Source organism: Gilliamella sp. B3367 (assembly GCF_026536825.1).
In the GTDB taxonomy this organism is placed as follows: Bacteria; Pseudomonadota; Gammaproteobacteria; order Enterobacterales; family Orbaceae; genus Gilliamella; species Gilliamella apicola_E.
On sequence record NZ_JAFNNJ010000006.1, the window covers coordinates 57,672 to 115,342 of the forward strand.

60 protein-coding genes (2 of these 60 cut by a window edge) are annotated in these 57,671 nt (G+C 35.9%); 18 read left to right on the forward strand and 42 right to left on the reverse strand.

Features of this window, described 5'->3' with window-relative positions:
- The 4 genes from J3U23_RS09355 to gss form a co-directional block, all read right to left on the reverse strand.
- A protein-coding gene (locus J3U23_RS09355; RefSeq protein ID WP_267339108.1) for a putative virulence factor crosses the window boundary here: on the reverse strand, positions 1-1,900 show its 5' portion. 773 nt of this gene lie to the left of the window's left edge; 1,900 of the gene's 2,673 nt are visible here — the first part of the coding sequence; it begins with the start codon at positions 1,898-1,900; its stop codon lies beyond the left edge, outside the window.
- On the reverse strand, positions 1,897-4,923 hold the full coding sequence (locus tag J3U23_RS09360) for a virulence factor SrfB (protein WP_065562899.1): 3,027 nt from the start codon (positions 4,921-4,923) through the stop codon (positions 1,897-1,899). The genes J3U23_RS09355 and J3U23_RS09360 overlap by 4 nt, the downstream gene beginning before the upstream one ends.
- 8 nt (positions 4,924-4,931) lie before the next feature.
- Positions 4,932-6,581, reverse strand: coding sequence for an SrfA family protein (locus J3U23_RS09365; RefSeq protein ID WP_267339109.1), 1,650 nt, complete (start codon positions 6,579-6,581; stop codon positions 4,932-4,934).
- Positions 6,582-6,793: 212 nt separating this feature from the next.
- Entirely contained in the window at positions 6,794-8,686 is a 1,893-nt protein-coding gene (gene gss / locus J3U23_RS09370) for a bifunctional glutathionylspermidine amidase/synthase (protein WP_065734945.1), read from the reverse strand.
- Positions 8,687-8,867: 181 nt separating this feature from the next.
- Here gss and ybeD point away from each other — a divergent pair, with 181 nt between their 5' ends.
- Positions 8,868-9,134: a DUF493 family protein YbeD gene (gene ybeD, locus J3U23_RS09375; RefSeq protein ID WP_034883735.1), complete on the forward strand. Its 267-nt coding sequence runs from the start codon at positions 8,868-8,870 to the stop codon at positions 9,132-9,134.
- A 67-nt stretch (positions 9,135-9,201) separates the two neighbouring features.
- Entirely contained in the window at positions 9,202-10,479 is a 1,278-nt protein-coding gene (locus J3U23_RS09380) for a bifunctional O-acetylhomoserine aminocarboxypropyltransferase/cysteine synthase (protein WP_267332071.1), read from the forward strand.
- A gap of 46 nt (positions 10,480-10,525) precedes the next feature.
- Here the strand turns inward: J3U23_RS09380 and adk are convergent, their stop codons facing one another.
- The 11 genes from adk to putP form a co-directional block, all read right to left on the reverse strand.
- Entirely contained in the window at positions 10,526-11,170 is a 645-nt protein-coding gene (gene adk / locus J3U23_RS09385) for an adenylate kinase (protein ID WP_267339110.1), read from the reverse strand.
- 33 nt (positions 11,171-11,203) lie between these two features.
- Positions 11,204-11,455, reverse strand: coding sequence for a zinc-ribbon domain-containing protein (locus tag J3U23_RS09390; protein WP_065734947.1), 252 nt, complete (start codon positions 11,453-11,455; stop codon positions 11,204-11,206).
- 3 nt (positions 11,456-11,458) lie between these two features.
- A complete protein-coding gene (gene der, locus J3U23_RS09395) occupies positions 11,459-12,925 on the reverse strand; it encodes a ribosome biogenesis GTPase Der (RefSeq protein ID WP_267339111.1) in 1,467 nt (488 codons plus the stop codon).
- 18 nt (positions 12,926-12,943) lie between these two features.
- The gene (bamB, locus tag J3U23_RS09400) at positions 12,944-14,116 is read right to left on the reverse strand and encodes an outer membrane protein assembly factor BamB (RefSeq protein ID WP_267339113.1); all 1,173 of its coding nucleotides are present in this window, start codon (positions 14,114-14,116) and stop codon (positions 12,944-12,946) included.
- Between the two features lie 26 nt (positions 14,117-14,142).
- Positions 14,143-14,910, reverse strand: a complete 768-nt coding sequence (locus J3U23_RS09405; protein ID WP_267337352.1) for a YfgM family protein — start codon at positions 14,908-14,910, stop codon at positions 14,143-14,145.
- Positions 14,911-14,933: 23 nt separating this feature from the next.
- A complete protein-coding gene (gene hisS, locus J3U23_RS09410; protein ID WP_065734951.1) occupies positions 14,934-16,211 on the reverse strand; it encodes a histidine--tRNA ligase in 1,278 nt (425 codons plus the stop codon).
- Positions 16,212-16,235: 24 nt separating this feature from the next.
- Complete coding sequence (gene ispG / locus J3U23_RS09415) at positions 16,236-17,345, reverse strand: flavodoxin-dependent (E)-4-hydroxy-3-methylbut-2-enyl-diphosphate synthase (RefSeq protein WP_267339114.1); 1,110 nt, start codon at positions 17,343-17,345, stop codon at positions 16,236-16,238.
- A gap of 86 nt (positions 17,346-17,431) precedes the next feature.
- On the reverse strand, positions 17,432-17,875 hold the full coding sequence (locus J3U23_RS09420) for a helix-turn-helix domain-containing protein (RefSeq protein ID WP_081303416.1): 444 nt from the start codon (positions 17,873-17,875) through the stop codon (positions 17,432-17,434).
- A gap of 83 nt (positions 17,876-17,958) precedes the next feature.
- Positions 17,959-18,825, reverse strand: a complete 867-nt coding sequence (pdxY, locus tag J3U23_RS09425; RefSeq protein ID WP_065734954.1) for a pyridoxal kinase PdxY — start codon at positions 18,823-18,825, stop codon at positions 17,959-17,961.
- Positions 18,826-18,829: 4 nt separating this feature from the next.
- Complete coding sequence (gene tyrS / locus J3U23_RS09430) at positions 18,830-20,101, reverse strand: tyrosine--tRNA ligase (protein WP_267339116.1); 1,272 nt, start codon at positions 20,099-20,101, stop codon at positions 18,830-18,832.
- Positions 20,102-20,142: 41 nt separating this feature from the next.
- Positions 20,143-21,630, reverse strand: coding sequence for a sodium/proline symporter PutP (gene putP, locus J3U23_RS09435; protein WP_065562912.1), 1,488 nt, complete (start codon positions 21,628-21,630; stop codon positions 20,143-20,145).
- A gap of 256 nt (positions 21,631-21,886) precedes the next feature.
- Between putP and nth the strand changes: the two genes are divergently transcribed.
- Genes nth through J3U23_RS09450 form a run of 3 tightly spaced genes read left to right on the forward strand, consistent with a single transcriptional unit; the run spans position 21,887 to position 23,455 of the window.
- On the forward strand, positions 21,887-22,525 hold the full coding sequence (gene nth, locus J3U23_RS09440) for an endonuclease III (RefSeq protein ID WP_065562913.1): 639 nt from the start codon (positions 21,887-21,889) through the stop codon (positions 22,523-22,525).
- A gap of 6 nt (positions 22,526-22,531) precedes the next feature.
- Positions 22,532-23,062, forward strand: coding sequence for an endonuclease SmrB (gene smrB, locus J3U23_RS09445; protein ID WP_065562914.1), 531 nt, complete (start codon positions 22,532-22,534; stop codon positions 23,060-23,062).
- 33 nt (positions 23,063-23,095) lie between these two features.
- Positions 23,096-23,455, forward strand: a complete 360-nt coding sequence (locus J3U23_RS09450) for a hypothetical protein (protein ID WP_065562915.1) — start codon at positions 23,096-23,098, stop codon at positions 23,453-23,455.
- Positions 23,456-23,790: 335 nt separating this feature from the next.
- Here J3U23_RS09450 and cgtA read toward each other — a convergent pair whose 3' ends face one another.
- The 4 genes from cgtA to rplU form a co-directional block, all read right to left on the reverse strand.
- The gene (gene cgtA, locus J3U23_RS09455; RefSeq protein ID WP_065734956.1) at positions 23,791-24,954 is read right to left on the reverse strand and encodes an Obg family GTPase CgtA; all 1,164 of its coding nucleotides are present in this window, start codon (positions 24,952-24,954) and stop codon (positions 23,791-23,793) included.
- Positions 24,938-25,918: a DMT family transporter gene (locus J3U23_RS09460; protein ID WP_065562917.1), complete on the reverse strand. Its 981-nt coding sequence runs from the start codon at positions 25,916-25,918 to the stop codon at positions 24,938-24,940. The genes cgtA and J3U23_RS09460 overlap by 17 nt, the downstream gene beginning before the upstream one ends.
- Before the next feature lie 86 nt (positions 25,919-26,004).
- Positions 26,005-26,265, reverse strand: coding sequence for a 50S ribosomal protein L27 (gene rpmA / locus J3U23_RS09465; protein ID WP_034883716.1), 261 nt, complete (start codon positions 26,263-26,265; stop codon positions 26,005-26,007).
- Between the two features lie 15 nt (positions 26,266-26,280).
- On the reverse strand, positions 26,281-26,589 hold the full coding sequence (gene rplU / locus J3U23_RS09470) for a 50S ribosomal protein L21 (RefSeq protein ID WP_065562918.1): 309 nt from the start codon (positions 26,587-26,589) through the stop codon (positions 26,281-26,283).
- Positions 26,590-26,821: 232 nt separating this feature from the next.
- Between rplU and narX the strand changes: the two genes are divergently transcribed.
- Both narX and narL read left to right on the forward strand, forming a co-directional pair.
- On the forward strand, positions 26,822-28,630 hold the full coding sequence (narX, locus tag J3U23_RS09475) for a nitrate/nitrite two-component system sensor histidine kinase NarX (RefSeq protein ID WP_065562919.1): 1,809 nt from the start codon (positions 26,822-26,824) through the stop codon (positions 28,628-28,630).
- A gap of 3 nt (positions 28,631-28,633) precedes the next feature.
- On the forward strand, positions 28,634-29,287 hold the full coding sequence (narL, locus tag J3U23_RS09480) for a two-component system response regulator NarL (protein WP_220225295.1): 654 nt from the start codon (positions 28,634-28,636) through the stop codon (positions 29,285-29,287).
- Positions 29,288-29,324: 37 nt separating this feature from the next.
- On the opposite strand, the gene cysG is transcribed toward narL, so the two are convergent.
- From cysG to nirB, 4 genes are all read right to left on the reverse strand, one after another.
- Positions 29,325-30,698 (reverse strand): siroheme synthase CysG, encoded by a 1,374-nt coding sequence (gene cysG, locus J3U23_RS09485; protein ID WP_267339118.1) that lies wholly within the window; start codon positions 30,696-30,698, stop codon positions 29,325-29,327.
- A gap of 111 nt (positions 30,699-30,809) precedes the next feature.
- Positions 30,810-31,577 (reverse strand): nitrite transporter NirC, encoded by a 768-nt coding sequence (nirC, locus tag J3U23_RS09490; RefSeq protein WP_065562922.1) that lies wholly within the window; start codon positions 31,575-31,577, stop codon positions 30,810-30,812.
- 22 nt (positions 31,578-31,599) lie between these two features.
- Positions 31,600-31,932, reverse strand: a complete 333-nt coding sequence (gene nirD, locus J3U23_RS09495) for a nitrite reductase small subunit NirD (protein WP_267339119.1) — start codon at positions 31,930-31,932, stop codon at positions 31,600-31,602.
- 3 nt (positions 31,933-31,935) lie between these two features.
- A complete protein-coding gene (gene nirB, locus J3U23_RS09500) occupies positions 31,936-34,458 on the reverse strand; it encodes a nitrite reductase large subunit NirB (RefSeq protein WP_267337346.1) in 2,523 nt (840 codons plus the stop codon).
- Between the two features lie 277 nt (positions 34,459-34,735).
- Here nirB and J3U23_RS09505 point away from each other — a divergent pair, with 277 nt between their 5' ends.
- From J3U23_RS09505 to edd, 5 genes are all read left to right on the forward strand, one after another.
- The gene (locus tag J3U23_RS09505; RefSeq protein ID WP_065562925.1) at positions 34,736-35,233 is read left to right on the forward strand and encodes a MarR family winged helix-turn-helix transcriptional regulator; all 498 of its coding nucleotides are present in this window, start codon (positions 34,736-34,738) and stop codon (positions 35,231-35,233) included.
- Between the two features lie 58 nt (positions 35,234-35,291).
- On the forward strand, positions 35,292-36,428 hold the full coding sequence (locus J3U23_RS09510; protein ID WP_065562926.1) for an HlyD family secretion protein: 1,137 nt from the start codon (positions 35,292-35,294) through the stop codon (positions 36,426-36,428).
- Positions 36,425-37,588 carry an ABC transporter permease gene (locus tag J3U23_RS09515; protein WP_267339121.1) on the forward strand — a complete coding sequence of 388 codons (1,164 nt, stop codon included), beginning with the start codon at positions 36,425-36,427 and terminating at the stop codon, positions 37,586-37,588. The genes J3U23_RS09510 and J3U23_RS09515 overlap by 4 nt, the downstream gene beginning before the upstream one ends.
- Before the next feature lie 215 nt (positions 37,589-37,803).
- Entirely contained in the window at positions 37,804-38,334 is a 531-nt protein-coding gene (locus J3U23_RS09520) for a gluconokinase, GntK/IdnK-type (RefSeq protein WP_065562927.1), read from the forward strand.
- A gap of 48 nt (positions 38,335-38,382) precedes the next feature.
- Positions 38,383-40,188: a phosphogluconate dehydratase gene (edd, locus tag J3U23_RS09525; protein ID WP_065734970.1), complete on the forward strand. Its 1,806-nt coding sequence runs from the start codon at positions 38,383-38,385 to the stop codon at positions 40,186-40,188.
- Positions 40,189-40,276: 88 nt separating this feature from the next.
- Here the strand turns inward: edd and J3U23_RS09530 are convergent, their stop codons facing one another.
- Positions 40,277-41,998, reverse strand: coding sequence for a thiamine pyrophosphate-dependent enzyme (locus J3U23_RS09530; protein ID WP_267339122.1), 1,722 nt, complete (start codon positions 41,996-41,998; stop codon positions 40,277-40,279).
- 260 nt (positions 41,999-42,258) lie between these two features.
- Between J3U23_RS09530 and J3U23_RS09535 the strand changes: the two genes are divergently transcribed.
- Both J3U23_RS09535 and fmt read left to right on the forward strand, forming a co-directional pair.
- Positions 42,259-44,127 (forward strand): SLC13 family permease, encoded by a 1,869-nt coding sequence (locus J3U23_RS09535; protein WP_065562930.1) that lies wholly within the window; start codon positions 42,259-42,261, stop codon positions 44,125-44,127.
- A 253-nt stretch (positions 44,128-44,380) separates the two neighbouring features.
- Positions 44,381-45,340 carry a methionyl-tRNA formyltransferase gene (gene fmt / locus J3U23_RS09540; RefSeq protein ID WP_267339124.1) on the forward strand — a complete coding sequence of 320 codons (960 nt, stop codon included), beginning with the start codon at positions 44,381-44,383 and terminating at the stop codon, positions 45,338-45,340.
- A 34-nt stretch (positions 45,341-45,374) separates the two neighbouring features.
- Here the strand turns inward: fmt and tehB are convergent, their stop codons facing one another.
- Positions 45,375-46,244: an SAM-dependent methyltransferase TehB gene (gene tehB / locus J3U23_RS09545; protein WP_267339126.1), complete on the reverse strand. Its 870-nt coding sequence runs from the start codon at positions 46,242-46,244 to the stop codon at positions 45,375-45,377.
- Between the two features lie 190 nt (positions 46,245-46,434).
- On the opposite strand from tehB, the gene fabI reads away from it, so the two are divergent.
- Positions 46,435-47,223, forward strand: coding sequence for an enoyl-ACP reductase FabI (fabI, locus tag J3U23_RS09550; RefSeq protein ID WP_065562933.1), 789 nt, complete (start codon positions 46,435-46,437; stop codon positions 47,221-47,223).
- Between the two features lie 105 nt (positions 47,224-47,328).
- Here fabI and ppnP read toward each other — a convergent pair whose 3' ends face one another.
- On the reverse strand, positions 47,329-47,619 hold the full coding sequence (gene ppnP / locus J3U23_RS09555) for a pyrimidine/purine nucleoside phosphorylase (RefSeq protein WP_065562934.1): 291 nt from the start codon (positions 47,617-47,619) through the stop codon (positions 47,329-47,331).
- A gap of 243 nt (positions 47,620-47,862) precedes the next feature.
- Between ppnP and slyD the strand changes: the two genes are divergently transcribed.
- The 3 genes from slyD (at position 47,863) to J3U23_RS09570 (ending at position 49,513) form a co-directional block, all read left to right on the forward strand.
- Positions 47,863-48,429: a peptidylprolyl isomerase gene (gene slyD, locus J3U23_RS09560; protein ID WP_065562935.1), complete on the forward strand. Its 567-nt coding sequence runs from the start codon at positions 47,863-47,865 to the stop codon at positions 48,427-48,429.
- A gap of 160 nt (positions 48,430-48,589) precedes the next feature.
- On the forward strand, positions 48,590-49,261 hold the full coding sequence (gene radC, locus J3U23_RS09565; RefSeq protein ID WP_267339127.1) for a RadC family protein: 672 nt from the start codon (positions 48,590-48,592) through the stop codon (positions 49,259-49,261).
- A 48-nt stretch (positions 49,262-49,309) separates the two neighbouring features.
- Positions 49,310-49,513: a SlyX family protein gene (locus J3U23_RS09570; RefSeq protein WP_220225311.1), complete on the forward strand. Its 204-nt coding sequence runs from the start codon at positions 49,310-49,312 to the stop codon at positions 49,511-49,513.
- A gap of 184 nt (positions 49,514-49,697) precedes the next feature.
- Here the strand turns inward: J3U23_RS09570 and rplQ are convergent, their stop codons facing one another.
- The 16 genes from rplQ to rplX all read right to left on the reverse strand — a co-directional run.
- Positions 49,698-50,084: a 50S ribosomal protein L17 gene (rplQ, locus tag J3U23_RS09575; protein WP_034884211.1), complete on the reverse strand. Its 387-nt coding sequence runs from the start codon at positions 50,082-50,084 to the stop codon at positions 49,698-49,700.
- Positions 50,085-50,113: 29 nt separating this feature from the next.
- Positions 50,114-51,103, reverse strand: coding sequence for a DNA-directed RNA polymerase subunit alpha (locus J3U23_RS09580; protein ID WP_065562938.1), 990 nt, complete (start codon positions 51,101-51,103; stop codon positions 50,114-50,116).
- 25 nt (positions 51,104-51,128) lie between these two features.
- Complete coding sequence (rpsD, locus tag J3U23_RS09585; protein ID WP_065558591.1) at positions 51,129-51,749, reverse strand: 30S ribosomal protein S4; 621 nt, start codon at positions 51,747-51,749, stop codon at positions 51,129-51,131.
- A 46-nt stretch (positions 51,750-51,795) separates the two neighbouring features.
- Positions 51,796-52,185: a 30S ribosomal protein S11 gene (gene rpsK / locus J3U23_RS09590; protein ID WP_025314405.1), complete on the reverse strand. Its 390-nt coding sequence runs from the start codon at positions 52,183-52,185 to the stop codon at positions 51,796-51,798.
- Positions 52,186-52,200: 15 nt separating this feature from the next.
- Positions 52,201-52,557, reverse strand: a complete 357-nt coding sequence (gene rpsM, locus J3U23_RS09595) for a 30S ribosomal protein S13 (RefSeq protein WP_034884217.1) — start codon at positions 52,555-52,557, stop codon at positions 52,201-52,203.
- A gap of 171 nt (positions 52,558-52,728) precedes the next feature.
- The gene (rpmJ, locus tag J3U23_RS09600) at positions 52,729-52,842 is read right to left on the reverse strand and encodes a 50S ribosomal protein L36 (protein ID WP_034884218.1); all 114 of its coding nucleotides are present in this window, start codon (positions 52,840-52,842) and stop codon (positions 52,729-52,731) included.
- A 26-nt stretch (positions 52,843-52,868) separates the two neighbouring features.
- Positions 52,869-54,206 carry a preprotein translocase subunit SecY gene (gene secY, locus J3U23_RS09605; protein WP_065562939.1) on the reverse strand — a complete coding sequence of 446 codons (1,338 nt, stop codon included), beginning with the start codon at positions 54,204-54,206 and terminating at the stop codon, positions 52,869-52,871.
- A gap of 8 nt (positions 54,207-54,214) precedes the next feature.
- Complete coding sequence (rplO, locus tag J3U23_RS09610) at positions 54,215-54,649, reverse strand: 50S ribosomal protein L15 (RefSeq protein WP_065562940.1); 435 nt, start codon at positions 54,647-54,649, stop codon at positions 54,215-54,217.
- A gap of 5 nt (positions 54,650-54,654) precedes the next feature.
- Positions 54,655-54,834, reverse strand: a complete 180-nt coding sequence (rpmD, locus tag J3U23_RS09615; protein WP_025314400.1) for a 50S ribosomal protein L30 — start codon at positions 54,832-54,834, stop codon at positions 54,655-54,657.
- Between the two features lie 6 nt (positions 54,835-54,840).
- Positions 54,841-55,341 carry a 30S ribosomal protein S5 gene (gene rpsE, locus J3U23_RS09620; protein WP_025314399.1) on the reverse strand — a complete coding sequence of 167 codons (501 nt, stop codon included), beginning with the start codon at positions 55,339-55,341 and terminating at the stop codon, positions 54,841-54,843.
- 14 nt (positions 55,342-55,355) lie between these two features.
- Positions 55,356-55,709 (reverse strand): 50S ribosomal protein L18, encoded by a 354-nt coding sequence (gene rplR / locus J3U23_RS09625; protein ID WP_025314398.1) that lies wholly within the window; start codon positions 55,707-55,709, stop codon positions 55,356-55,358.
- Between the two features lie 9 nt (positions 55,710-55,718).
- Entirely contained in the window at positions 55,719-56,252 is a 534-nt protein-coding gene (gene rplF, locus J3U23_RS09630) for a 50S ribosomal protein L6 (RefSeq protein WP_065562941.1), read from the reverse strand.
- 11 nt (positions 56,253-56,263) lie between these two features.
- Entirely contained in the window at positions 56,264-56,656 is a 393-nt protein-coding gene (gene rpsH / locus J3U23_RS09635) for a 30S ribosomal protein S8 (RefSeq protein WP_034884228.1), read from the reverse strand.
- A gap of 17 nt (positions 56,657-56,673) precedes the next feature.
- Entirely contained in the window at positions 56,674-56,979 is a 306-nt protein-coding gene (gene rpsN / locus J3U23_RS09640) for a 30S ribosomal protein S14 (protein WP_025314395.1), read from the reverse strand.
- Positions 56,980-56,990: 11 nt separating this feature from the next.
- Entirely contained in the window at positions 56,991-57,530 is a 540-nt protein-coding gene (rplE, locus tag J3U23_RS09645; protein ID WP_025314394.1) for a 50S ribosomal protein L5, read from the reverse strand.
- A gap of 17 nt (positions 57,531-57,547) precedes the next feature.
- Positions 57,548-57,671, reverse strand: partial view of a 50S ribosomal protein L24 gene (gene rplX / locus J3U23_RS09650; protein WP_034884230.1) — the end only. Its footprint extends 191 nt past the window's final position; only the last 124 of its 315 coding nucleotides appear in the window; its start codon lies beyond the right edge, outside the window; the stop codon is at positions 57,548-57,550.

Consider the following 57,671-nt stretch of genomic DNA (forward strand, 5'->3'; position numbering starts at 1 on the left):
CTAATAATAACGCTTTACCTTGTAGTTCTTTTACTACACCACTAATGATTTGTTTTTTCTTACCAAGTTCTTCATCACTGCCGGCTTGATACCAAGTATCAAAACGCATATTGATGATATAATCTATTTTCTCATTGAGTTGCTCAACAATTCGTTGTTGTTTAACTTCAGTAATAGCGACTTGTTCTAAATATTGGCTAATCCGACCAATTCCACCATCATTTAGCTTCAACATCGCATCCCAAGCTTGGTCTGGATCGCTTACATACTCTTTAATATCTGGATTTTCAACAAATGTCTTTTTCAAAACTGACATTTCTTGTTGATAATTATCATTATAAGATAATTCAAGATTTGCCTTGGCGTCGACATTTAAAAACGGTACATCAAATCCAGGTTTACGAACCAAAAATACATTATTAAATTTACCATTATTTGACCAATTGGATAACCAATCATAGCTACCAAAACGTTCTAAAATAGTTTGTTGTAATAAGCCACCTTTACCCCAAGTATTACTTAGATTATCTTCTGATTGATGTAATGATGCTCCAATTCTTTTATCAAACATGGTAATAGCCCATAGTAAGCCAGCTTTTTTAGTAGCCCTTTTCTCAGCGGTTTCACCTTGCGTTTTATCAATCCAACGTTCTAATACTGGACCAACATCATTAACATCTGACTGTTTATCTGATGGAGTACAAACAACCAAAACATTCATTTCTTGGCTATCAGTATATTTCTCAAATAGATAAGCAACTTTACCACGCAATAAAAGTTGAGCAATTGGATTACCTTCTTTAACATCAGAGATAGAAATTAAATTTAATCGACCTCGATATCCAGGAAAATCAAGTAAATCGACCTTCTCAAAAGTTGGTACTCGAGTTTGATTTACTAAAGGGAAGATTAATTCTGCGGTTAAAAAAGCTAATTGAGCTAATGATATCGAAGTTGGTATTCCATTAAGTGGTGTAACGGATACAGATGAATCTTTCTCCGTATTTAACCTTTCAAGCATATCAACATTCATTATGCTATCAATCTGTGACTTTTTACCATCATGCTCCTTCACCAATACTGAAAGAGGTGCATAAATAGTATTAGCATGGTTTAAACTTGACAAGGTCGTAGCTAACTGCACATAAATTGCAGTGAGTTCACTTATGCCTCCCCACAACACAGAGAATAAAGCACCTCGGTCTACAGTCGAAAGATAAGGTAGTAAAGACACAGCTTTCTCCCAATACCCTCCTTTTAAACCTTCAAGTGAATTACCAAAGTTTTCTGATAAATAATCATAGAGATCAACAATATCATCTTCAGTTATACCACCCGTATAATCAGATTGTTTTTTATTTTCAGATTGTTGAATAAGTTGATTTAACTCTGAAAATTCAATCTTATTCACAACTTTCTGTTGATCAAAATCTTTAAAATATGCATTAATTAAAATTTTAACAATTTCGATTTCTTGAAAAAGTTTAAGCTCTAGCGGATAGTTGGCAATGCCACCTTTAGCGGTACGACTAAATCGTGTAACAAGTCCCGTTGCCTCTTTACCACCGCCAACAGGATTGACATGATCAATAAAATCTAAAATTTCATTATCGACAACGGTTTCAAGCTTACCATTCTCACCCGCAGCTAACGCTGAAATGAGATAAGATTTACCTGCTTGCGACAATCCAAAAAAGCCCACCGCAACAGACTTGGTTGACACATCACCCAATCGTTTTGCGCTATTACGCAAACGACGTAGATCTAGAATTAAATTATCAGCCTCATTGTTCAAACGCTTTGATGAATCTCGGGTTTGACTCACCCACTCTATTGCTTGTTCTGATGCTTGATAAACCTGTTCCCAGGATTTAGGGAGTTGTTCATTTAAATTTTTCATCGTTTTATCATTCCACTATCAAGCCAATATTGTGTGCTAATTAAACCTGAATTTACCATTGTGTTTAAATTAAGTTTGATATCCTTGGTTTTATTACAAGCACGTCCATCTGAAGCTTTGACATCTTTAATATAAAAATTCTCAACAGTTTTTTGTCGATTTTTAATGCCTAAAGTTACCTCTAAAACCACACCCTCAGCACTCAACCGTTTAGCCACATCACTATTTTCAATAGTCAAAATATAAATTGGTGATGCAGGCCAACGATCGATTTCAAGCTGTTTAAAACCAAGCCTTGTTGTGCCCCTAATTTCGAAAGAATGGTCAGGGAAATCATAATCAGGATCATCTAAATCAATATCTTGATAATAAATATTTTCTTTCTTTATCATGTTTAGATTATCTAACAAACCAATGTATTTGACTGTTGAATATAAATCCATATTCGATGATCTAAAATAGAAATTCGGTAATCTTAAGTTTTTACTTAGAAAACATAACATAGCGCCAACAGCAGCCGTTGTTTTTGGATCATCAATACGTTCTTGTTTATGGAATGGATACCATCCACCTGTATAATAACCATGTAATGGTAATATACGTCCTACTGGCATTGATAATCGTGAACGGAAATAACTTTGTACACCTGGCAGCCGCGAAGGACGGCCAGTTAATAACAATACATCACATTGATAACAACTAATAATCTCTGATAACGCATCAAACGTTTTACAAATATTGTAATAATCACCACGAATAAATAAGTGATGAATACGTTTAAGGTCAATTTCCACATTTAGATCAAGCACAGAAAATTCAGGATTATTTAATGCTCGACTAATCGGTTCATTAATAAAATTCAGAACATGATCGGTCATCGCATTATTTTGCAGTAATTCACTAAATGTCATGTTATAAACATGCTGCTCAGCATGTAATGGATCATAAAGCTCATAAAGCTTTAATACATGCAAGCCTACTGGCGTAAACAGTTGTAAAGTTAATTGTTGGCGCAGTACTGCATCTTGTATTGATACCTGCTGAGAACCAATAATAGTAGATAAAATCGGGTTAGGATCTGCAAGCCCAGCTTGTTTTAGGCCATTGTTTAGCGAAGATAAAACGGTATCTTGAATAATATCAAGTAAAATATCATCACCAGCGACTTTAAATCCATCACGAAAACGTTGTGTCGGAACAATGTAAGCATTACTGCCACTAAGCTGTTTATTAGCACCATAATCAAGTTCATAATCATTTATAACTAAATCAGTTGTGCCACCACCAATATCAACGGTCGCAATCGTTAATTTTTGTTTATTGGTTTTATCTGGTCTGACCATTGAAGCGATAAACTCTTCTGATCGACCATTATAATTGTTTTGGGTTTCATTAAAGAGATAGACCACTTGGCCACAGGTCGCTTCATCCCACTGAATGTAAATTTCAGGGATGTTTGGCCATATACTTTTTAATTGTTCAGGATCACTAAAATCTATATCATCGTCAGAACTATCCCAACCTAAACTTTTCCATACCAAACCGATAGCTTGATAAACACAGCTTTTAAAGATAGCTTGTTCTGGTTTTGGCATCGCTGGGGGAATAGTAAGAATAATTGAACGTAAATTACGAGGCGTTCTAGCGTGTTCAAGCTTATTACGCTGAGCAACACTATTTATTTGCATTAAAGCATGCATTAATACTTCACATAGCATAAATGTCATCAGTGAACTACGTGAATATTTTGGATGAAACACTGGCATTTTACGATCAAATTCTTCCTCAATTTCATTACTGAGGACATGCAGTGCTTCACCATATTCATTAATTAAGCTAGAAAACGGCTCTGCCGTTGCAAAGGGTTCATGATCGCTCTTCACATAATGAGAATTGAATCGCCAACCTTGCTCATACTTCTCCTGATCCCATAAATAACGTTTTGGACTTGAAAGCCCCGTCGCACCTTCGTTCCCTTCACGACGACTAGCTAAACGACTGGCTTCTTTTCCAACTCGTACAATACTAGGCCAGCGGAAAGTATCACGTCGTCCACTTTGTAAAGAAAAGTGCTCTTTACCAAAAAAGGTTTGTGCAAATTCTACTCGGCTCTCAAACGGTTCATTATAGATATGTTCAGGTTGAGTTAAATCCCGAATTTCAAGCTCATAGCGACGATTTAAGCTATCTTTATCTTGAACGTGATCTTCAATTAGTATTCCACATGTTCTAGAATTACCAACATCTAAAATCATATCAACAGGAATTGATTTAACCACATCATCTCGATTATTTGAGACAATTTTGATTTTTGGTAACTGTAATGAATCAGCAAGCAAATTAAGAATATTTAAATAATGACCATAGTAAGCTTTATTATTTATTTCTAACTCAATATCATCTTTATGAATTTTTAGTCGCTCTGGTTGGGGCGCTAACTCTTGAAATAGATCAATTAACCAACTGGTGATCCACTTTTGCTCTAAGTACCAAGCAACTTGATCTGAACGATGAGCTAAACTAAAAACAGCTCCTGTTTTGACATCATTTTCAGTCGGCGCTAAATAAGCAACGTCCTGCATATTGCTGAAAATTTTTGTATCGAAGGCGAATGTAATGCGGTGTGTATTGCCATCAGCATCTTCACCTTCTGGAATACTAACAATTCGAACTCGACTCCAGTTATGCGGGCCTTTATCAAAACGCTCTGGTGGCATTGATCTTAAAACCGGCACAGGCAACCAAATGCCATCAAACAGTTTTAATGATTGGTCAACACTTATCTCTTGAGTTGGCGTAACAGCAAAAGAGAGATTATCCGGCGCAAAAAATTTACCACTATCGATATCTTCAATTAATCTAACTAGTGCTCCGCTTTCTGATGGATCAATAAAACAGCCATTAACTTTACTTCGCCATTTATTATCTTTCCAATCTATTTTTAATGCAAAATCAAGAAACTGAATTCCACTATTCATGATAAGTGTGACTTCTTGACCATAATTGCGTATTTCTGGAAGCATATACAAACCTATTGTTTTTTCATCGTAATTGGGAATGAAGTCCCGTTATCATAAACTCCCTGACAATCAGCTTGATTATTTTTGCCAGGTTTACACTGAATATTTGGTAATTTATATTTAGTATTATCACTACAAGTAGCTTCGGTATTACCCACAATATTTAAATTCGCGTTTTGAATCCCACTACCGACCTTACCAACACATTTGACGCCATCACTACGAGTAAGCGTCACTTCACCATTGCCTTGATTAAAATTATAACTTAATTGTAATGGTTTACCGGTTGCTTTATCTTGAATACCGGCTCCAACTGACCATTGGCCATTTAAAAAGTTTGTTGACCCTTGCTTTAATGCATCAGTAGGTAAAGCTAAATTTTGGGATTGATTAGCATTGGTATCAGGTGAATTACCTTGATTAGAAGTGTTAGCTTCAGGATTATTAACTACATCTGGTGGTGTCGTTTGAGCATTTTTATCCTCATTATTCTGACCATTTTGATCCACGTTTTTATCATCAGGCGAATTAGGATTATTCGGGGTATTATTATCTTCACTCCCTTTATTTCCTTGATCACCTTGATCACCGTTATTTCCTTTATCATCAGGATTATTTGCATCAGGAGGCGTAGGTTGAAGTGGATCTGTAACACCATTTGCAGTATTTTCTACTGTTTCATTTGGAGCAGCAGGTGGTACAGCTGAATTATCAACAGCAGCAGAATCGGTTGGAACTGCATTCACTGCATTAGGATCTACAGCAACAGTCCGATTTGATACGACACCATTAACCACACCAACAGGTCTGTTATCTATGATAACTTCTTTAGGTTTTTGCTCAGGATCCTGTTTATTATCCTCTGGTTTTTTGAGTTCTTCTGGTTTTTCTTCTTTCTTTTCATTGTTAACAACTGAAGGATTAACTTTATTATCTATTGAGATATTTGGATCTAAAGTTATACTTGGTTTTAACCAATAACCTTTTAACCACAGCAACGCTAACAATAGTAATAAAAGGAGTAATAATCCCAATAACCAAACCCACCAACGCTTCCACCAAGGCTTTTTAACAACAACAGGTATTTTTTGAGAAGGTGCGGGTGCTGTACTTCTAAAGGCCTCTAAACAATAAAATGGCGAAGTCGCTTGTGGTGTTTGCGGATTAACAAAGCCCCAAAAAGTAATAACAGGTTTGCCATTAACAATATAAACAAACTGATTGCTAGGAAAGCGTATCGCCATCAAATTAGGCTCAAGGCTATCTGCGCTTTGTTTAGGATCATAGATAAGCCGACTAAAAAGTAGTTGGTCACCTTCTAAATTGGGGTTTCTAGATAATTTTTGACCTAATTCGATAACTTTGTTTTCAAAATCTTTAAGCAAAACTAGGGCAGATTCTTTTTCTGATTCACTAGCCGATGTCCAAGGAACAATATCATATTCCCCATCAGGTGAGTCTGAATCGAAAGGGATATACCAATCAACAATATTACCCTGATCATTACGTTGTGGGATAGCTAAACAATCTGAGTATTGACGCCCTAATTTGACTCGAAACATTTCTCGAATTTGAGAAGCAACAAGATAAGCTGCTTTACCATCATGCCCGAGCATTTTAAAATCTTTTATATCACCACTTCGGAGTAATGTGTTTGCCATATATTTCCTGATATTCCTTTAAATTACTTATATTTTTTGTAATTATTATTTGACTAAATCAATTCTATCAGAAATAGCAAGTTGTTGTCATTGTTAACCCAAAAGATAATATGATTTTTTTGTCATATTTAATTCTTTATAATGATTTAAGTTATAAATATTCAACTAATTAATGACTAAATTGTTAAATTAGACCTCAAAAACCCCGTTCCTCAACTTTTTTTTGATTTTTCTTTTAAAAATTCTTCATCCGTTAACACTCGTAGTGGTTGCATATCACTTTCTCCTCTTATAACCAAAGAAGGATCAGAACGTAAACACGCACCTCCATAATGACCACCAACGGTGAAAGTACAAACTTGCAAATAACGATCATCAACTTTTGGCAAACACCATAATTCTTGATAAATATTTTCCTGTTTTGCAAATCGTCCAACAGTTTTATCCAACACTTGTTCATGACTACCAACTAACTCAATATCACTACCTCTTCGCCCGGCAATAGGCTTAATTGCGTAGCCTTTTTTGATTAAGTTGTCATTAAGTTCAAATGTAGATTCAAGCAAATAACGATGATTCGGAAATAGAGACCATAATACAGGTAAAATAGCTTTATTACTTGGGATTACAGTCCATAAAGGCTCAAAAACAGATACCTCAGGCCGCAGCAATACATCAATTAATCTAACCGCATTTTCAGGATGCCATGTTCGAATCGGCAATCCTGCTACTTGTGCTTCACTTTCTTGGCGTAATTGTTCAAGTACAGTTTCCCATGCCCACGTTTTCCAGACACAGGTAACTTGACGATCTTCATCATCAACTAAGCGTCCGCGTTTATCCCATCTTAACCCGGTTAGTCCTCGTAAAATTTTACTTTTAAATCCAGCTTGAGTCAGGGCCTTTTGCATAAATAGTGCATGATAATTTTCCTCATTGTCATTATCTTGCATAATGTGTACAAATGCTTTTGCGTCGCTATGCTTCCAACAACTAGCTAAAGCATTGAGTAATCCTGCACTCGGGTTTACCCCAACATTTAATTCGGCTTGGATTGCCCAATTTTCCAATATTTTTCCAGCTTCGGTATGACATGATGCAGAATCAGCATTGTATTCATAAACTTTAAAGCCTCTCTCATCCATACAAAAATCTAATCGGCCAGTGATCATTTGATAACGCCGTTGCTGCCAAGATAACCGAAGTCTAGGCCAAAGAATTTCAGGAATATTGAAATTGCATAATAAATTGTCATCTTTTAATACTTTATCTGTAGCATGTAAATACATTAAATGAAGTTCATTTGTGGCACGAATAAGTTCCTGTTCTGCACTTTCAGAAATAGTGAAATAGCGATATTGATCATCATGACTAATAGCATGGCCAGTTGCTGACACATAAGCGCTTTCTAACGGATCGTTTTCGTTTAGCCATTTGCCATCAAATTGACCATGATTTTCAATGTGTACGCTGTGGATATCAAGTAAGTGCTTATTAACTTCAGGTTGTGGTAGGCTATAAAGTGTATTATCTGTTTGAATCATCCAACCTAAAATTTTGGTATCATCAAAAGTATCATGTAAATAAAAACCATCATCAGATACGGTCATCTCCAACTCACGCGTCCATTGCTGACCAATAGGAAGTCGGGTATGGATAACATTTTGTTCCGCAATTCGAATTTTATTATCAAAAACTTCAGTAACAATAGCAACATGGCCTGTTCTATCAAATATACCGCCATCATCCCATATTAATAATGCTCCTGCTTCTGGCATTTTTTTACTGCCGTTAGCAAATGCTTGTAATGGTAAAATTGCTTCATTGATAACCTGGCGAAGAAACCTTAACGAGAAAATTTCATGTGCCATGCCAACATCAGTAAAAACAATACCATAATTTAAAAATAAAAATCTTCTGGCAAATTCAACACATTGCCACTTGTACCCCATATACTCATGACCAGAATAGCTTCGAAATGAAGCATCATTAGGAAATTGTTCAGGATCTAATGTTTCATAATCAGATGAATAAATTGCGACACCACCTGGTGCATAACCAAGTAATGTACCAAAAGGTTCTTTATTAGCGGATTGGGATGACATGTTATTTTAGCCTTTTAGAATAATAGTAAGGTAGGTTTTACTAAGCTATGTTAGAATTTGCTTATCATAGATCAAATTATAAGCTTTAAAAAGTGATGTTTATGGCTTGAAGAATAATAAATTGACTATATATATTAGCAAAAGTTAGTAGTTATATTGATAAAACGAGAAAAAGACTATTATGCAACAAACAAAATTAAATGAATTATTAGATTTCCCTTGTTCTTTTACTTATAAAGTAATGGGTGAAGCAAAACCTGAATTAGTTGATAAAGTGGTGTCAGTTATTCAGCGCCATGCGCCTGGAGATTATACACCGTCGATTAAACCAAGTAGTAAAGGTAATTATCATTCTGTTTCAATTACGATTAATGCAACACATATTGATCAGGTGGAAAGTTTATACAAAGAATTAGGTGAAATAGATATAGTGAGAATGGTTTTATAATTCTTTACTTTTTGGTAATTTTTTGCACAAAATAAGAGTCTTATAGTTGTAAATATGAGGCTCTTATATGAAACCAGAAACAATTGTTTTGCACGCAGGCTATACTCCTGAACCAACCACTCACTCCGTCGCTGTTCCCATATATCAAACGACATCTTATGCTTTTGATGACACACAACATGGTGCCGATTTATTCGATTTAAAAGTCGCGGGGAATATTTATACTCGAATAACAAATCCAACAAATGCAGTACTTGAAGCACGTGTTGCTGCTCTTGAAGGTGGTATAGGCGCTCTTGCGGTAGCATCTGGTATGGCGGCTATTACTTACGCAATACAAGCCATCACATTTGCTGGAGAAAATATTGTTTCAGTGTCTAAACTTTATGGTGGCACATATAATTTACTTGCTCATACATTGCCTAATTTTGGTATTACAACTAAATTTGCACCACACAATGACCTAAACGCTATCGAAAACCAAATTGATGACAAAACTAAAGCCATATACTGTGAAAGTATAGGTAATCCAGCTGGTAACCTTGTTGATTTGACTGCACTTGCTGATATTGCCCATCGGCATGGTATACCATTAATTGTTGATAATACAGTTGCCAGCCCTGCCCTTTGCCGACCATTTGAATTTGGCGCTGATATAGTTGTACATTCATTAACTAAATATATCGGTGGGCATGGCAATAGTTTAGGTGGAATGATAGTTGATTCTGGTAAATTTCGTTGGAAAGATCATGCCGATAAGTATCCTATGTTAAACCAACCAGACCCTTCTTATCATGGCGTTTCTTATACTGAAAGCTTTGGTGATGCAGCTTATATTGCACGTTGTCGAGTAATACCTCTTAGAAATATGGGAGCAGCTTTATCGCCATTTAATACGTTCTTATTATTGCAAGGCCTTGAAACACTCTCTTTACGTATTGAACGTCACTGCCAAAATACACTTAAAGTTGCTAAGTATTTGGCTTCACATCCTCAAGTTGAGTGGGTCAATTATGCAGGGCTTATTGATCATCCAGAACATCATCTAGCCGTAAAACAAATGGATAATGGATTACCTGCCGGGATTTTGTCTTTTGGCATTAAAGGAGGAAAGCAAGCTGGTGCAAAATTTATTGATGCCTTAAAATTGATTATTCGTTTAGTCAATATTGGCGATACGCGTTCATTAGCTTGTCACCCAGCATCAACTACGCATAGGCAACTCAATGATGAAGAATTGCAAAAAGCTGGTGTAAGTCAAGAAATGATACGTTTATCAATTGGTATTGAACATATCGATGATATTATTGAAGATTTAGAGCAAGCACTTAACTCTGCTAAATAATAAATTTGATAATATGAGGGATGAGTATCATCCCTCTTTTTAAAAATTAACCTAAAATTTTAGTTAATTCATTAGTCACAGCTGAAACAGCTTGTGTTCCATCAATGCGGTAATATTTAGTTCGCCCTTCTTTCGCTTCATGTTGATAATAGTTAACTAAAGGTTTAGTTAAATCATGATATTCAACAAGACGTTTACGAACAATCTCTTCATTATCATCTTTACGGATAGTCAATGGTTCACCCGTTACGTCATCAATATTTTCCGCTTTCGGCGGATTATGACGAATATGATATACACGTCCTGAACCAGCATGAATACGGCGACCACTCATACGATCAATAATAACTTCATCAGGTACATCAAATTCAAGCACATAATCTACATTAATTCCGGCTTCTTTCATTGCATCCGCTTGTGGAACTGTGCGAGGAAAACCATCTAATAAAAAGCCTTTTTCACAGTCGCTTTGTGCAATACGCTCTTTAACTAAAGCAATAACTAACTCATCAGTAACAAGCTTACCATTATCCATAAGCTCTTTTGCTTGTAGACCTAGTGGGCTACCTGCTTTTACCGCTGCACGCAACATATCACCCGTTGAAATTTGGGGAATGCCATATTTTTGCATAATAAATTGAGCTTGAGTTCCTTTTCCTGCCCCTGGTGCGCCTAACAAAATAATTCGCATAAAATAACCTCTTATGGCTTTAAATATAAATTTCTATTCTGGTAAATAATGAAATATCACTTTACTGCTGGAGATTAAGCCATCAGTGTGACAAATGTAGTTTATAGCACCACAACCTTTAACTATTTGAGCACTTTGCTGACAAATTGGACAGATATACTGTTCTAGATAATGTTGCTTGCAATGAGGACAGTCATAATGTTGTGGCGACACAATGTCCATTTTATTATGGCATTTCGGACAAATACCTTCTTGCCCCTCATCAATACTCTTTTTTGTTGTCATAAGTTATTTACGCCCCCGTACATGTTTCATTAAACGACGACGTTTACGTTGTTGGGAAGCCGTCAAACTATTTTTTCGGCCTTCAAATGGATTTGCGCCTTCTTTAAATTGAATTCGTATTGGTGATCCCATAATTTTTAATGAGCGTCTAAAATAATTCATCAAATAGCGTTTATAAGAATCAGGTAAATCTTCAACCTGATTACCATGAATAACAACAATTGGTGGGTTGTATCCACCTGCATGAGCATATTTTAATTTTACTCGACGCCCTCTCACTAATGGTGGCTGATGGTCATCTTGCGCCATTTGCATGATTTTGGTTAATAATGCAGTATTAACACGACGTGTCGCACAATCATATGCTTCTTGGATCGAGTCAAATAAATTTCCTACACCACTGCCATGAAGTGCAGATATAAAATGTAAACGAGCAAAATCGATAAAATCAAGCCGATCATCTAACGTCGTTTTTACTTGCTCTTTGATATCTTGTGATAAACCATCCCACTTATTGACTGCAATAACAAGTGAGCGCCCACTATTAATAATGAAACCAAGCAAGGACAAATCTTGATCAGATATGCCTTCTCGGGCATCTATTACTAAAATAACAACATTAGCATCTTCTATCGCTTGCAGGGTTTTAATAACAGAGAATTTTTCAACAGTTTCTGTTACTTTACCTCGTTTACGAACTCCCGCTGTATCTATCAAGATATATTCACGATCATCACGCATCATGGGGATATAAATACTATCGCGTGTTGTGCCGGGCATATCATAAACGACAACCCTCTCCTCACCTAAAATTCGATTAGTTAGTGTTGACTTACCTACATTTGGTCTTCCAACAATAGCAACTTTGATTGGCTGGTTGATGAGTGAGTCAGCTTCATCTTCAATGTCATCATAAGATTCAGGAAGCTCTTCATCTTCTGAATCATTTGATATGATTTCATGCTGATCATCTTCAAAATGGAAAATAGGATCGAGTACAGTTTCAATTAAAACATTTACACCACGACCATGACTTGCTGCAATCGGATGAATGTCCCCTAATCCTAAACTATAAAAATCAGATATTGCGCTATCTGCATCAATACCATCAATTTTATTAGCAACTAAAAATGTTGCTTTTTCACGAGCGCGAAGATGCTTAGCAATTGCATGATCAGCAGGCATAGCACCAGCTCTTGCATCAACTAAAAAAAGGACAATGTCTGCTTCTTCAATTGCTTGTAGGGATTGTTCCGCCATAAAGCTTTCAACCCCATCTTCGGTGCCATCAATACCACCAGTATCAATGACTATATATTCATGCCCTTTGATTTCTGCTCGTCCGTATTTACGGTCACGAGTTAATCCCGGAAAATCAGCTACTAAGGCGTCTCGAGTTCGAGTTAATCGATTGAATAAAGTCGACTTTCCTACATTCGGACGACCAACTAGTGCGACAACAGGTACCATATTTTTTCTCTAATTACCTTAATTTTTTGTGAATGCGTAAATATCACCATTTTTAGCTTGGACAATAACTTTATTGTCGACAACTAATGGTTTCGAAATCAATCCACTACTACTAACTTGTGTTTTAGCAACGACTTTACCGTTATCTTTACTTAACCAATATAGATAACCTTCAAAATCACCAAGAACAATATAGTTTTCATATAAAACAGGATCGGTTAATTGACGATGTAACAAATCAGCTTGAGTCCATAGTACTGTACCACCATTTTTGCTGACCGCTTGTACATTATCATCTTGATCTACAACAAATAAATGTTGACTATCAACTGCAAAACTATGCGTAGACCCCATCTCTTTACGCCATACAATCTGACCATTACTTAAGTCAAGTGCTACAACATTACCATTGTACCCAATTGCATAAGCTAAATTACCTTCGATAACAGGAGTTGAATCAACATCATTCAATTTTGCAATTTCAGTTGATCCACTAGGTTGTGAAATACGTTGTTGCCAAATCAGTTGTCCATCGTTTAAGTAGTAAGCATTTACATGGCCAGTATCATCACCAAGTATTGCTGCACCATGTGCAATTGTTGGGGTAGAATTACCTCTTAATGAAAGAGGTGGAACTTCAAGCATTACATCCCATACATCCTCGCCGGTATTACGATTCAAAGCTTGTAAATTACCACTTGCGGTATAAACAATGAGTTTATCTTCTGAAGAAATAGGACGAGCAAGTACTTCGCCTTTTACTGGTTTTTCCCAAATAACATTACCATCATTACGATCTAAAGCATATACAACAGCACGTTCACTACCAACATATACATATTTATCATCAGCACTTACACCACCAGAAAATAGCGCTGTTTTACTGCTAAATAATGTACTTTTTGATAAATTTTTATCCCATATTGTATGACCATTTAATAGATCAATAGCTTTAACTTGTCCGCTTCGGCTAGCAGCATAAATAGCATTATCATAATTAATAGGACCTAATAATGAATAAATATGTGTATTGCCTGATGTACTATTTCGCCATACTTCTTTTATTGAAAATTGGTTACTTACTTTCGGCGAAGGTGATACTTGTACTATCTCTTCTTCTCCACCAAACAATGAACATCCAGCAAGTGAAAACATAAAAACACTAATAGAAAGACATTTTGTTAACTTCATTGTATAAACCCTTATATCAGGATAAATTAATTTTTATTTTCTTGCGCTGCATTTACGTTAGCTTCTGCTTCTTGCTTTGCTTTATCTTTGGCGGCTTGAGCTTCTTGTTCAGCTTGTTGCTTATCTTTAAGATATTGAGCCTGATTTAACTTCATTTTGATATTTTTATCTAACTGTTCTGTAGGCAATGAAGCTTTAGAATTATTTTCCCCTGATTGATCAGCTGGAGCAGGAGCTAATGCAACATTATAAGCCGCAACAGCTTCAGCATAATTATTCAATTTCATATAGGCATCACCACGAATATCATTAACTACAGGTACCCAACTTTTTTCAGTTACCTTATTTAAGGTCGCTAAAACATCCTGATAACGTTCAAGTTGATATTGTATTTTTGCAATACGAATATAACTGATTGATTTAATAACTTCTGAATCAGTTTTACTTAATGAATCAGTGAGTAACTTTTCAGCTTTTGGATAATCTTTCAATTCTTCAACGTAAAATTTAGCTGCTTTTAAATTAGCAAAAACACTATAAATAGTATTATCACTCTCAGCGAAAGAGACTAATTCATTTACTGAATCTGGATTATTTTTGTCTAAATTAGCTATTAATTGTTCATACCGTTCGGAAGATTCAATCGTTTTTTCTAATTTGTAAGATTGCCAGTAACGCCAGCCATAAAAAGCTAGTAATCCAATTACTATAACTGCAACAATGATTTTCCACGTTTTAGCAAGAAATTCTTTTATCTCTGAAACTTGTTCTTCGCCAGATAATTGATAACTCACGTTTTTCTCCTATTTTCCTTAACTTACAATATTGCCAAACACGTTTGAACAATCTCTTTTTGTGCAACTTCAACTTGTTCGCCTGTTTGTAAATTTTTAATTGTTACTGTTTGATTGGCAATTTCATTTTCGCCAATGATTACAGCTATTTTAGCACCTAATTTGTCAGCTTTGGCAAATTGTTTCTTAAAATTACTACTACCGTAATTTGTAACAATTCTTCTATCAGGTAAACCATCACGTAATGTTTCCGCCGTTCTTTGTGCAGCAGATATTGTTTGCTCATCACCAGAAGATATCATATAAATATCAATCGAGTTGTCACGATTTAAAGAAGGGTTAACCGCTTGTACAAGCAATACTAAACGCTCAACTCCCATGGCAAAACCTACAGCAGGGGTTGGTTGTCCACCAAGCTGACTAACAAGCCCATCATAGCGCCCTCCACCACACACGGTACCTTGAGCTCCTAAACTGGTAGTAACCCATTCAAAAACAGTTCGATTATAATAATCTAAACCACGAACTAATCTTTGATTAATATTATATTTTATTCCTGCGTTGTCCAATAAATGACATAACCCATCAAAATGATTTTTAGATTCTTCATCTAAATAATCAAATAATTTTGGCGCCTGATTAAGCAATTCTTGTACAACAGGATTTTTTGAATCTAACACACGTAATGGATTAGTATACATTCTACGTAAACAGTCTTCATCTAATTTATCTTTATGTTGTTCTAAGAAGCTAACTAACGCATTACGGTAATTGGATCTAGCTTCAACTGAGCCAATTGAATTGAGTTCAAGTGTAGTATGCTTTTCAATACCAAGAGCTTTCCAAAAACGAGCGGTTAATAATATAAGCTCTGCATCAATATTCGGTCCTTCAAGGCCAAATACTTCAACACCAAATTGGTGGAATTGGCGATAACGCCCTTTTTGAGGTTTTTCATAACGAAATGCAGGCCCTAAATACCATAAGCGCTGCTCTTGATTATAAAACAGACCATGTTCAATTCCTGCACGAACACAACCTGCTGTAATTTCTGGGCGTAGAGTGAGACTTTCATCATTACGGTCGTTGAAAGTATACATTTCTTTTTCAACGATATCTGTCACTTCACCAACTGCTCGTTTAAATAATCCAGTATCTTCAACAATTGGGGTTCTAATTTCATTATAACCGTAACTATTTAGCACACCTTTGACAATTTTTTCAATTTGTTGCCATGTTGCACTATCACTCGGGAGTAAATCATTCATTCCCCGTATTGATTGGATTTTTTTTTCAGTCATATTTTTATTCGCTATCTAATAAGATTATAGTTCAGTGGTTGCTATTCTATTTTTCAAAATTAAGGCTTTAGCCCGTATTTTAGCTTCCAACTCATCTATCATTTTTTCATTATCTATACGCCCTATGCGCACACCATCTTCATAAAAACCGCTTTTATTGTGCCCACCAGCAACACCCATTGTGGAAGCTAATGCTTCACCTGGACCATTAACAACACAGCCAATAATAGAGACATCCATCGGTGTTATAATATCTTCAAGTCGTTGCTCTAGCGTATTAACGGTACTAATTACATCAAATTCTTGTCTTGAACAAGTTGGACAAGCAATGAAATTAATCCCTCTAGATCGGATACGTAAAGATTTCAAAATATCAAATCCAACTTTGACTTCTTCCGTCGGATCGGCAGCAAGTGAAACTCTTAATGTATCGCCGATACCTTCAGATAGCAATAAACCGAGCCCAATTGCTGATTTTACAGCACCTGTACGAATGCCTCCGGCTTCAGTTATTCCTAGATGTAAAGGCTGCTTAATTTGTTTTGCCAATAATCGATACGAATCAACTGCGGTAAAAACATCTGACGCCTTAACACTTACCTTAAATTGATCAAAATCAAGCCTATCAAGAATATCTACATGGCGCATCGCAGACTCAACTATCGCTTCTGGTGTTGGTTCACCATACTTTTCTTGGATATCTTTTTCTAGCGAACCTGAATTAACACCAATACGTATTGGAATATTTTTATCTTTAGCACAATCAACTACTGAACGAATTCTCGATTCATTACCAATATTACCAGGATTAATCCTTAAACAATTAACACCATATTCAGCAACTTTTAAAGCTATTCGATAATCAAAGTGAATATCGGCAATCAAGGGAACTTTTACTTGTTGCTTAATAAATTTAAATGCTTCAGCAGCATCCATCGTTGGAATAGAAACGCGCACAATATCAACACCAACACGCTCAAGCGTTTGGATTTGAGCTACTGTTTTCTCTACATCTGTTGTTCGTGTATTGGTCATGGATTGGACAGCAATAGGAGCTCCACCTCCAATGGGCACATCACCGATATAAATTCGGGTAGATTCTCTCCTAACAATTGGTGATTCTTGATGACTCATAAGATGCCTAATCACATTACAAAATAACTAGGTCGCGATCTTAACAAGATTTGGGGCAAATGTCTGTATGTGAATTCGAAAATTTGCTAACTGTTAACGCGATCAGAAGCCCCAGGAGAAATATAATGGCTAACTTCAACGTAATTATTTTTGTTTTGACAGGTAGCGTAATATAATCCAATACCTAATAACAAAATAAAAATGAATAAAGTAATAAAGATAATCTTTTTACTATGACTTTTTTTATTATCTATTGATTCGAGTTTGAAAGGTTGTTTTACTGAATATTGCTTTGCTAATGCCTCAAGATAAGGTTGATATTCTTCACTAGGTAAACCAACAATTTTTGCATAGTTTTGAATATAGCTTTTAACAAGAACATAAGGGGCATGGACTAACTGATTATTTTCTATTTCTGAAATAACTTGAGTTCTAACATGAATTTGAGCAGAAATATCTTTTTGGGTTAAGCCCTTGTTATCCCTTAAATCGGAAAGAATCTTACCCAACGTAATATTATTTTCCATCATTTTCTCTTATTTTGCCTTCCATTAGTTTACACAACTTTAACTTATTTTTACATAATTTTATATATTTTTACATATTTCAAAAATTAATCAATCCTTTTTGCATTAAACCACTGTTTTGGCGTCTCAATTTCATTTTGTGCAGCGACTAATTGTAATTCATATTCATTTTGTTTTAATGTCTCAAGCATAACAGCATAAACTGCAGAGGTAGTATGTTCGAAAGCTTCGACCATTGATTTACCAAGCATTATATTTGCTAAAAATAGCCCGCTAGTCACATCGCCAACACCTACTGGTTGCTTAACACCAAAATCGACTAAGGGACGATCAATATGCCAAGCTTCATCCATAGTTACAAGCAACATTTCAAAACGATCTTTTTGATAACCTGCTCGACTTAAGTGTTTAACTAATAAAACTTTAGGTCCTTTTTGACAAATTGAGCGACAGGCTAAAATTGCTTCATTAACATTACTGATTGGTTGTTTACCATTAAGTTCCTCTAGTTCTAAGATATTTGGAGCCATCATATCTGCAATAGGCAAAGCGGTATTACATAAAAATTCGGATACACCTGGCGCAACAAAACAACCTTTTTCAGGATGTCCCATTACCGGATCACAAAGATAAATTGCTTCAGGATTTACTGCCTTTACTTTCTTAACTATGTCGATGATTGCATTACCTTGCTCTGGAGATCCCATATACCCACTTAATACAGCATTACATCGGTCTAATTCCCCAATAGCATTAATTCCTTCAGCAATATCTACCAAATGAGATGCTGACATTACCGATCCAGTCCATTGACGATACTGGGTATGATTTGAAAATTGAACCGTATTTAGAGGCCAAACATTCACACCCAAACGACGCATTGGAAATACAGCTGCACTATTACCTGCATGACCAAATACAACATGAGACTGAATCGATAAAATATTTTTCATGAAATCATCTCCAAATGAGTAAGCAGTAGTATTTTTTACCTCGACGCAATAATGTATAACGATTAAAGAGTTTATCACTACTAGAAAAACGATAATCTGTTGTGGAGTTACGTTCACCATTAACAGAAATAGCATTTGATTCAATCATTGTTCTTGCCTGGCCTCTTGAAGGTGCAAAATCTGCATTAACGATTGCTTGTTGCAAATCTAGCTCTTCTTCAACAGCCAATGTAGGCATACCATCTTGAGCTAACTGCTCAAAATCAGCTTCAGATAAGTCAGTTAACTTACCAGAAAATAAACTTTCAGTGATACGTTTCGCTGCGGTTAAGCCATCTTCGCCATGAACTAAACGAGTAACTTGCTCAGCAAGTACATATTGAGCTTTAGGGGCTAAGCCACTATTCTTATCCTCTTCTTCCAATGCATCAATTTCTTCCAATGACATGAATGTAAAGAATTTAAGGAAACGATAAACATCGGCATCAGCAGTATTAATCCAAAATTGATAAAATTTATACGGGCTGGTTTTTTTAGGATCTAACCATACTGCACCGCTTTCAGTTTTACCAAATTTGGTTCCGTCCGATTTAGTAATTAATGGTACGGTTAAACCATAAACTTGTTTTTGATGTAAACGACGAGTTAAATCGATACCTGCGGTAATATTACCCCATTGATCAGAACCACCTATCTGTAACACGACATTATGTGCTTTGTTTAGGCTTGCAAAATCATAAGATTGTAACAAGCTATAAGAAAACTCAGTAAATGAAATACCTGACTCATCGCGGTCAATACGTTGCTTAACAGATTCTTTATTAATCATTGAATTGACGGAAAAATATTTACCAATGTCCCGTAAAAAAGATAAAACATTCATGCCACCAAACCAATCATAGTTATTGGCTACAATAGCTGCATTATCACCACATTCAAAATCCAAAAACGGCGATACTTGTTGTTTGATTTTCTCACTCCATTCAATAACAGTATCTTCAGTGTTAAGCTTACGTTCAACTGCTTTGAAGCTTGGATCCCCAATTAGTCCTGTTGCACCACCAACTAATGCAATTGGTTTATGACCAGCCAATTGAAAACGTTTTAAACAAAGTAATGGAACTAAATGACCAAGATGCAAACTGTCAGCTGTTGGATCAAAACCACAATATAGCGCAATAGGATTTTTTTCGATTAATTCCATTAGCGCGTTTTCATCAGTAAGTTGAGCAATAAGCCCACGCTCTTGCAGTTGTTTGATCACATTTTTTGTCATGATATTTTACCTATTAACGTTTCTATTCTATTTAATTACATTTATTTATTATGATATCTTTTATACGCTTGTTCAAAATGATCTTCGACTATTTCATTTGGTTTTTTGTCTAATAAACTAAAAATAACTATTGCTATTGACGCAAATAAAAAACCTGGAATCAAGGAATACAAATTAAACCAATTGAAATTTATCCAAAGTAAAACGGTAATTGCTCCCGTTATCATTCCTGCTAGTGCACCATTGCGAGTCATTCGAGCCCAGAAAACCGAAAATACAACAATAGGGCCAAATGCCGCTCCAAATCCTGCCCAAGCATGACTGACTAAATCAAGCACACTGTTATTTGGGTTTATTGCGAGTAAAATAGCAATAACTGAAACTAATAAGACCATAACACGCCCAACCCAAACTAATTCTCGTTGTTTAGCCTTTGGCCTGATAAATGCTCGATAGAAATCTTCAGTTAATGCACTTGAACAAACTAATAATTGGCAACTTAGGGTACTCATTACTGCAGCTAAGATAGCTGCAAGCAAAATACCTGCAATCCACGGATTAAAAAGTAATTTAGATAATTCGATGAAAATACGTTCATGCTTACCATCATCAATTAAATAAGCTAAATTTGGATTGTTAGCAAAAAAAGCTATACCAAAGAAACCAACTGTAATAGCACCGGCTAAACACAAAATCATCCATGTCATACTAATTCGACGAGCGTTTTTCATTACTTCATGTGAATCAGCAGCCATAAACCTTGCTAAAATATGGGGCTGACCAAAATAACCAAGTCCCCATCCTAATAAAGAGATAATGGCAATAAAATCCATATGTGAAAAGATGTTTGTGTAATCGGGATTTAATGATTGAATATTAGCCAACGCATCTGAAAAACCCCCAGCATTTATCATAACCATGATTGGGGTTAAAATTAATGCAAACATCATTAAACTAGCTTGAATAGTATCTGTCCAGCTGACCGCTAAAAAACCACCGATAAAAGTATAAGCAATGGTTGCTCCTGCACCAGCAAGCATAGCCCAGCCATAACTAAGGCCAAATGTACTTTCAAATAATTTAGCGCCAGCAACTACACCAGAAGCACAATAAATTGTGAAAAAGATTAAAATTATTACTGCCGAAATAATTCTTAGTAATGAGCTGTTATCATCAAATCGACGAGAAAAATAATCAGGTAAAGTTAATGAATTATGATTTATTTCAGTAAAAACTCTTAGCCTACCCGCAATAAGAAGCCAATTTAAATAAGCTCCAATTATTAAACCTATTGCAATCCAACTTTGTGAAATACCAAATAAAAAGACTGCACCCGGCAATCCCATTAATAACCAACCACTCATATCTGAAGCACCAGCAGAAAGTGCAGTCACTACACTACCGATACGTCGCCCACCTAATATGTAATCACCAAAATTTCGCGTTGCACGGAATGCAAAAAAACCGATAGCAATCATTCCTAATATGTAAACAGCAAAGGTGACAATCATTGGTAATGACATTTTTATAATAAACCTTGAATGATGAAATTAAAAAATAGTTGGCTAGCTTACCACAAAAAGCCAATGCTAAAAAGCAGGTGATTTCTGCAGGTAAATGTTAAATAAAAAAGAAAAAACAATTCAAAAGTAAAAATATTTTATTATTTTCCAATAGATAGATTATTAATAGTCTTAACTTTTATAAAAACTCAATAGATCCTACGGTTAAATCTAAAATAAAAGTATATAATATTAATTAACCATCTTATGTTTATAATATATTGTGAAACAATCAACACGAATACAAATTTTAGAAAGACTAAAAGATCATATTAAAGATCCTACAACAGAATTGGTATATCAAACACCGTTCGAGCTACTTATTGCCGTTGTACTTTCAGCCCAAGCTACAGATGTTAGTGTTAATAAAGCTACAAAACCGTTATTTGCGATTGCAAACACTGCAGAGCAAATTTTAGCGTTAGGCGTCGATAAATTAAAAGATTATATTCGCACAATAGGTTTATATAATAGTAAAGCTGAAAACATTATTAAAACTTGTCAGATTTTGGTTGATAAATATCAAGGACAAGTCCCCGAAAACTTTGATTCATTAATTGCGCTACCTGGTGTGGGTAGAAAAACAGCCAACGTTGTGTTAAATACAGCTTTCGGCTGGCCAACTATTGCGGTCGATACACATATATTTAGGGTAAGTAATCGAACTGGTTTTGCTCCAGGTAAAACCGTTGAAGCAGTTGAAGAGAAGTTACTAAAAGTGGTACCAAAGGAGTACAAAATAAATTGTCACCATTGGTTAATATTACATGGTAGATATACGTGTATTGCTAGAAAACCTCGTTGTGGATCTTGTGTTATTGAAGATTTGTGTGAATTTAAAGAAAAAGTTTATCCAGAGTGAGAATCAATGTCGAATAAATTTATATTAGATCATGAAGACATAGACTTGTTTAAAAATAGTATTGGTAAAACCAAACAGCTCAAACAAGATACTGTGATTCATAAACCTCAAAAACGATCTCAAAAGCTAATAGAAAATCAAAAAATTCAACATGAAAAAGTAAATAATGAATTTTACTTTTCTGATGATTACCAACCTCTATTACAAGAAGATCCGATTCGTTATAGTCGTGAAAACTCAGATCCTAATGAATTGAAAAAATTACGACGTGGATTTTATGCACCTGAATTCTTTTTAGATTTACATGGATTAACTCTGCAAGAAGCGAAAAAAGAAATAGCAGCATTAATCGCCGTTTGTTTAAAAGAAAATGCCAATTGCGCTTGCATCATGTATGGGCACGGTAAAAACATATTAAAAAAACAAACCCCAATGTGGTTAGCCCAGCATCCTAATATCATTTGTTTTCATCAAGCACCGAAAGAATTTGGCGGCAGTGCAGCATTACTTATTTTATTTGATACCATCAATAACTAAAAAATAAATTTTAAATATATAAGGAATAAAAAAATGAAATTATTAAAAAAAATAAAACATGTTTATTTATTTCTAATACTTGCTATCTTTATAACTGCATGTGGCGGACTTGATGCAATTCCTTCAGAAAAAAGTAACTATATTGGCAAATGGCAAGGTGAATATATGGTGATAACTATCACTAAAGACGCCAAAGTTATTTACAATTATAAAAAAGATGGGGTAACTAAAAGCGTTGAAGGGCCGATACAAGAATTTATTGGTGATGATTTTAAAGTAGGGGTTTTAGGTTTAAATTCTTTATTCAAAGTAAGTAAGCCTCCTTATTTTGAGGACGGTCAATGGAAAATGGTCATTGATGATCAATTAGTTATCAAAACATCGTATTTTTAATCACTTTAAAATAAAAAAGCCAGCATAGTTGCGCTAGGCTGGCAAACATTGGAAGCAATGTGAGCAATGTCATACTTTTTCAGAAGTCTTGCGACGCTCTAATCAAGTACACCTTAATGATAATAATTCTCATTATTAAAAGCAAGCGTTTTTTTTTGACTTTTTTCAAAAAATAAAAGAAAAATGTAAACCACCAATTTTTTTTAATATGAAATCATTGTGTTAGCGTTAGAATAATAGAGAGGAATACAGGGCTATGTCACCCTGTATTTTTGTAATGGTGATTTTTTAGTTGATAATTTGAAATGATAAGTTTAACTTATTTTAGGTTATTACTATTTTTGATAGATAAATTCAACCCCTTCTTCGTCACTGTCATCCCAATCATCAAAATCATCGTCATCAAAAGCCTCATCCATCGCTTGTTGGTGATAATCATCCCACATAAATTCAACTTTTTCTGCTGCCGTTTCTGCTTCTTCTGCTTCACGAGGATGCGCATTCATGTAGTCCATTAGATCCCAACATAAAGCTTTTACCCCTTCATGATTAACTGCTGAAATCACATAATATTTATCATTCCAGTCGAGTGCTTTTGCAATTTCTGCTGCACATTTGGCACTTTCTTCTTCACCCAATACATCCATTTTATTGAAAACTAACAAGCGCGGTTTATTGGCTAATTTTTCACTATATTGGTGAAGTTCTTGAATAATAACTTTAGCATTTTCAATTGGATCTGATTCATCGATTGGAGCAATATCAATTAGATGAACTAAAATCCTACAGCGTTCTAAGTGTTTTAAAAAACGAATACCAAGTCCTGCGCCATCCGATGCGCCTTCAATCAACCCTGGAATATCAGCAACAACAAAACTCTGCTCATTATCCATTCTAACTACCCCTAAACTAGGTACTAAAGTTGTAAATGGATAATCAGCGACTTTCGGTTTTGCTGCTGAAACTGAACGAATAAACGTTGATTTACCTGCATTAGGCAAACCTAACATACCAACATCAGCTAATAGTAAAAGTTCTAGTAGCACATCACGTTTTTCACCCGGTGTACCATCAGTCTTTTGTCTTGGAGCTCGATTCACTGATGATTTAAAACGTGCGTTACCAAGCCCATGAAAACCACCTTTAGCCACAAGGACTTTTTGTTGATGATGAGTTAGATCACCAATAATTTCACCAGTATATTTGTCAGTGATACGAGTCCCAACAGGTACTTTAACGGTAATATCTTTACCTCGCTTGCCGGTACAATCAGAACCTTGTCCATTTTGACCACGTTCAGCGCGATAGTTCTTTTCAAATTGAAAATCCACGAGTGTGTTTAGATTTTCATCGGCAATAAAAAATACATCGCCACCATCTCCACCATCGCCACCATCAGGACCACCTTTAGGTATATATTTTTCACGACGGAAACCAACACAACCATTGCCACCGTCACCAGCTTCCACTCGAATTGAAGCTTCATCTACAAATTTCATTATTTGTCCTCTTTTTTCGGTTAATCAGCCAGCCCTTTCTAGGTTGCCATAAATGATGTCCAACTGTTGCAAACATTGCACCTGCTACAACAGATACCGCGCCAATATAACCTATAATATTTAAATATTGCATTACAAACTTTTCTGGCCATAGTAAAGCAAATAAATCTGAGAAAATCAGTGCAAAAAGTGGTGTCAGTGTTGTTATAGCACTTACTTGCGCAGCTTGCCAACGCTCCATTGCCATAACTAAAGCACCATAAGCAATAATGGTATTTAAACCACAAAAAATAATTGCAAACAATTGACTAAAATCAGCATTAGCAATTTTAGTCGGCGATGCTAGAGGCCATAAAAAGATACTACATATAAGATAAATCAACCAAAGTAGCTGCTCTGCTCTTAATTTTCTTAATAATACTTTTTGCGCTAATGCATAACATGCCCATGATATAGAGGCTAATAAGGCCAGCCACACACCTATACCATATGAAGACATATTGGCAAAGAGATCTGCTAGATTTTCATTAAAAAATAGCGCTAAACCAATTAACAATATAGTAATACCAATAATTTGTGTTGGTCTTAATTTCTCTTTGAAAATAAAAGCACTAGAAATCATAAATATGACAATGCCAGTTTGTCCAACAACTTGAGCTGTAGTTGCAGATAAATACTGAACAGCTGTAGCAAAAAGCGCAAAATTACCTAATAAACCAAATCCGGCAATCATTAATAGAATAAAACGGCGTCGTTTTTTAAACATCATCAAATTAGGAAATTGTTTTTTATAAGCCAACCAAAGCGTTATACCTACTGCTGATATACTTAAGCGTGACCAAGCTAACGTTAATGGATCAATAACAACTAATGCATATTTCATAGCAATTGGCACGAGTCCCCACATCACTGACGTCAACATGGCTAGCGCAAAACCTAATTTAACATTTTGCTGTTTTATCATAATGAATTAATTTATATAAATTTCAAGAAATGAAAAAAGCCCCACAATAACTGTGAGGCTTCTATAACTTATGAACCGCTGGTTTATTAGCTGTTAGCAACTACACTAACATAACGGCGGTTTTTAGGTCCTTTAACTTCAAACTTAACTTGTCCATCAACTAACGCGAATAGGGTATGATCACGACCACAACCTACATTAGTACCTGGGTGGAATTGAGTTCCACGTTGACGAACTAAAATATTACCAGCAAGAACTTCTTGAGAACCATAACGTTTAACACCTAAACGTTTACTCTGGGAATCACGACCATTACGTGATGAACCACCAGCCTTCTTATGTGCCATTGTTCGATACTCCTATTAAGCGATTGCAGTGATCTTCACATCAGTGAACCACTGACGGTGACCTTGTTGTTTACGATAGTGTTTACGACGACGGAATTTAACAATTTTCACTTTCTCGCCACGACCGTGCTCAACAATCTCTGCTTTAACTGTTGCACCTTCAACAAACGGAGCACCAACTTTGATGTCTTCACCATTTGCTACCATTAAAACTTTATCGAAAACAACTTCTGCACCTGTTTCGACTTCAATTTTTTCCAAGCGAACGACTTGTCCTTCGCTAACTCGGTGTTGTTTACCACCACTTTGGAAAACTGCGTACATACTTAACTCCGCAATAAAAAGCAGACGATTCCTGATTTAACATATATGTCTGCATTGATTAATCTTATAGGGCGTGAATTTTACGCAAAATTTATGCTTGTTGCAAGCGCTGTTTAATAAAAGATCGCAAAAAGTCATAAAAAAGATCTTTGATCAACGGTTTTCACGATACAATAGAGCTAAATTATTATTTATTTAAACAATATTTAACACAAAAATATTGAGTATCGATATGCTAAAAAGAAAATTTCGCTACAGTGCATCTATTTTAAATCGTTTAACACTTTTAATGTTTTCTTTAGGTGCCATGGCGTTATTAGCTTTGTTTTTATCAATACAAGTAGCTAATGATACTAAAGGCAGTGCTTATATGATAAACCAATTGGGTTTAATTAGGATGAAAAGCTATCAATTTTTAGCCATGATCCCGATTGAAAAAAAGGACTATGATCGACTTAATATTTTTAATGATATTCCGTCTTCTGAGCAATTAAAATTATTTGAACGTTACCATTTAATTGATGAGCTTAACCAATTACAGTCTCAATGGATAACTGATATCGTCCCCAAAATTAAACAAGCAAACAGTATAGATGAAATAAAAAATGAAATTGATAAGTTTGTAACTCAGACCGATAAATTAGTCCATCAAATTGATCAAAAAACAGAAAATCAAATCCATTATATATCACAATTGCAATTTGTTTTTATCATTCTTATTGTTCTATTTCTTCTTGCGCAAATTTACTATTTACGTCGTTATCTTCTTGCGCCTTGGCGCAAATTAATTAATATGGCTGAATCTATTTCGCAACATAACTTTAGCCAACGATTTAACAGTAAGAAAAGTAAAAAGAACGAATTTGATTTATTGGGGCAAGCCTTCAATGAAATGGCAGAACAAATTGAATTGCAGTACCAATTATTAGAAGAACGTGTCACAGAAAAAACTGCCGAATTACAACAAATCAATAAAATATTGTCGTTTCAGTATCAAGCTATAAAACAACTGCACACATCAGATCCATTATGTGAACGCTTTTTAATTATACTCCGCCAGCTTGAGGAATTAGTGCCATTAACACAGTTTCAAATTCGTTTTTATGAGTCGGATAATATAGAACATTATCAACAAATCAGCTATGCCAACCAACAAAGACTACCTTATTGCCAAAATTCAGAATGTAACGCTTGCCTTATTCCATCAAAATCTTATCAAGAAAATGGATTTCAACGTTATTGGTATCTTCAAGAAAAAGGTGAAAAATTTGGTATTTTATTTGCTCTACAACCATCAACAATGCATCTAAGTGCAGAACAAGAAAATTTAATTACAGCCTTAGTCGAGCAAATGACGACAGCACTAATGCTTGATAGGCAAATAGAACAACAAAAACAATATCTATTAATGAAAGAGCGCTCAGCAATGGCCAGAGAGTTACATGACTCTATAGCACAATCTCTTTCTTGTTTAAAAATTCATCTTAGTTGCTTACAAATGCAACCAGATTTAACCTCACAAACAAGTAGTGATTTGCTAGCTATTATGCGTACAGAAGTTAATATTACTTATTCTCAATTAAGAGAATTAATAACTTCTTTTCGTTTACGACTTAATCAAACCGGTTTTTATGCCAGCTTAATGGAATTGATCGAAGAATTTAATCAAAAATTGAAATTTAAAATACAAGCTGAATATCAACTACCTCTCAATATCATTAAGAGCAAATATGCATTCCATCTATTGCAATGTGTACGCGAATCTTTAAATAATATTTATAAACATGCTAATGCAACACAAGTTAAAATAAGTTTAACTATTGATGATAACCAGATTATTACTGTCAGCATAAAAGATAATGGTATTGGTTTACAAAATAATGCTAATCAAGATAATCATTATGGATTAATAATTATGCGTGATAGAGTTGGAATATTAAATGGCAATTTAACCATTAATAGTAAGCCTAATCTAGGCACTGAGATTGTAATAACGTTTAAAGCAACTACAATGATCCCATTTAAAATGATAGAAGAATAACAAATGGAACAAGTTAAAAGTTCAATATTACTTATTGATGATCATCCCATGTTAAGAAATGGGGTTAAGCAACTTATAAAAACAATCAATAATTTTGAGGTTATCGGTGAAACAGGCTCTGGCTTAGAAGGGGTTATGCTTGCAGAAACACTTGATCCGGACATTATTTTATTAGATATCAATATGAATGATGTGAATGGATTAGAAATCTTGCGTTATTTACGAGAAAAAAATATTTCTGCACGAATCATTATATTTACTGTATCAGATGCAAAAGAAGATATCATTACTGCTATCAAAACCGGTGCTGATGGCTATTTATTAAAAGATATGGAACCGGAAAACCTTCTGAAAGCATTAATAGATATTTCTGAAGGCAAAATCACCATGGATGAAGCAATTTCACCTATTATTCTTGATTATATGCGTCATGGTGGAGGCACGACTACAAATCAGTCCCATAATATTAATTTACTCACACCAAGAGAACGAGAAATATTTAATTTATTAGTTCAAGGATTATCAAATAAATTAATAGCGAAAGAGTTAGATATTGTCGAAAACACAGTAAAAGTCCATATAAAAAGTATATTTAAAAAATTAAATTTTAAATCAAGAATGGAAATGACTGTATGGTATTTACAAAGTAAAGAATAGCTAGTACTAATTATGCCATTCTTCACTTTATCTAACATTAAAGTTTAGAAAACCAATTTAACTTTTTGCGTAATGCAACTACACGTCCAATAATAATTAAACTAGGACTACAAGCATGTAATGCAAGTTGAGTAAGATCACATAATAATCCCTCTACAACTTTCTGATTGGCTTTTGTACCTTCTTCTACTATAGCCACAGGTATATTACTATCCATACCATGTTTAATTAATTGTGTTTTAATATTTTCTGCTTGTGATAACCCCATATAAAAAACGAGAGTCTGTTTTTCAGCAGCTAAACTTTGCCAATCCAAATGAGTGCCATCTTTCAAATGACCCGTAATTAAACGAACACTATGAGCATAATCACGATGAGTTAATGGTATTCCACTATAAGCTGAGCATCCTGAAGCAGCTGTAATTCCTGGTACTAACGAAAAAGGAATATTAGCATCAAATAGTGTTTCAAGCTCTTCTCCGCCTCGACCAAAAATGAAGGGGTCACCACCTTTAAGTCTTACTACTCGCAACCCTTTTTGGGCTTGCTCAAGTAATATTTGGTTAATTTGTTCTTGTGGCACACAATGAAAACCAGGCCGCTTACCGACAAAAATTTGCTGAGCATCTCGTCGAGCTAAATTCATTATTTCATCGGATACTAATCGATCGTAAACAATAATATCGGCTTGTTGAATTTGTTGAAGAGCTTTTAATGTCAACAACCCTGGGTCACCCGGACCGGCACCAACTAAAACCACTTCACCTCGATAATCAACGGGCTCTTCAAATAATTCATTAGTTAACATTTCAACTTTTTCTGAATCATTATTAGCTATAGCTTGAGCTAACCTATCATGTGTAAATAGCTTTTCCCAGAATCTTCTTCGTTCAGTCATGCTTTGATAAGTTGCTTTTACTTTATTACGCAAATAACCAGCATATTTCGCTAGTTTGCCAATATTTTGCGGTAAAATCGCTTCTAGTTTTTCACGTAATAACCGTGCCAATACAGGAGCATGACCTTCTGAAGATATCGCAACCATTATTGGAGAGCGATCAATAATAGAAGGCATAATAAAACTAGCACCTTTAGGTGAATCAACGATATTACAAAAAATACGTCGCTTTTCTGATTCTATACTGACTTGCTGATTGGTTTGTTGACAATCTGTTGCGGCAATAACTAACCATTTATTATCGAGTAGTTGTGTATCAAATTCACCTTGTATTAAAACCAATTGTTTTTGTTCTTGCCAACAGACAAATTGCTGAGTAAATTCAAGAGCATTGACAGTTAAATTTGCGCCAGCTTCAAGCAATAACCGAGCTTTACGCTCGGCTATTTCCCCACCACCAACTAATAAGCAATCACGGTTTTCTAATTTACAAAATAAAGGTAAATAATCCATAGACTTTAAAAACAACCATTAATATCTTATTGATCTAAAAAATTTACTGTTAATAATCCAATAATTCTTAAAAACAGTAAGCTAAACAATTACAACCTTATTCAATAATGATTAAGGTCGATCTGCTTTAGGTGTTGAAAACCAATATCCTAAGCCCATAAAGAGTGCTCCAGATACTAAATTACCCAATGAAACCCATAACAAATTATGACCAATACCACCTAAAGTATAGGCATCAGTATGATTTCCAAACCAAGAAAGAGAAAATAACGTCATATTAGCAACACTATGCTCATACCCACAAGCAATAAATGCCAATAAACACCACCATATAGCAATAAATTTAGCTGAACCTTCAACTCGATTTGCCATCCAAATAGCTAAACAAACTAACCAATTACATAAAATTCCACGAAAAAACAGCGCCATTGCGGGAGTGGATGTTTTTGCTAATGCCGCAGTATGTATAAGGGAAGTATCTGTTGCCAATAATGGGCTTGCAGCCCAATAAAATAAAGCAGCGACAAAAATAGAACCCAGTAAATTGCCTAGCCACGTTTGTGGTAATACCCACCACATTTGAAAGTGTGTAATCTTTTTAGCTTGAACACCAAATGTTAAAAACATGGTATGCCCAGTAAATAACTCCGAGCCCGCTATAACAACTAACGTTAATGCAATTCCAAATGTTGCTCCCATAACTAAAGGTCTAACTGATGCATCAAGCAAATTACCCAGCGTAAAAATTAATATGATACCCAGACCAACATAAGCACCTGCCATAGCAGAACTTAGCCAAAACCCTATAGGATTGGTTTTAGCTAATTTAACAATACGTGCTGCATTAACAGCACATTTATTAATTGTTTCTGTATACATTTATTATTCCTATTTTTATTTATTAGTTAAATTTAACTTTAACAAATCCATCATTATCAATTTTGACCTCATAGTGTGCGATGGAATAACTTGCATCTTCATAACAATAACCATCTTTTAAACGAAAGCGTTGTTTTTTCAGAGGACTAGCAACCCATAATTCATTTTCATGCTCACAAATAATCCCCCTAGAAAGCACACTAGCATTAGCAAAAGGATCAATATTACTAATCGCATAAAGCTCGTCAGAATGAAAAGGACGAAAAACAGCGACATGCTCTTTACCAACTAAAGCACAAACTCCTGTTTCTGGAAAAATATCTTCAATTTTACAGATAGTTACCCATTGACTCATAATCTACTCTCCTGACATAACTTGACGTTCTTCAAGGGTGGCGGGACGATGTTGTTGTCGCTCAGGTACAAACTGAACATTATCGTCTCGTTTAGGACTATTAATAAAATGAGCAAACCGGATTTGTGCTTCTGGATTATTAACAGTTTCTTTCCATTCACAAACAAAAAGCTTACGAATGCGAGCCATCTCTTTTTCAAGTTCGTCATTGATACCTAATTTGTCATCAATAATGACACTACGCAAATATTCGATCCCCCCCTCAAGGTTTTCAAACCAGACAGAAGTCCGTTGTAATTTATCCGCTGTACGAATATAGAACATAAGGAAACGGTCTAAGTAGCGAATAAGGGTTTCTCGATCTAAATCAGCAGCTAAAAGATCGGCATGACGAGGTTTCATACCACCATTACCACAAACATAAAGATTCCAACCTTTTTCAGTTGCAATAACGCCAATATCCTTACCCTGAGCTTCGGCACATTCACGGGTACAACCTGAAACACCAAGTTTGAATTTATGAGGCGCTCGAATACCTTTATAGCGGTTTTCTAATTCGACACCTAAACTAACACTATCTCCTACCCCAAACCGACACCAAGTGCTACCTACGCAAGTTTTTGCCATACGTAATGCCTTAGCGTAAGCGTGACCACTCTCAAAACCAGCATCAATCAGCTCTTTCCAGATAGCAGGAAGATCATCTTTTTGCGCACCAAACAACGCTATACGTTGTGAACCAGTAATTTTTGAATAGAGATTGTATTTCTTAGCAATCTGACCAACCGCAATCAATCCTTCTGGAGTAATTTCACCACCAGCACTACGAGGAATAATTGAATAAGTACCATTTTTTTGAATATTACCTAAAAAGATATCATTACTATCTTGTAACGGTACAAGATCTGGTTTAAGAATATAATTATTCCAACATGAAGCTAATATAGAGCCAACTGTTGGTTTACAAACTTCACAGCCATAGCCGGTACCATGTTTTTTTATCACTTCATCAAAGGAAGTTAATCCTTCAACACGAATTAAGTGAAAAAGCTCTTGCCGAGAATATTTAAAATGCTCACAAAGTGCATGGCTTACTTCAATACCTTGTTTCGCTAATTCCAAATTAAGGATTTGCGTTACTAGTGGTATACAACCACCACAACCACTACCCGCTTTAGTTTCAGCTTTAATTGCAGCAACAGTATGACAACCAGCATGAATAGCTTGAACAATTTTTGCCTTTGTCACATCAAAACAAGAACATATTTGTGCACTATCAGGTAATGCGTCAGCGCCTAATGCAGGCTTAGCACCTGCATGTGATGGTAAAATTAGAGAATCAGGATGTTCAGGTAAATCCATATCATTAAGCATCAGTTGCAGCAAGTTACTATAATCAGATGTATCACCAACTAAAACAGCACCTAATAGTTTTTTATTATCATTAGATACCACTAACTTTTTATAAACTGGTACACTTTCATCTAAATAAACATAGCTTCTGCTAGCTATTGTTTTAGCCTTTGCATCACCAATACTACCAACGTCGACTCCCATTAATTTGAGTTTAGCACTCATATCGGCACCTTCAAATTTAGCGCTTTCACCGATTAAATGTGCTAAGGCAACTTGTGCCATTTTGTAACCAGGTGCAACTAAACCGTAAACTTTACCTTGCCAACAGGCGCATTCACCTATGGCATAAATATCCGGATCTGAAGTTTGGCAATAATCGTTAATAACGATACCTCCTCTAGGTCCAATATCTAATTCACACGCTTTAGCTAATTGGTCATTGGGACGGATGCCAGTTGAAAAAACAATAAAATCAATTTCAAGTGATGAACCATCAGAAAATTGCATAACTTTACCTGATGGGGTATGAATAATTTCTTGAGTATTTTTGCTTGTATGAACTCCAACTCCCATCTCTTCGATTTTTCTACGCAGTTGATCACCACCCATTGCATCAAGTTGCTCTGACATTAAGACTGGAGCAAATTCGACAACATGAGTTTCAACTCCTAAGTTTTTCAATGCACCAGCAGCTTCAAGTCCAAGTAAACCACCACCGACAACTGCACCTATTTTACAATTACTAGCACAATCACGAATCGCATCGAGATCTTCAATGGTACGATAAACAAAACAATTCGCCCCTTCAGCACCTTTAATTGGAGGAACCCATGGATAAGAGCCCGTTGCAATAATCAACTTATCATAAGAAACAATACGCCCAGTTTGTGAATGCACCTCTTTACGTTGGCGATTAATCAAAATAACCCGTTCATTAAGTAAAATATTAATATCATTTTCTTGGTACAAGCCTTCCCGAACTAAAGACAGTGCTTCTGCAGTATGGCCTGAAAAATAGGAAGAAAGATGAACACGATCGTAAGCTACTCTTGGTTCTTGGCAAAAGATGGTAATTTTAAAATTATCAGACTGCATTTTTTCGATAATTTCTTCGACAAAACGATGTCCAACCATCCCATTGCCTATAATAACGAGATTGGTTTTACTCATAAAAAGCTCCAAATTTATTTTTAATTCAATTATTTAATTTTTATCTATACGATATTTTAAGGAACTTTAAATAGAATATAATTACCCTCAAGGATTACCACTTTAGTAGTAGATTAAATAATAAGCTTTAAAACAATAAGTTATCATTCTTGACTAACTAAATATCAATGAAAATTAACAAATTAATGAGATCAACCTCTCAAACTAAAGTAAAAAACAATTGCCAATTTAGGACAAACCAGTATAATTAGCCGACTAAATAAATTAGGTAAAGCAATTGAATTACAACTCAAGAATACTTCCTTCGCGCGAAACTTTAGCAAAAGCACAAAGTTTTAATGATGAAATTATCGAGGTTTCAGGCGTTGATCTGGTCCTAAGTTTAATTACTACTGCCGATTTAATTCGTTCTAATATTTATGCACAACTTGCAAAAGATTATGATGTTTCTGAAGGAAAATTTGCATTGCTAATGTCATTGTATAGTGAAGGTGAAACCTGCGCTAGCGAGCTAGCATTGAAAGTTGGCGTCACTCCTGCAACTGTCTCAGTAATGGTTAAACGGATGTTAGCTGCGCAAGATCCTTTAATATCGATGACGAAAAGTGGGGAAGATGGTCGTTCTCGACTAATCAGGCTCACCACAACTGGTGTAAATCTTATACAAAAAGCGCTACCTAATCACTTAAAATCGATTCGTGCTTTTGCTCAGGTTTTAAATGCACAAGAGCAGGAATCTTTAATTGCAATGTTACGTAAATTATTACGTAAATAATTGCTTTTAATCACTAAAAATCATGATATTTTAACAATATACTTAGCTGACTAAATAAATGAAAAATAAACTAAACTTAGATTTACCAAAAAACATTAAAATTCCTGCTATATTTTTATTGCTACTTCTAATTGGATCAACATTGATTTGTCTTGGTTCAAGGAACGATGCAGTAACTGTTGCTAAAAGTATCAAATCAGGCGTATTAACTGCTGATGAAATCAATGTTGCATTTCAAAATGTAGGTGGCAAAGTCATTAAACGGTTTGTCCAAGAATCACAATTTGTAAAAAAAGGCGATCCATTAATGCAACTTGAAGATACTGATACGCAGCTATCAATAGATCGCTTACAAGCGCTAGTTGATAGTCAAACAGCCGCAGTTAATCAAGAACAAGCAGCAATCGAAATCACTGAAAATGAAACTAACCTCAATGAATTATCAACGTGGCGGAAAATAGAAGAAGTTAAAGCGAACTTAGAAGCTGCAATATCTTCTCGAGACTTAGCTAATACTGAATTTCAACGTCATACTCAATTAAGAAAAACTGGAGGCTCTTCACAATCACAACTTGATGCTGCACGCAATGCCTACATTAATTCAAAAATGCAAGTTGTACAGATTGAAAGTCAATTATCAACATTGATGATTGGTGCATCACCTGAGCAAATCACCCAGTTTGAACAAACTAGAAATGCAACGGGTATGACATTGCAGTCGATTACTATTGCTAGACAAAAACTGCAAAATCGCCAAAATCAACTTGCTCAAATCCGTGCTCAACTCGCACAAGCCGAAGCTGATTTAAAACAATTAAAAGTAAATTATAGCCGCCTTACATTAGTTGCACCAGAAGATGGAAAAGTACTAAAACTAATGTTTGAAGATGGTGAAATGGTGCCTGCTGGTGCACCAGCAGTATTGTTAGAAACAGACCGTAAATATGTTGACATCTATGTTAACGAAAAAATGGTTAATGATTATCAACCTGAAACTAAAGTAAAAGCTAATGTGATTGCTCTGGACAAAACAGTAAAAGGAACTGTCCGTTTTGCAACAGCGGCGCCTTCATTTGCTGATTTACGAATGACTCGGGAACGAGGACAGGCAGATTTAACATCTTATCAAGTCAGAATTTATATAGAACCTATACCGCATTTATTAACTGGTATGACAATTGAGGTTGATCAATGATGCAAAACATCATTAAATCTATGCTTGAAGAGCTTGATGCTATGTTATCAGGCCACTTCATCCCATATTATAAAGTGTGCTTAGGTTTAGCTGCTATCGTATCACTTGTATTTTCAATTGTGCTAAGCCATGGTTCAGTTTTTGAAGGAAAAATTGCTGTTATTGATCTTGATGGTTCCAATTACTCAACTGAATTAATCAGTAAAGTAAATACTTCACCATTTATTGAAATAACAGAAGTAATTCGCTCACCAATAAATCCAATTACATTAGTATCACACGACCGTAATTTAGGAGTGTTATATATTCCTAAAGGACTTGAAAAGTCTCTAAAAAAAGGGGATCAAACCGTTAAATTAGGTTATTTTGCTGATGATTCAAATGATGCACAAAATGCCAAGGTAATGCAAAGTCTTAATGAAATCATCCCTGAATCAGGTGCTGAATTGAGCGTTGGTAAAGTTGCAGCATTAGGACTTGGAAGAGAAGCAACTGAAGCAACCTTATCACCAATGCAATTGAAAACTAGGACCATGTTTAATCCGTCTAGTTCATCAACAATATCCACTATAATCTATTTCGTTTACTTCTTCTCGTCATTAACGTATGGATTAACATCATTAATGATAATTGGCCGATTAAAAACAATGGGGATGTGGAATACAGTAATAGAACGAGGTTTTATACCGCTATTAGCGAGAACCGTGCCTTATGCCCTATTTTATACCACTGCTTTAACTTTAATTACCGCCATACTAGTTTTATTTGGTCAATTACGCTTTGACGGTAATTACTTTACTTTTGTACCTAGCGTATTTATGACTGGACTCGCTTTTGGCTGGTTAGGTTTCCTATTATCTTGGAATACCAACCATCCTGGTGAAGGTGCTAGCAGAATGATTTTCCTTGTTCCACCAGGATTCATCATGGGCGGTTCAACCATGGCAGTAGGCATTATGCCAATCTGGGCATTTTATGTCAGCCACGCATTTCCATTAGTTTGGCTCTTCCGCTTTTTCCGCGATATAGGTATACGAGGACGTTCATTTGTCGATATGTTATCAACATATGGGATATTCATAATTTATTTAACTGTTATTGCTTTTATCGTGATGATGTTTGTTAATCGCCTGAAAAAACCAGAAGAGCAACTTGATTAAAACTTATTAAACTAAAGGCCTAATTAGCAAAAATCAATGCTCAAAAAGGCCTTTCATCAACTTTTTTAATGTGTTAAATAAAACCTCAAAAAGATCACTTAATAAACCTTTAATAAAAACATGATCTAAATCACAAAAAAAACTTTTTTATATTGCAATAAAGAATTATAGTGACAAAATGTTACCCGTAACAGGTTGTTTTGGAGAATAACGCAATGACACAACAAAGGAAAAATGTTTTCGTATTCATGGGTGTATCAGGTAGTGGTAAATCGGTTGTTGCAAAACAAATAGCCGATAACCTAAATGCCGCTTTTTTAGATGGGGACTTTTTACATCCCAAAGCCAATATATTGAAAATGCGCAGCGGTACCCCGCTAAATGATAACGACAGGATGCCTTGGTTAAACTTAATTAGTAATGCTGCATTTGCAATGAGTAATGTCAATGATATTTCGATTATTATCTGCTCAGCATTAAAAGAAAAATATCGAGACATTATTCGTGGAGAAAATGAAAATGTGCACTTTATTTATTTAAAAGGAAGTTTTGATGTTATCTCCCAACGTTTAGCTAAACGCCAAGGGCATTATCAAAAAACAGGAATGCTACAGTCGCAATTTGATGCATTAGAAGAACCAACAGCCAATGAAAAAGATGTTTATGCTATCAATATTGAACAACCTCTAAATGGTGTTATTGAAGATAGCATGAAGGTTATTAATTCGATATGTCATTGTGAATAAATTTATAAAAGTTCAGAAATTATAATAAATATAATCTAAGAGGTTAATGTGAATTCCACTATTTTAGCTGTAACTCAGCGCATTATTAATCGCTCTAAAGCAACACGTGAAGCTTATCTGCAAAAAATAGAACATGCTATGTTAAAGAAAGTTACCCGAGCAAGTTTGCCTTGTAGTAACTTAGCTCATGGCTTTGCCGCTTGTTGCCTCGATGAGAAAAATGATCTTAAAAATATATTAAAAAGTAATATCGGTATTATCAGTTCTTATAACGATATGTTATCAGCACATAAACCTTATGAATTTTATCCAGAACAAATTCGAAAAGTGCTACATGAAGTCGGCGCTGTTGGCCAAATGGCTGGAGGGGTACCAGCTATGTGTGATGGTGTAACCCAAGGCGAACCGGGTATGGAAATTTCGCTAATGAGTCGAGATGTGATTGCAATGTCTGTTGCTGTTGGGTTATCACATAATATGTTTGATGGCGCACTGTATCTAGGAGTCTGCGATAAAATTTTACCTGGATTATTTATTGGAGCCCTATCTTTTGGGCATTTACCCGCTATCTTTGTTCCTTCTGGACCGATGCCTTCAGGTTTACCAAATAAAGAGAAAGTTCGCATTCGTCAACTTTATTCAGAAGGAAAAGCTTCTCGCGAAGATTTATTAGAATCTGAATCAGCCTCATACCATACCAGCGGAACTTGTACGTTTTATGGCACCGCAAATAGTAACCAAATGGTCATTGAATTAATGGGATTACATTTACCTGGAGCCGCTTTTGTTCATCCTGAAACAACATTACGCAATGAACTAACCAATGCTGCTGCAAGACAAATCACTCGTTTAACTAACCAATCAGGAAATTATATGCCAGTTGGTAAAATGGTGGATGAAAAAGTAATTGTTAATGGTTTAGTTGCGCTTTTAGCCACAGGTGGCTCAACCAATTTGACTATGCACATTGTCGCTATGGCTAAAGCGGCTGGTATTGTTATTAATTGGGACGATATTTCAGACTTATCAACAGTTGTTCCGTTATTGAGCCGAATATACCCTAATGGGCCGGCCGACATTAACTACTTCCAAGCAGCAGGTGGAACTTCATTATTGGTCCGAGAACTATTATCCGGTGGTTTGTTACATGAAGATGTTGAAACTGTAGTTGGCCATGGACTGAGCCGTTACACGAAAGAGCCAATTTTAGAAAATGGTAAACTCATCTTCCGCGAAGGTCCTAAAGAATCTTTAGATGAAAATGTGATTGCTTCAATAAAAAAACCTTTCAACTCTCATGGTGGTTTAAAAGTGATGTCTGGCAATTTAGGGAGAGCGATAATGAAAACGTCTGCTGTTACCGATGAGCACCAAATTATCGAAGCACCTGCAGTAGTCTTTAATAGTCAGTATGATTTAGATGCAGAATATAAAGCCGGCAACCTCAACAAAGACTGTGTTGTAGTTGTTCGTTATCAAGGTCCAAAAGCTATCGGTATGCCAGAGCTACATAAATTAATAACACCATTGGGTGTTTTACAAGATCGCGGCTATAAAGTTGCGTTATTAACTGATGGACGGCTATCTGGCGCATCAGGCAAAGTACCGGCAGCTATTCATGTTACACCTGAAGCCTATGCCGGTGGATTATTAAGCAAAGTTGAACAAGGTGATATGATCAGAGTCAATGGTCAAACCGGTGAAATAACACTATTAGTTGATGAAGCTGAACTCGCAAAACGCAGTCCAGCACCAATCGATTTAACCGATTCCCATAAAGGTTTTGGTCGAGAACTTTATACAGTTGTTAGAGAAAATTTATCTTCAGCTGAAGAAGGCGCTGTTAGTTTTTAATCCAACTTATCTGCCGCAAAATGCGGCAGATATCGTAAAAATCCCCCTAAAAACCCCGTTCCTCAACTTTTTTTATCTATTGCTTAGTCTATTTTTTTACAAAATTATCAACCAACAAATTAACCACATCTTTCATTTTGCCACTCAATGATGCCTTTACACTATAAAGCGCCATTCCCATTACTTGTGAAGTATGAATTTCAGGCGGCATAACTAATTCATATTCGTTTGTCTTAACATCTAATAATGCAGGTCCAGGGTGAGCTAAAAATGATTGCACCGCGGCTTCAAGCAAATCTGAATTATCGACACGAATAGCAAATAATCCCATCGCTTCAGCTACTTTAGCAAAATCAGGATTTTTTAAATCAGTATAGTGATCGACAAGCCCTTCTGATTTTTGTTCCAATTCAACAAAGTTAAGTGAGCTATTATTAAGCACAACAACTTTAATTGGCAGGTTTTCTTGGATTGTGGTTAACAAATCGCCTAACAACATACTAATACCACCATCTCCTGATAAGGTAATGACTTGACGATTAGGAAAAGCTTTTTGTACACCTAATGCTTGTGGCATCGCATTGGCCATAGAGCCATGTTTTAAACTAATAACGGTCCGTCTTTTACCATTGGTTGAAAAATGACGGCAAGCCCAAACCATAGCAGAACCAACATCTGCACATAGTACGGCATCATCATTGGCATATTTATCAATCAATTCGGTTAAATATTGAGGGTGAATAACCGTTTTTGATGGTATCGCTTTCTTACCTAATTTATCAATTGCTTTAGTGTGTAATTCACGACATTTATCTAAAAATGCACTGTCTGCTTTTTCATTAACTAATGGCAATAAAGCGGCTAGGGTTGGTTTACTTGCACCTACAACACCAATATCTACACTATGGCGATGACCAAGATGAGTTGCATCGATATCTACCTGAATAATTGTTGCGTCATCTGGATAAAATTGTGACCACGCAAAATCAACACCAAACATCAAAAGCACATCACACTCTTTTATCGCCGTTGCGCCAGACTCCATACCAAACATCCCTGTCATACCAACGTTATACGGATTATCATATTCGACGAAATCTTTAGCTCTTGAAGTATGAACAATTGGTGACTTTAATTTTTTTGCTAACGCAACTAATTCATCATGAGCTTCTGATACTCCATGACCTGCAAATATTGCCACTTTACTATTTTTATTTAGAATTTCGGAAATTTGTGCAAGCTCTTCATCAGATGGCCGAATTACTGGTTTCGGGTGAAAAATTTTATGTCCACTATTATCTTCAACTTTGACTAAACTTATATTATAAGGAATAACTATAACAGCAACACCTCGTTGATTTATTGCTGCTTGTACAGCCGCTGTAGTAATTCGTCGTGCTTGTGTTGGATCCGAAATTTGCTGACAAAAGACAGAACAGTTTTTATAAATAGATTCAAAATCAACCTCTTGCGGAAAATCAGTTCCTTGTTGAGAGGTAACTAACTGGCTAGCCAGTAAAACCAACGGTACTTTATTGCGTTGTGCTTCATAAATACCATTTATAAAATGTAGGCTTCCTGGTCCACAAGAACCAGCACAAGCAGTTATTTGATCGGTAAGATAAGCTTCAGCTCCTGCAGCAAAAGCACCCACTTCTTCATGACGAACATGTACCCATTCAATATCACTTTTTTTGATAGCAGACGTAATTTGATTTAAGGTATCTCCAACAATACCATAACAATGTTTAACCCCCGCTTGAGATAACACTTCAATAATAATTTCCGCAACAGACTTTTTTGATGACATATTGACTCCTAAATATGGTTTTAAAATTAAACGCATCAAGTTGACTAAATTACACCTAAGTTTTATGAATGCGAAGAGCTTAAAAATAAAACAGCAAAAAATGTTAAAAATGTCATTTTAACCATAGTTGATACTTAAGAATCTTTACTTCAAGATATTCCCTATTACAATAAATCAAGGTATTATGTCAAAAATATAATCAACTTCATGAGCTACCTTTTGTGGAACATTCGTCATCTGGACATAGTTTTTTATCATCAATGTCTGCTCTTTTACCTAATTATATAATCGAATATTACCCACTCATTACTGTTTGTTTGTTACTTTTTATTGCGATTTTATTGTTTTCATTCAGTAAATTAAGAATGGATATTATTGCGTTATTGACGATAACTGCAATTACCGTCACGGGTGTATTAACTCCGGCTGAAGCGCTTGCGGGATTTAGCGATCCCAATATTATCCTCATTGCACTGTTATTCGTAATCGGTGAAAGTTTAGTAAGAACGGGTATCTCTTACAAAATGAGTGAGTATATCTTAAAAGCAGCAGGTAAAAATGATATTCGAATTATTACCTTTATTATGTTAGGTGTAGCTTTACTGGGTTCGGTTATGAGCTCAACTGGTGTAGTTGCAATCTTTATTCCTGTTGCTATCAGTATTGCTAACCATACAGGTATCCATGTAAAAAAATTGATGATGCCACTGTGTATTGCAGCATTAATTAGTGGCATGATGACTCTTGTCGCAACAGCTCCAAACCTTGTAGTAAATAGTGAACTTAGCCGAGCTGCATTAACCGAGTTTGGCTTCTTTTCAATTACGCCAATAGGCCTTGGCGTATTAGTTGTTGGTGTGATTTATTGTTTATTAACACGCAATTGGTTACTTACAGCGGACCAAGTCACCGCTAACAATAGTTTACCTCAAAGACGTAAAATTACCGATTTAATTAGAGATTATAAATTAATTGGCCGAGCTCACCGCGCGCAAATTCTTGCTGGTTCTCCTTTTGTTGGGCGAACCATTGATGGATTACATTTACGTACTGAGCATGGTGTAAATGTAATTGGTATTGAACGTTGGCGAAAATTCCAAAAAGTGCTCATCCCTGTAAATGGTAGTACTGAATTTAGAGAAAACGATATTCTTTTATTGGACATGTCTCATTCCGAAGCTGACTATCGCACATTTCTAACCACTAACAATCTTGAACCAAAAGTATTACGTGGTGAATATTTTTCAGAACAAGTCAAAGAAGTCGGTATGGCTGAAGTTGCATTGCTGCCTGAATCATCATTATGTGGAAAGACTCTTAATGAAATTGATTTTAGGGAAAAATATTTTCTGACCGTTATTGGAATCTGGCGAAACCATGCACCAGTTGAAACCAATAACCTATTCCAAGAACGACTAGAAATGAGCGATACACTTTTGGTATGCGGAGACTGGGGATCTATACAAAAACTACAAACTCGGACTAGTGATTTTGTGGTACTTGATTACCCATCAGACATTGATGATGTTGCACCAGCAAGCTCTCAGGCTTTTATCGCACTATTTAATCTAGCGGTAATGATTATTTTAATGGTGACAGGTATTGTCCCAAATGTTGTTGCTGCACTGATTGCTTGTTTATTAATGGGTGCCACCCGCTGTATTGATATGGCAAATGCTTATAAATCAATTCATTGGCCAACATTAATTCTCATTATTGGTATGATGCCTTTCGCGGTAGCATTAAATAAGACGGGAGGGATTTCGCTCATATCACAATGGCTTGAAATCCACTTACGTTCATTTGGCCCTTACATGGTGTTAACTTTTATCTTTTTATTATGCTCAACGGTAGGATTGTTTATTTCTAATACCGCAACCGCAATTTTAATTGCACCAATTGCGATTGATTTAGCAATAAAATTTGGATATTCACCCTATCCATTTGCTATGACCGTTGCTATTGCGACATCTGCATCGTTTATTACACCTGTTTCATCACCTGTAAAAACAATGGTTGTTGCACCTGGTGGATATAGCTTTAGTGATTTTGTTAAAGTTGGTGTGCCGTTAACCTTTTTGGTTATGTTAGTTGATATAGCGTTGGTACCAATATTTTTTCCATTTTAAGTAAAATAAAAACATAATTAATTGGTTAAATATAAGGTTGCTAAGTTGTTTGTGGATTTTTACTATTATTTTATCCATAAACTTTTCATCAGCTATTATGAGATTTCGCTATGATTCAAGATTACTTAACGCTATAACCACCTTTACTCGGTATACATATGATATCCATTATGAGTACAGTGATGTGATTAAGGATTATTAGGTCAATTTAAAGTATAATATCTGTCATATTTTGATTATGGATATATTACGCATGTCACACACAACAAATCCCCTAAAGATTATTTTTGCTGGTACGCCTGATTTTGCCGCTACCCATTTAAAAGCATTAATTGATGCTAAACATAATGTTATTGCAGTTTTTACTCAGCCCGATCGCCCTGCTGGACGTGGCAATAAGTTAACTGCAAGTCCGGTTAAACAATTAGCAATCGAAAATCATCTTCCTGTTTATCAACCAGCTACACTCAAAACTGAAGAAAATCAAAAAATCATTGCTGAGCTCAATGCCGACATTATGATTGTGGTGGCTTATGGTCTTATTTTACCGCAAGCTGTGCTTGATATGCCTAAACTAGGTTGTTTAAATGTGCATGGTTCATTATTACCAAGATGGCGAGGCGCAGCTCCTATTCAACGCGCTTGTTGGGCTGGTGATACTTTAACCGGTATCACAATTATGCAAATGGATGCAGGGCTTGATACGGGTGATATGTTATATAAACTCACCTGTCCAATAGAACCTTCTGATACCAGTGCAACGTTATATAACAAATTGGCGCAATTAGGTCCAGAAGGACTACTTGATACCTTAACACTAATTACCGAAGGAAAAATCCAACCTGAAAAACAAGATCCATCACAGGTCACTTACGCTGAAAAATTATCTAAACAAGAAGCTAAAATTGATTGGAACCTATCTGCACAGCAACTGGAACGTTGCATTCGCGCCTTTAATCCTTGGCCTGTTAGTTATTTTGACGTTAATGGCGAGCCAGTAAAGGTATGGCAAGCAGAAGTGATAAAAACATCCCACAATCGACCTGTTGGCACTATTTTACAAGCGGATAAAAAAGGAATATGTATTGCAACAAGTGATGGCGCATTAAATATGACACTTTTACAACCTGCTGGTAAAAAACCAATGTCTGCTCAAGATCTATTGAACTCTCGCAAAGCATGGTTTGAAGTAGGTAAGATACTGGGGAACTAGTTAAAAAGATATTACAGGATAAATTCCTGTAATATTATCGTTTTTTGGCTATTAGCGTCGCAAAGCGGAGCTTTATTCGGTTGCCATTGATATCCGTTTTATGCAGTTCGCCAACATCTTCATTGTATTTTAGGATGTCCCAATTTTGATAATAATTAAGTAACTCATTCTCTTTAAACGTAAACGAAAATCCTACAGTGCAAGGAAAATCATCAGTTGACATAGCGCAAACAATTAAATTATAACCACCCGTTTTAGTTATGTTTTGCATATTATGAATGATATCGGGAATTCTATCTGGTTGTAAAAACATCATTACAACAGTTGAAATAATTAAATCGTAGTTACCTTTTAAATTAGCCTGATTAATATCATAAATAGATGCATTGATATGCGATAAATGATCGTTTGCAATAATTTCTTGTAAATTACTAATACTCATTTCTGACTTATCAACGGCATCAACATCAAAACCAAGTAGCTGTAAATAGAGTGAATTACGGCCTGAACCACAACCTAAATCTAGCGCTTTTCCGGCCTGAATGATTTGACAGACTTCCAACACGTCAGAATGGGTTTTAGTCATCTGATATTTTTTCTGGCTATAATCCTCAGGTTGACAATAAAAAGCCAACTGGCACTGCAAATCATCTGAAACATGAGCTATTCGATGCCATTGCTGAGGCTCAATAAATGGAGGCTGATGCTGAACATCAAAAACATATTGAGAAACGATATCGCCTTGCTCGGTTAACATATCAAAATTGATATGACCTTTTATAATGTTTAATTTTGCCCAAGTACCTAGTTGTGTATTATGTTTTTCACGAAACAAATCGGGTAAAGTTTTTACATCCCAAACAGGTAACGTTTTATAGCAAACTAAATCTTTATCTTTCATCATGAAGTACCAACAATTTCATCTAATAGTTGAGTATTATAGTCAAGTATTAATCAAATAAACAACTTATTTTTTAGAAATAAAATGACGATTAAATAAGGAAAAATAAATTTATAGTAGCGAAGTTAACTATATCAACATATAATCATCAGCATTCTAGAATATATAGTAAAAAATATTAGAGGAACAATTTATGGGATTTTTAACAGGTAAACGCATACTGGTTACCGGCGTTGCAAGTAATCGTTCTATTGCTTACGGTATTGCAAAAGCGATGCACCGTGAAGGCGCAGAATTAGCTTTTACTTATCAAAGCGAAAAATTAAAAGGCCGTGTTGAAGAGTTTGCTGCTGATTTTAATTCTAAAATCGTTTTACCTTGTGATGTTGCGCATGATGAAAGCATCACAACATTATTTACAGAGCTAGCTAAAACTTGGGATAAATTCGATGGTTTTGTTCATGCAATTGCCTTCGCTCCTGGTGATCAATTAGATGGTGATTATGTTAATGCGGTAACTCGTGAAGGTTTTGCCATCGCACATGATATTAGCTCTTATAGCTTTGTTGCTATGGCTAAAGCTTGTCGTTCAATGCTAAATCCTGACTCAGCATTAGTTACTCTTTCTTATTTAGGCGCTGAACGTGCAATTCCTAATTATAACGTTATGGGTCTTGCTAAAGCATCTTTAGAAGCAAATGTACGTTATATGGCAAATGCAATGGGACCTGAAGGTATTCGTGTAAATGCAATTTCTGCTGGCCCTATTCGTACTTTAGCTGCATCAGGAATTAAAGATTTCAAAAAGATGTTATCACATTGTGAATCAGTAACCCCTATTCGTCGTACAGTAACCATTGAAGACGTAGGTAATTCAGCTGCATTCTTATGTTCAAATTTATCGTCAGGTATCACTGGTGAAGTCATTCATGTTGATGGTGGCTTTAGTATCGCAGCGATGAATGAATTAGAACTTAAGTAATATAGTAAAATATTTTAATGAAAGGCTAATTGTAAAATTAGCCTTTTTTATTGCATAAAAGCAAATCTATCAATGATTAAGCTTTCTTAGATTTAATTTGAATGCCTATTTTGCTAAGTAACGACACAAATAAACTGTTGTCTCGCTGACTTGCACATCAAATTGACTCTCTTTGGCGACATGAAAAATTTGCCCTGCTTCAAAAATTTGCCAATCAGTTGCAGTAGGTAATAAAACTTTGAGCGAACCAGTTATCACTGTCATTTCTTCTGGATTATTGGTACTAAAAACATATTCGCCAGGCATCATCACACCAACAGAGGCTTTACCCGTTGAGCCATTTTCAAAACCTATAGACTTCACTTTTCCATCAAAATAATCATTAATTTCTAACATAAAAACCCCTCTCCTCAACATTTTTTATAAATTTTATTAAACTTATTATTATCAGCTTAATTGATTTCAATTAGCTATCCAACGATTATTTATTAGTTAAAAGTTATTTTTTTAAACCAAAATCGCATCAATAACTAAGATAATATTAAAACTTCCTAAATTACAAAGAAAATAGCATACAGAAGCGTTTTTTTCCGTTAAAATTTAACATTATTTGCTCAGTAACAGTTTGTTGGAGAAAACATGAAAATAGCAAAAAATACAGTTGTAAGTTTAGCATATAAAGTTCGTACAAAAGATGGCGTGTTAGTTGATGAAGCTACAGCAGCTGCGCCACTTGAATATTTACAAGGTGCAGGAAACTTATTACAAGACCTTGAAAATGCCTTAGAAGGCCATCAAGTTGGTGATAAATTTGATGTGGAATTAGTTAACCCATATGGTGATTTTAACGATGCATTAGTGCAAAACGTACCGCGTGACGTTTTTGTTGGTGTTGATGACCTCGAAGTTGGTATGCGTTTTTTTGCTGATACTGACCAAGGATCTTTACCTGTTGAAATTACTGCTATTGATGGCGATACCGTTACTATTGATGGTAACCATATGTTAGCTGGCCAAGACTTAAATTTTAATGTTGAAGTGCTTGCTATTCGTGAAGCGACACCTGATGAGATATCTCATGGTCATATTCATGGTGCACACGATCATGGACATGGTGGCTGTGGTTGTGGTGGTCACGATGATCATGACGATGATGAAGAAAGCGGTTGTTGTGGCGGTGGAAACGGCAGTTGCGGATGTCACTAATATTTAAATAAAATAGAATTTTAAAAGCGCTGATTAGCGCTTTTTTTGTAAAATAGTCTCGATCTTTGCGAACCATTTCACAACTTTTCATCTGTTTCGTTATCAATTTATAAAAATTAATCAATAATCTCATTTTAAAAAAAATGGGAATACCATAATTATGTCAACACAATACAGACTTTTGATGCCACGAGAAAAATTATTACAATTTGGTGTTGAAGCGCTGTCAGATGCTGAATTACTTGCTCTTTTTTTACGTACGGGAACTCGTAATTTACCAGTATTAACGTTATCCCAAAAATTATTAAATGAATTCGGTTCCTTTTACCATTTAATGAATGCAAGTCATGATGAATTTTGCAAAAAAGAAGGTTTGGGAACAGCTAAATACACTCAATTGAAAGCGGTGGTTGAACTATCTCATCGTTATTTAAAAGTTAAAATGACCAAAGAAGATTATCTTACATCACCTACTTTAACTCATCATTATCTAGCTAATCGTTTAATGGATAAAGATCGTGAAATTTTTATGGTTATTTTTCTAGATAACCAGAATCACGTCATTAATTGTGAGGAGATGTTTGTAGGAACATACAACAGCGTTGAGGTTCACCCTAGAGAAGTCGCTAGAAAAGCCTTGCAATACAATGCGGCAGCATTAATTTTAGCACATAACCATCCTTCAGGCTTAGCTGAACCAAGTCAAGCTGATCGTGCATTAACTAAAAAAATCGAACAAGTTTGTGAATTAATTGATGTCCGAGTTATCGATCATCTCGTCATCGGTAAAGGTGAATACGTCTCTTTTGCAGAACGAGGATGGATTTTATAATAACTTTTACTTACAATATAAAATTAAATAGCCATTAAGTAACAGACTATGAACCAACAATTGGAATTATTAGAAACAAAAGTTGCATTTCAAGAGATGACCATTGAAGAATTAAATCAAATGGTGGTTAATCTACAAGCCGATATCAGCAAACTTAAAGAACAATTAACGTTATTATCACAAAAATTACAAGCAAACCAAACATCGAACATAGCAAGTTTATCAGAAGAAACTCCGCCCCCACATTATTAACTTATAGCATTAAAATGTTTTGAAGAATTCCTACTAATTACGGACAAAATGGTGGCTATATCATTTGCCATCCCGCTTAAAATTGCTGGTACTTATATTAAACTTTGGTAGTTAAATCTATAATAATTAGCTAATAAAAAACCGGCTCATTAGCCGGTTTTAATTTTAAGCTTTAATTAATTATTTATTCAGCTGCTGCTTCTGCTTCTACAGCAGGGCGATCAACTAATTCAATATAAGCCATTGGAGCATTATCTCCATCACGGAAACCACATTTTAAAATGCGTACATAACCGCCAGGACGGGTAGCAAAACGTGGGCCTAAATCTGAAAATAATTTTTTCACTGTATCTTTATCACGGATACGAGCAAAAGCCAAACGGCGATTAGCTACGCTATCGCTTTTGGCTAGCGTAATTAACGGTTCAACAACACGACGCAACTCTTTTGCTTTAGGCAATGTAGTTTTGATGATTTCATGTTCAACAAGTGAACTAGTCATGTTACGAAACATTGCTTGACGATGGCTGCTATTTCGGTTCAGTTGACGACCACTTTTACGATGGCGCATAACTTTATCCTTCTTATATAAATTTTATTTTAGTCTTCAACAATACTTGCTGGTGGCCAGTTCTCAAGACGCATGCCTAAAGACAAACCACGAGATGCGAGCACATCCTTAATTTCAGTAAGTGATTTCTTACCAAGATTAGGGGTTTTAAGTAACTCAACTTCGGTACGTTGTACTAAATCACCAATATAATGAACTGCTTCTGCTTTTAAGCAATTAGCAGACCGAACAGTTAATTCGAGATCATCTACTGGACGTAGAAGAATCGGATCAAATTCCGGTTTATCTTCTTTAACTTCAGGTTGACGTACATCACGTAAATCAACGAAAGCTTCAAGTTGTTCAGCCAAAATAGTTGAAGCACGACGAATAGCCTCTTCAGGATCAATCGTACCATTAGTTTCCATATCAATAACTAATTTATCTAAATCGGTACGTTGTTCCACACGAGCCGCATCGACAGAATAAGCGATACGCTCGACTGGGCTATAACATGCATCAACTAATAGACGACCAATCGGTCGCTCTTCATCTTCTGACTTAACGCGAGCAGAAGCAGGGACATAACCACGTCCTCGTTGTACACGAATACGCATACTAATTGAAGCATTGGCATCAGTAAGATGACAAATTACTAAATCAGGATTTACAATTTCAACATCACCATCGTGAGTGATATCCGATGCAGTTACCGCACCTACCCCTGATTTATTTAAAGTCAGCATAACATCATCTTTAGTATGTACACGTACTGCTAATTTTTTCAAATTAAGCAGAATATCAAGCACATCTTCTTGAACGCCTTCTTTAGTACTATACTCATGCAGAACACCGTCAATTTCAACTTCGGTCACTGCATATCCCGGCATAGATGATAATAAAATGCGGCGTAGTGCATTACCTAAAGTATGTCCAAAACCACGCTCAAGTGGCTCTAAAGTCACTTTTGCATGAGTTGGGCTGTATTGAACAACGTCAACTAGGTGAGGTTTTAAAAACTCTGTTACAGAACCCTGCATTATGTCCTCTCTTAAGTGCTAAACTTTACTTAGAGTAAAGTTCGACGATCAAATGTTCGTTGATGTCAGCAGATAAATCTGAACGTTCTGGTAAGCGTTTGAACACACCTTCCATTTTGCTAGCATCAACTTCTAACCATGTTGGTTTTTCACGTTGTTCAGCTAACTCTAAAGCGGCTTTAATACGTGCTTGTTTTTTAGATTTTTCACGAACACTAATCACATCTTCAGGTGAAACTTGATAAGATGCGATGTTAACAACGTGACCATTAACAAGAACAGCTTTATGACTAACTAATTGACGAGCTTCAGCGCGAGTAGCACCAAATCCCATACGATAAACAACGTTATCTAAGCGACGTTCTAAAAGACCTAACAAGTTTTCACCTGTATTACCTTTAATACGTGCTGCATTTTTGTAGTAATTACGGAATTGACGTTCTAGAATTCCATAAATACGTCTAACTTTTTGTTTTTCGCGTAACTGAACACCATAATCTGATAAACGCGGTTTACGCGCACCATGTTGTCCAGGAGCTTGTTCTAACTTACATTTACTGTCAACCGCTCGGACGCCAGACTTAAGGAATAAATCTGTACCTTCACGACGACTTAATTTGAGCTTTGGTCCCAAATATCTTGCCATTTTTTTTCTCCAATAATCCTATAAACATTCAATGTTTAATAAAAAATTAAACACGACGTTTCTTTGGTGGACGACAACCGTTATGAGGAATCGGAGTAACATCAGTAATATTAGTGATGCGATAACCCGCTGCATTTAATGCACGAATTGTTGACTCACGACCAGGACCAGGTCCTTTTACCATAACTTCTAGATTCTTAATTCCGTAGTCTTTTACGGCTTCTGCACAACGCTCTGCTGCTACTTGAGCTGCGAACGGAGTTGACTTACGAGAGCCACGGAAACCAGAACCACCAGCGGTTGCCCAACCCAACGCATTACCTTGACGATCGGTAATTGTTACGATTGTATTGTTAAATGATGCATGAATATGAGCTATACCATCAGAAACTTGCTTTTTAACACGTTTACGTGTACGAACAGGTGTCTTTGCCATTTATTATCACCTCAATTATTTCTTGATTGGCTTACGCGGTCCCTTACGGGTACGAGCGTTAGTCTTAGTGCGTTGACCACGGACAGGAAGTCCACGACGATGACGCACACCACGATAACAACCAAGGTCTAATAAACGCTTGATACTCATAGTTACTTCACGACGTAAATCACCTTCAACAGTGAATTTAGCGACTTGTTCACGTAACTTTTCAATCTGATCTTCAGATAGTTCTCTGATCTTAACATGTTCAGGAATACCAGCTTCAGCACAAATTGTCTTAGCGCGGGTATTACCGATACCATAAATTGCTTGTAACGCAATAACAGTATGTTGTTGATCAGGAATGTTAATGCCTGCTATACGGGCCACTATGCACTCCTTTATTGTTAATGTTCAGCAAATCCACCATACTGAAAAGCCCGTTTTCAGGATACTCAAACGGTGGATCTACAAAAAAATTTTAGGCTGGCTATTCTAGCCAGCTTTACTATACTTTGGCAAGTAAAATATGCAAAAGTTCAATTTCGCAGTTAAATAATATTAACCTTGACGTTGTTTGTGTTTACCTTCAATGCAAATAACACGAACGATGCCATTGCGTTTGATGATTTTACAATTTCTGCATAATTTCTTGACTGAAGCACGAACTTTCATGTTTTTCTCCGTAACTTCTGGCTAACTTATCGGCCGTAGCCTTTAAGGTTCGCTTTCTTTAACACTGACTCATAACGATTTGGCATCATTAAAGTCTGTACTTGTGCCATAAAATCCATGATTACAACAACTACAATTAATAAAGATGTTCCACCAAATTGAACTGGAACTTTCATCGCACTTGTCATAAACATTGGTACCAAACATACAAAAGTAATGTAGATAGCGCCAATTAGCGTTAAACGTGTCATTACTTTATCAATATACTTAGATGTTTGTTCACCTGGACGGATACCTGGAATAAATGCACCAGATTTTTTTAACTGATCTGCTGTTTCTCTCGGATTGAAAACCAATGCGGTATAGAAGAAACAGAAGAAAATAATCGCAGCTGCAAAAAAGATTATGTATAACGGTTGATCATGAGAGAAATATTGCCCAATAAGAACAAAGATATATCTCCATCCTTCACCATTTCCTTGGAACCAAGAAGCCATCATTGATGGTAACATAATAATTGTTGAAGCAAATATTGCTGGAATTACACCTGCCATATTAATTTTAAGAGGTAAATGCGTACTTTGTGCGGCATACACACGACGACCTTGTTGTCTTTGAGCGTAATTAACGACAATACGTCGTTGACCACGTTCAACAAAAACGACAAAGTAAGTCACACCAACCACTAATGCAGCGATTACTAATAATAAAATCGGATGCAAATCACCAGAACGAGCTTGTTCAATTGTTTCATATATCGCATGAGGAAGACTTGCCACAATACCAGCAAAGATAATGATAGAAATACCATTACCTACACCGCGCTCTGTGATCTGTTCACCCAACCACATAAGAAACATAGTGCCAGTAACTAAGCTAACCGATGCAATAAAATAGAAAGAAAATCCTGGATTAATCACAACTTGACTATAACCAGGAATATTCGGTAAACCAGTCGCAATACCGACTGCTTGTACAATCGCTAAAGCTAGTGTGCCATAACGAGTATATTGGCTAATTTTCTTACGACCTGATTCACCTTCTTTCTTCAATTCAGCTAATTTAGGATTAATTGATGTCAATAACTGCACAATGATTGATGCAGAAATATAAGGCATTATCCCTAAAGCAAATATTGAAGCACGGCTTAAAGCACCACCAGAGAACATATTGAACATACCAACAATACCATTAGATGATGCTTGTAGTAAGTCCGATAACGCTTTAGTATCAACACCAGGAACCGGAACGTAAGAACCAAGACGGAAAACAATAAGCGCTAAAAGCACAAATAATAAACGTCTTTTAAGCTCACTACTACCGCCTCGTGTGCTTTGAAAATCTAATCCTGGTTGCTTTGCCATCTTTCTAATTATTCCTCAATTTTTCCGCCAGCAGCTTCAATTGCAGCTTTAGCACCTTTAGTTACTCGAATACCACGAACTGTTACTGGTTTAGAAATTTCACCAGATAACATGATTTTTGCATATTCGATTTGTGAATTAATCACATTAGCAACTTTTAAGCTATTTAGGTCAACAATATCACCTTCAACTTTCATTAAATCTGAAAGACGAACTTGTGCTGTTACCATAGCTTTACGTGAGGTAAAACCAAATTTTGGTAAACGACGATATAAAGGCATTTGACCACCTTCAAAGCCACGACGAACGCCGCCACCTGAACGAGATTTTTGACCTTTGATACCACGAGTACCAGTTTTACCAAGCCCTGAACCGATTCCACGGCCTACGCGCTTAGGTGCATGCTTTGAACCTTCAGCAGGAGATAAAGTATTTAAACGCATTACTATTACTCCTCAACTTTAACCATGTAATAAACTTGGTTTACCATACCGCGAATTGCAGGTGTATCTTCACGTTCAACAGTATGACCAATACGACGTAATCCTAAACCAACTAACGTTGCTTTATGCTTCGGTAGACGACCAATAGAACTACGAGTTTGTGTAATTTTAATTGTCTTTGCCATGGCTAATTACCCCAAAATTTCTTCGACGGTTTTACCACGCTTAGCAGCAACCATTTCTGGAGATTTCATATTTTCTAAGCCATCAATCGTTGCACGAACCACGTTAATTGGGTTTGTAGAACCATATGCTTTAGCTAGAACGTTACGAACACCAGCAACTTCTAATACAGCACGCATCGCACCACCGGCGATAATACCAGTACCTTCTGATGCTGGTTGCATATAAACACGAGAACCTGTGTGAGCACCTTTAACTGGATGCTGTAAAGTATCGTTGTTTAACGCAACATTGATCATATTGCGACGTGCTTTTTCCATTGCTTTTTGGATTGCTGCTGGCACTTCACGTGCTTTACCATATCCAAAACCTACGCGGCCATTACCGTCACCAACAACAGTTAGTGCAGAAAAACTAAAAATACGACCACCTTTTACGGTTTTAGAGACTCGGTTAACTGCGATTAATTTTTCCTGCAGTTCACCAGCTTGTTTTTCGATGTTTGACATCTTTAACTCCTACCTTAGAACTGTAGGCCAGCTTCGCGAGCAGCATCTGCTAGCGCCTGAACTCGACCATGATATTGGAAACCTGAACGATCAAAAGAAACTTCTTTGATATCTTTCGCTAATGCACGCTCTGCAATTGCTTTACCAACTGCTGCTGCTGCATCTTTGTTTCCAGTGTATTTTAAACTTTCACTGATAGCTTTTTCTAATGTAGAAGCGGCTGCCAGTACTTCTGATCCGTTTGGTGCGATAATCTGCGCATAAATATGACGCGGAGTACGGTGAACTACTAAGCGAGTTGCAAGTAGTTCATGCATCTTACGACGCGCTTTAGTTGCACGACGGATACGAGCTGATTTCTTATCCATAGTGTTACCTTACTTTTTCTTAGCTTCTTTAGTACGCACAACTTCATCTGCGTAACGAACACCTTTACCTTTATAAGGTTCAGGACGACGATAAGCACGGATATCTGCTGCCACTTGTCCGATTAACTGTTTATCAGCACTTTTTAGTACGATTTCAGTTTGAGAAGGACACTCAGCTGTTACACCTTTAGGTAATTGATGTTCAATTGGATGTGAATATCCAAGAGATAAACCAATTGCATTACCTTTAACTTGTGCACGATAACCGACACCAACTAGCTGAAGTTTTTTAGTAAAACCTTCAGTAACACCAATTACCATTGCATTAATCAATGCACGAGCTGTACCTGCTTGAGCCCAAGCATCAGCAAAGCCGTCACGAGGTGCAAATTTAATTTGACCTTCTTCTTGATTAATTACAACAGCATTATTTATTGTGCGAGATAACTCGCCATTTTTACCTTTAATCGTAATTACCTGACCATTGAGTTTTACCTCTACGCCAGCAGGAACAACGACAGGTGCTTTTGCAACACGAGACATTTTTTTCTCCCTTACGCTACGTAGCAGATAATTTCACCACCAAGACCAGCTTGGCGTGCTGCACGATCAGTCATAACACCTTTAGAAGTAGAAATAACTGCAATACCTAATCCAGCCATTACTTTTGGTAATTCATCTTTACGTTTATAAATACGTAAACCTGGACGGCTAACACGTTTAATACTTTCTACAACAGCCTTACCTTGGAAATATTTTAAAGTGATTTCCAATTCTGGTTTAGTGTCACCAACTACTTTATAGTCCCCGATATAACCTTCTTCTTTTAGCACATTGGCAATTGCCACTTTTAGCTTAGAGGAAGGCATGGTGACTGCAACTTTATTCGCAGCTTGACCGTTACGAATACGGGTCAACATATCTGCTATAGGATCTTGCATGCTCATCTATAACACTCCCCTGATTACCAACTTGCCTTTTTAAGACCAGGAATCTCACCACGCATGGCTGACTCACGAACCTTAATACGGCTTAAACCAAATTTACGAAGGACGCCATGAGGACGACCGGTTTGACGACAACGACGACGTTGACGTGATGGACTAGAATCACGAGGAAGCGTTTGCAATTTAAGCACTGCATTCCAACGATCTTCATCTGATGCATTAAGATCAGAGATAATCGCTTTTAATTCTTGACGCTTTGCAAAATATTTTTCTGCTAGCTTTACGCGTTTCTTATCGCGTTCAATCATTGATTGTTTAGCCATTATGCCCTACCTTACTTACGAAATGGGAAGTTAAAGGCAGATAATAAAGCTCGGCCTTCTTCATCAGATTGTGCAGTAGTTGTGATAGTAATATCTAAACCACGAACACGATCAACTTTATCATAATCGATTTCAGGGAAAACGATTTGTTCACGAACACCCATGCTATAGTTACCACGACCATCGAAAGATTTTGCGCTTAAGCCACGAAAATCTCGAGTACGAGGAAGAGCAATATAAACTAGACGTTCAAAAAATTCCCACATACGTTCGCCACGTAAAGTGACCTTACAACCAATAGGATACCCTTGACGGATTTTAAAACCAGCAACTGATTTGCGTGCTTTAGTGACAAGTGGTTTTTGACCACTGATTGCTGCTAAATCAGCAACCGCATTATCTAATAATTTCTTATCAGTAATTGCTTCACCCACACCCATATTCAAGGTGATCTTTTCGATCCGAGGGACTTGCATGACAGATTTGTAGCCAAACTGTTCTTGCAGTTTATTTACTACCTGTGCTTTGTAGTAATCATGCAGTTTCGCCATCGTACACTCCAAATTACTTAATTGATTAATTTATTAGTAGACTTATAAAAACGGACTTTTTTTCCATCTTCAAAACGAAAGCCTACGCGATCTGCTTTGCCTGTATCTTGGTTAAAAATTGCTACGTTAGAAACGTTAATT

Excerpts from the sequence above, each read along its gene's own strand:
- J3U23_RS09360 (WP_065562899.1), bottom strand. The coding sequence starts at position 4,923 with ATGCTTCCAGAAATACGCAATTATGGTCAAGAAGTCACACTTATCATG.
- J3U23_RS09365 (WP_267339109.1), bottom strand. The coding sequence starts at position 6,581 with ATGGCAAACACATTACTCCGAAGTGGTGATATAAAAGATTTTAAAATG.
- gss (WP_065734945.1), bottom strand. The coding sequence starts at position 8,686 with ATGTCATCCCAATCCGCTAATAAAGAACCTTTTGGTACATTACTTGGT.
- ybeD (WP_034883735.1), top strand. The coding sequence starts at position 8,868 with ATGCAACAAACAAAATTAAATGAATTATTAGATTTCCCTTGTTCTTTT.
- J3U23_RS09380 (WP_267332071.1), top strand. The coding sequence starts at position 9,202 with ATGAAACCAGAAACAATTGTTTTGCACGCAGGCTATACTCCTGAACCA.
- adk (WP_267339110.1), bottom strand. The coding sequence starts at position 11,170 with ATGCGAATTATTTTGTTAGGCGCACCAGGGGCAGGAAAAGGAACTCAA.
- J3U23_RS09390 (WP_065734947.1), bottom strand. The coding sequence starts at position 11,455 with ATGACAACAAAAAAGAGTATTGATGAGGGGCAAGAAGGTATTTGTCCG.
- der (WP_267339111.1), bottom strand. The coding sequence starts at position 12,925 with ATGGTACCTGTTGTCGCACTAGTTGGTCGTCCGAATGTAGGAAAGTCG.
- bamB (WP_267339113.1), bottom strand. The coding sequence starts at position 14,116 with ATGAAGTTAACAAAATGTCTTTCTATTAGTGTTTTTATGTTTTCACTT.
- hisS (WP_065734951.1), bottom strand. The coding sequence starts at position 16,211 with ATGACTGAAAAAAAAATCCAATCAATACGGGGAATGAATGATTTACTC.
- ispG (WP_267339114.1), bottom strand. The coding sequence starts at position 17,345 with ATGAGTCATCAAGAATCACCAATTGTTAGGAGAGAATCTACCCGAATT.
- J3U23_RS09420 (WP_081303416.1), bottom strand. The coding sequence starts at position 17,875 with ATGATGGAAAATAATATTACGTTGGGTAAGATTCTTTCCGATTTAAGG.
- pdxY (WP_065734954.1), bottom strand. The coding sequence starts at position 18,825 with ATGAAAAATATTTTATCGATTCAGTCTCATGTTGTATTTGGTCATGCA.
- tyrS (WP_267339116.1), bottom strand. The coding sequence starts at position 20,101 with ATGACAAAAAATGTGATCAAACAACTGCAAGAGCGTGGGCTTATTGCT.
- smrB (WP_065562914.1), top strand. The coding sequence starts at position 22,532 with ATGTCGAATAAATTTATATTAGATCATGAAGACATAGACTTGTTTAAA.
- J3U23_RS09450 (WP_065562915.1), top strand. The coding sequence starts at position 23,096 with ATGAAATTATTAAAAAAAATAAAACATGTTTATTTATTTCTAATACTT.
- cgtA (WP_065734956.1), bottom strand. The coding sequence starts at position 24,954 with ATGAAATTTGTAGATGAAGCTTCAATTCGAGTGGAAGCTGGTGACGGT.
- J3U23_RS09460 (WP_065562917.1), bottom strand. The coding sequence starts at position 25,918 with ATGATAAAACAGCAAAATGTTAAATTAGGTTTTGCGCTAGCCATGTTG.
- rpmA (WP_034883716.1), bottom strand. The coding sequence starts at position 26,265 with ATGGCACATAAGAAGGCTGGTGGTTCATCACGTAATGGTCGTGATTCC.
- rplU (WP_065562918.1), bottom strand. The coding sequence starts at position 26,589 with ATGTACGCAGTTTTCCAAAGTGGTGGTAAACAACACCGAGTTAGCGAA.
- narX (WP_065562919.1), top strand. The coding sequence starts at position 26,822 with ATGCTAAAAAGAAAATTTCGCTACAGTGCATCTATTTTAAATCGTTTA.
- narL (WP_220225295.1), top strand. The coding sequence starts at position 28,634 with ATGGAACAAGTTAAAAGTTCAATATTACTTATTGATGATCATCCCATG.
- cysG (WP_267339118.1), bottom strand. The coding sequence starts at position 30,698 with ATGGATTATTTACCTTTATTTTGTAAATTAGAAAACCGTGATTGCTTA.
- nirC (WP_065562922.1), bottom strand. The coding sequence starts at position 31,577 with ATGTATACAGAAACAATTAATAAATGTGCTGTTAATGCAGCACGTATT.
- nirD (WP_267339119.1), bottom strand. The coding sequence starts at position 31,932 with ATGAGTCAATGGGTAACTATCTGTAAAATTGAAGATATTTTTCCAGAA.
- nirB (WP_267337346.1), bottom strand. The coding sequence starts at position 34,458 with ATGAGTAAAACCAATCTCGTTATTATAGGCAATGGGATGGTTGGACAT.
- J3U23_RS09510 (WP_065562926.1), top strand. The coding sequence starts at position 35,292 with ATGAAAAATAAACTAAACTTAGATTTACCAAAAAACATTAAAATTCCT.
- J3U23_RS09515 (WP_267339121.1), top strand. The coding sequence starts at position 36,425 with ATGATGCAAAACATCATTAAATCTATGCTTGAAGAGCTTGATGCTATG.
- J3U23_RS09520 (WP_065562927.1), top strand. The coding sequence starts at position 37,804 with ATGACACAACAAAGGAAAAATGTTTTCGTATTCATGGGTGTATCAGGT.
- J3U23_RS09530 (WP_267339122.1), bottom strand. The coding sequence starts at position 41,998 with ATGTCATCAAAAAAGTCTGTTGCGGAAATTATTATTGAAGTGTTATCT.
- J3U23_RS09535 (WP_065562930.1), top strand. The coding sequence starts at position 42,259 with ATGTCTGCTCTTTTACCTAATTATATAATCGAATATTACCCACTCATT.
- fmt (WP_267339124.1), top strand. The coding sequence starts at position 44,381 with ATGTCACACACAACAAATCCCCTAAAGATTATTTTTGCTGGTACGCCT.
- tehB (WP_267339126.1), bottom strand. The coding sequence starts at position 46,244 with ATGATGAAAGATAAAGATTTAGTTTGCTATAAAACGTTACCTGTTTGG.
- fabI (WP_065562933.1), top strand. The coding sequence starts at position 46,435 with ATGGGATTTTTAACAGGTAAACGCATACTGGTTACCGGCGTTGCAAGT.
- ppnP (WP_065562934.1), bottom strand. The coding sequence starts at position 47,619 with ATGTTAGAAATTAATGATTATTTTGATGGAAAAGTGAAGTCTATAGGT.
- slyD (WP_065562935.1), top strand. The coding sequence starts at position 47,863 with ATGAAAATAGCAAAAAATACAGTTGTAAGTTTAGCATATAAAGTTCGT.
- radC (WP_267339127.1), top strand. The coding sequence starts at position 48,590 with ATGTCAACACAATACAGACTTTTGATGCCACGAGAAAAATTATTACAA.
- J3U23_RS09570 (WP_220225311.1), top strand. The coding sequence starts at position 49,310 with ATGAACCAACAATTGGAATTATTAGAAACAAAAGTTGCATTTCAAGAG.
- rplQ (WP_034884211.1), bottom strand. The coding sequence starts at position 50,084 with ATGCGCCATCGTAAAAGTGGTCGTCAACTGAACCGAAATAGCAGCCAT.
- J3U23_RS09580 (WP_065562938.1), bottom strand. The coding sequence starts at position 51,103 with ATGCAGGGTTCTGTAACAGAGTTTTTAAAACCTCACCTAGTTGACGTT.
- rpsD (WP_065558591.1), bottom strand. The coding sequence starts at position 51,749 with ATGGCAAGATATTTGGGACCAAAGCTCAAATTAAGTCGTCGTGAAGGT.
- rpsK (WP_025314405.1), bottom strand. The coding sequence starts at position 52,185 with ATGGCAAAGACACCTGTTCGTACACGTAAACGTGTTAAAAAGCAAGTT.
- rpmJ (WP_034884218.1), bottom strand. The coding sequence starts at position 52,842 with ATGAAAGTTCGTGCTTCAGTCAAGAAATTATGCAGAAATTGTAAAATC.
- secY (WP_065562939.1), bottom strand. The coding sequence starts at position 54,206 with ATGGCAAAGCAACCAGGATTAGATTTTCAAAGCACACGAGGCGGTAGT.
- rplO (WP_065562940.1), bottom strand. The coding sequence starts at position 54,649 with ATGCGTTTAAATACTTTATCTCCTGCTGAAGGTTCAAAGCATGCACCT.
- rpmD (WP_025314400.1), bottom strand. The coding sequence starts at position 54,834 with ATGGCAAAGACAATTAAAATTACACAAACTCGTAGTTCTATTGGTCGT.
- rpsE (WP_025314399.1), bottom strand. The coding sequence starts at position 55,341 with ATGTCAAACATCGAAAAACAAGCTGGTGAACTGCAGGAAAAATTAATC.
- rplR (WP_025314398.1), bottom strand. The coding sequence starts at position 55,709 with ATGGATAAGAAATCAGCTCGTATCCGTCGTGCAACTAAAGCGCGTCGT.
- rplF (WP_065562941.1), bottom strand. The coding sequence starts at position 56,252 with ATGTCTCGTGTTGCAAAAGCACCTGTCGTTGTTCCTGCTGGCGTAGAG.
- rpsH (WP_034884228.1), bottom strand. The coding sequence starts at position 56,656 with ATGAGCATGCAAGATCCTATAGCAGATATGTTGACCCGTATTCGTAAC.
- rpsN (WP_025314395.1), bottom strand. The coding sequence starts at position 56,979 with ATGGCTAAACAATCAATGATTGAACGCGATAAGAAACGCGTAAAGCTA.
- rplE (WP_025314394.1), bottom strand. The coding sequence starts at position 57,530 with ATGGCGAAACTGCATGATTACTACAAAGCACAGGTAGTAAATAAACTG.